The following is a 42780-nucleotide window of genomic DNA, read 5'->3' as shown; positions in this document are numbered from 1 at the left end:
TGNGGCTTTTTTATGACTTATGCTTTCTCGGCACGGCTTAGTTGCGAACTAAAGGCAGCGCCACATTCACGGCTGCTCCGCGCACCCGTACAATGTAGGAACCATGTGGTAGCGCCTGCACCTGCAGCGGGTGTTCCTGCTGACCGGCCAGCGTAAGTACCTGGAGGCTGCGGCCCGTCAGATCAAGCAGCTGTACCTGGTAGTTGCCAGCGGGCAAGCCAGTCAAGTCAAGCGTAGCACCGCCCTGAGTTGGGTTGGGGTACACCGACACATCTACTTTGATAGCGTCAACAAATTTTACTGTGCGCACTGGGCTGAACGATGCTGTTCCATCGAAATCCAGCTGCTTCAGGCGGTAGTAGATCAGAGACCCAAAACGGGCGGCGCCAGCGTCGGTGAAGCCGTATTTTGACTGCTGCGTGCTGGTACCTTTGCCGCGAACGGTTCCGATAGAGCTAAAAGTCAAGCCATCGAGGGAGCGCTCTACCACAAAGCGGTCATTATTCAGTTCCGAGGCCGTAGTCCAGCTGAGTTGAGCATCCAGGCGAGCTGCCGTAGCTGTAAACTGTCTCAGCTCCACTGGTAGCGGACGTACGATAGTTACGTCTTCGGCATTGCTGGAAGCAGCGGCGTAGTTGCTACCCGATACAGTACCTCCTCCGGCGAAAGTGCCAGCGGGTGATACCGTGCTTGTAGCCGTGAGGCGGGTAGGATCGAGGAACCGAACAGTTGCAGAGGCCTGGTAAGCCGTGTTGTTTACAGCAGTATTGGCAATGGTGGCCCGGAAGGAAATTCTAAGCGTAGCGCCGGCCGGAATAACCAGATTACCGAATGTTGGTGTGCTTACACTACTAGTTGGGACAGTGTAGCCGATATAGGGCGAAGAACTGCCATCAGCCAGTGTTAGGATCACAGTAGGAGCCACTGTGTTGTCATACTTGAAGAGGTCAGTGGTTAGCGTTGTTTCTACGTCTACTCCTGTTGCCGCCCCACCCGTGTTTGATACAACAAGTATATACGTAGCAGGATTTACCGCGTCGCCACTACGCGTTACATTGGGGGTTGGAGTCGACAAAGCAGCAGTGAGCGTAGGTAAGCAAGAGCCAGCCCCGGCAATGTTATTAGTCGGAACAGCAGTAATACTGATAGCTGCCGTCGGAACCGCTGTGCCTGCACCGGCGCCGAAAGTGCCACCATTTGTGGTGCCAGCTGCTCCGGCCGTTCCAGAGAAGCCGCCCGTAGCTAAGGTGCCGTTTGAATAGGCTAAGCCGCCGCCGCCGCCGCCGCCAGAACCATACTCGGCAGTTCCATTGATGGTACTGCCACCATTGCCACCTCTCGCCTGCACCGAAATGTTATTCAGACCGTCGGCAACCGTAGCAGGAGGAGTAGCGCGCACGAGTACTGTGCCACCCGCGCCGCCGCCGCCGCCGCCGGAGGTGTTACCGTTAGCTGATGGGGCATTGCTACCGTTGGCCACTAGTAATCCATTACCGCTTATCGAACCAGTTTGCAGCATGATAATGCCTCCACCGATGCCACCGCTGCTAGCTGTAGCATTCGCATCATTAGTAGAGCCTGCGCCTCCGCCACCGCCTAGTACGATGCGCGAAATAGAAGCATTGGCCGTAGTAGCGCCGCTTTCTGCTCGTAAGCCAGTCCCACTATTACTTGATTGGTAGCCATAACCCCCAACTCCACCATTGGCACCATTACCACCGCCAGCACCGCCAGCGTTGCCAGCGTTATTATATGTATTAACGGCAACGCTACCATTTCCAGTAGCAACACCATAATCTGTTGCACCGCCACCAGCATTTCCAGGAGCACCGGCGCCATTGCTGCCACCGAAATAACCATCCGTAGAGACACCATTAATGGTATTGGTAATGACTGCTGTGCCATTGAAGATGTTGCGGGGTGAGCCGGCAGTGCCTTCACCTTTCGAACCGTGTGCCAAGGCAGCAGCAGTAACGTAATCAGTTCTATTGGCTGCTGTACCTGAGTAGCTAACGCCACCACCACCACGGAATCCTTTGGCCGTCATGTCAATGGAGGCATTGGAAATGAAACGAGTCTGGCCTGCTACGTCCATTACAAGTACACCGCCAGTCGTGCCATTCCAGGCTGGCCCTGTGAGCGTGCCCGTGATAGTAACAGCAGAGTATTGTGGAACGCGGATAACCTGAAACCGACGCTGGGTGGTAGCACTAGTGCCAGTGGCGTTGCTCTCATATTGGTTTGTTACTCCTTTAGCCAGCGTTAGGGTACCGCCAGTCAAGGGCACATCACTCGTGGCAATGGCGTATTCATACTTGCCGGCCGTGTACGTGGCGTCATTAGTGATTGTACCATAAGAAGCTAAGTTATCCGTAGTCATGGTGGCACCCTGCATCTGCATAATCAAGATCAAGTCACCAGTGCGGATAGGGGCTGCTCCCGCTGAGGCTGCACCGAGCGTAATGCTGGCTTGGCCAGCCGTAACAGCGGTAGGAATGGCTACAGGGAAGTAAGTGTTGGGTACTGAGGTGCCAGAAAGGGCCTCAAATCCATCCTTGCCAGGAGTAGCGCAAGCAGTAGCCACGTTCGCAATGCCAGCGACCGTAGTCGTTACGGTAGCAATATTGTTGCCTGGGGTAGGATCGGGTACGCCGGAAGTAAAGCCTGCTGTACCTGTGATGGTACCCGAGCCTGGTGGCGTAAAGGTTACTGCGTTGATAATAGCCGGATCATTGGCTGGTAGGCTGCCCACCGTGGCGAACGTAATTACCTGCTCGCTTCCGACAGTAGCAATGGTAGAATTAGCTGGACGGCTAATGTTGGTAGCCGTAAGGGGCAACCGTAAGGTTGGCGCCACGTTAAGCGCAGTTTCTAACCCTAAATTAGTGGTGGATACGGTGTAAGTTACCCGTGAGCCTGGATTAGCGGTAGTTGGTCCGCTCACGCTGCTCGCCAAATCGGCTCCACTTACGTCTACCGTAATGGTGGCCTGATTAGAAAGCGTATTTAGGATGTCCCTAATGGTGTAAGGGATAGTAACAACGCCCGCAAACGTGTTGAGGGCGCTAAACGTGACAACCCCCTGCGTATTTACGGTGAAAGTGCCTTTGCCTGCCACGGTCAGCGTACGCTCAACGGTAGAAGTAGAAGGGTCCAAATCCACGGTGGCCCGATCTAGGCTGCTGCCGGTGGCTTCATCGTTGGCGGTCACATCATACGAGGCTGCCGTGCCGTAACGCGTCCCAAACCGATCATTATTGGCGACAGTAGGATTCACGACAGCCAGGCTGCGAATCTCGTGCACGTTATTGCTACCCCCGGTAGAGCCGGCAAACCCGATTCGTAAGTTGTTGGGCGCTTTAGGTACACGCAGGCTATTAATGGCTGTGTAAACCTGGGTGCCATGTTGAATGCGTACCGTAATCAAGTACGTTTGGTCAGGCTGGGGTATAGCGTCGATGAAAGCCCGCCGGTAATCAGGGCTGCCACTCTGAGCCCGTGCTGTTCCAGTTTCCAGAGTGAAGGGCAACACCCCAGTACCCGCCAGGTAAGGATAGTCCGTGTTGCTGTTACCGTTGCCTGCCCCCCGAATGGCAATAGAGTTGGGTGTGCGACCATCGGTAGTTATGCCAGCACCTGTCGTCCGGCCACCTACCCGTCCCTCTGTAACGTTAGAAAAATTGCCGAACTCGTCGATACCAATACCGATGTAGCCAGAAGGAACCCCCACACTATTCGTAGGATTGGTAGGATCAGCAAGAACCTTCTGCGCATAACCCAAAGAGCCCCCCGAAGCACCACTCGTAAAGCTTGCCGCACTTACCTTGTCGGCATCGACCAGAAACACTGAAAAACCATCGGCGCCCGTGGTGGTGGTTTTGCCGTAGGAGAAAAATTCGAAAGAGATACTAAATCCACTGGGAGTAGGGAAGGAAGTGCCGTCAATGGCGAAGCCGGCTTGGTTTGCTATAGCACCAGTTAGTCGTAGATAGCCGCTGCCCTCCGCATCGGTAGAGCCGCCAGTAAGCACTGCGCTACCCCCAACCCGGAATCCGGTAGCCGTACTCCTGTTAAACGGTTCAACCCGTGGAAACTGTGCCTGTGCTCGCTGCCCAAACGATAATAAGACCAGTGACGCACTCGCTATTCGCAAAAGCTTTCGAACAGTATCCGACCGTCTGTTGAAGGGGGTAAGAATTGTTTTCATGAACAATAAAGAATAGTGGAATTGTTTTTTAATAAGAGCAAAGAAAGCTCCGAAAAATGCCTTGAAATTGCATTATACTCGAAAAAATCTGGATATTTGTTCCTTAAGAGCTTGCATTACACGTTAGTATAAAAAATTATAAAGAAATGAATATTTAAAATACTTGCACTGAAGATTATAAATGATTCAATAATTTAATACATAACATTAGAGCTTATACCTACTACTGGGTTATGGCATTTTAGGTGACCCTTTTCGTTTACATGAATGCCTGAAATGGCCTGCAAATGGCCGCGCAACATGGCGGAAGCAGGCCACTTGCAGAAGCTTGAAGTCCCTTAAACCAATAGTCAGTATAAGCTCTATTCTAGTAGAAGCTTTTTGAAAAATGAAATTAGTCTGATTTCTGGCCCGATGCTTGCTTAAAACTTATCCGAAAGAATAGTTTTTTTAGGTGTTTTGGTTGTGGAAAGGGGCCTCGCTAAGCGGGGCCTTTTTTTTGCCCATCAGTTTATGGCATTCCTCAGAACCACGAGCACAAAAAAGCCCCCCAGGTATTTCTGGGGGGCTTTTTCTGTGCTTATGGGTTTGGTCAGTTAATGAATTACCCGAAGCTGGTACTTCGGTTCGGTGCCGGGGGCAGTAGGAACCACGAAGGCTCCCACGCGGCTGGGGCCATAGCCTAGATTTAACTTTATGAACTCGTCGCGCACAGGCAGAAGCTCAATAATCTCGCGGCGAAGCAGGTCCAGATCGGTAATCATATTGTTGAGGCGCTGCTGCAACTCATCGGAGTGCTGATCGAAGCTGCCGGTGGGAGGGCGCTGCTCAAAACCGTCGGCGGCGGCGGGTAAATCCGTGGTTGCCAGCGAGCGGGCTTCTATCTGAGTCTTTTTCAACTCTTCCTCCGCTTCCAGATAAGCTTTAACTTTTTCTTCGAGTGGAAGAAGCGCCGGATTCAGGTAATCAAGGTTGCTGGCCATAAGTAGCGAAAATAAAAGTGTTGGTGTCTTTCCAACGCAAATAGGGGCGGCAAGGATGCACCAGCGTAATAAGAACGCGGCATTGCCAACGAATCTGAGACATTAAAAATTTGACTCCGAACCTGCACCTCCAGTATATTTATTTTTAGTATTCAGTGTGATAGGCAAGGAGCCAGGTGCAGCATGTCGAGGCTGCCGAAAAATAATGTATCCTTTACCAATAGCCACTCGTAGGAAAAAACATCAACACAAATTTTATTTTTGTTGGTATCCTAATTAATGTTTCCTTTGTCAAATAAATTAATTTATTCCTCTTTCAAATCCTCCCAAAATGGCCGCAGCAGATTTAAACAAACTACAGCAACTTCTTCAAAATGCAGAAGATAATGAGATGGTACTGACCCAGGTTCGTAAGAATATGGAAAAACTGACCAGCCTAATCAGCGAAACCAATGCATTGCTGGATCCCTCTTATACCCCAGAACGCAAGGAACGCAAGCCCCGCGCTGCTGGCACGGGAACGGCCGGCCGTCGTGGACGCCCCAGAAAAGAGGCTGCGGCTGAGTAATTAAGCCCTAAGCGCATACATGAAGAAGCCCCGGTCTAGCTAAAAGGCCGGGGCTTCTTGCATAAATATCAATCATTCTATAGCACTATCTCTTCAATAGTTAATAATAAATCATAGCCTACGGATAATGAAATTCCGCTGAGGCTTCTGCATTATATCGCTTGAACTCCTGAAATAATGGTAGCAGTAAAGCTATAATCTGCCTTTTATAAATAAAAAATTAACATAGGCAGCTATTGATTAGATAGATTTACCGCTGTTTCTGCCCAACAACTTCTATTGTTACTTTTAAATAATTCATATCCCCTTGGAGTAACTCCGCGTATCTTCGACGTATGACTTCCTCTTCCGCTACCTCCGATCCGTTAGGCCGCGCATTAACTGCGTATTTGCGCGGCGATAAATCTGCCACGCTTACCGTGCATACCAACGTGAGCGAAGACGAGCCACTGCCCGCCAGTTATTTTTTTCGGTCGCTTTGGGAAATGCCTGATTTAGAGCGTCGCGCTTTGGAGGAATGCCAGGGCAGAGTGCTGGACTTAGGGGCCGGCGCGGGGGCGCATGCGTTGGAATTGCAAAATCGTGGCTTTTCCGTGCGCGCCCTCGACGTATCGGCCGGCGCGGTGCAGGTGATGCACGAGCGTGGCGTGCGCGAAGTAGCCCACCATAACCTGTTTGACATTCCCGCTACCGGCGAGCAGTTCGATACCATCCTGATGCTGATGAATGGCTTGGGCCTGGTGGGTACACTCGAAGGACTGGCGCGCTTTCTGAAGCACGCACGCGGCTTTCTGGCGCCTGGGGGGCAAATTCTGGCCACTTCATCCGACGTTGCTTACCTCTATGAAGATGAAGAAGGTGCCCTGCTCATTGATCTTAATGGCCCTTATTACGGCGAGATAGAATACGCCATGACGTACGAGGGCGAAATGGGTACGCCTTTTCAATGGCTTTTTGTGGAAGCCAGCATTTTGCAGGACTATGCCGAAGAAGCCGGCTATGAGCTGGAAATTGTTGCCGAGGACGAACAGCAGCAGTACTTGGCCCGCCTGACGCTGAGCGCCGGCGCGCACGACGTGAATCAGTAAGCGAAAAAATAGCTACCGGGCAAACGAAAACTTTCCCATTGATACCGCCGGAATTCCTGGTCGGCTGCTACCCAGCGGAGCGTTGCTGCCGACCAGGCTTTCATTTGCCAGCACCGCGAAAAGAACGGCTTCTTTCGCGTCGGGATTGATGCCCAGATCGTGGGTAGTGAGAAAACGGCAGTTCGGCAGCTGTAAGCGTAAAGCCCGCATCAGTACGGGGTTGTGCATGCCGCCGCCGCTGGCATATACTGTCAGCGGGGCACTGGAAGTCGGAAAGCAGCGCCGAATAGCCCCTACAATGCCCTCCGCGCTGAATGCGACGAGCGTGGCCAGCAGATCGGCAGGGGAGAGGCCCAGTGAGCCGCTGCGTTGCTGGGCCTGCACTACGTAGTCGCGGCTAAATAGCTCCGGACCGGTCGTTTTGGGAAAGTCGGCGGCGTAAAACGGATGATCGAGCAATGCGCGCAGCAGGGGTTCGTGCACCTGACCCTGAGCAGCAATGGTGCCGTCGGTATCGTAGCTTTTGCCAGGGAAATAAAGCTGCGTAAACGCGTCCAGCAGCGTATTGCCGGGGCCGACATCGGTCGAGAACATCGTCTCCACATCGAGGGTGCCGGGCAGAAAGGTGAAGTTGGCGATACCGCCCATATTGAGCAGAATCCGGTCTTCGCCAGCTTTGGAAAACAGCAGATAGTCACCGTACACGGCAAGTGGCGCGCCCTCGCCACCGGCCGCTACGTGCTTCTGCCGAAAGTCGCTGATGGTGAGAATGCCGGTGCGCACGGCCAGATGGTCGCCGTCGCCGATCTGGAGGGTGGCGTTCGGAAAATTGGGTTTGCCATGTTGGCTTCGGGGCGCATGAAACACCGTTTGGCCGTGGCTGGCAATGCAATCCACCTGCTGGGGGGCAATTTCCCAGGCTCGCAGGCAGTCCAGAACCATGTCGGCGTGCAGCAGCGCAATCCAGGGGTTGAGCAGACACAGATGCTCAAACTCGATGGTATTTTGGGCAAACACCCGCCTGATTTCAGCTTTCACCGACTCAGCATACGGCACCGTGGCAAACTGCTCTACCCGCACCCGCGTAGCCGGTCCGCTGCCTTCACACAGGCACAGCGCCACATCAAGGCCATCAAGCGAGGTGCCCGACATCAGGCCGATGATTCGGCGCTGGGGCTTTTGGGCAATGGTGAGGAGGTGGTGCAGGTTGGGGTTCATAGGTGGGTAAAAGTGCGGCAAACATTCAGGGAGTCCAAATCAAGGTTGCCAAGAACGAGGTTATATGGGCTGCTTCAGCTTGAATAAGCCTGAATCTTCGGTGAAAAATGCTAAGTATCAGCAGTAGGCAGTATCTTACCCATACCTATTTCCACGCTTTCTCATTCTTCCTTTCCACCAAACCTCTTTTTATGGTACACCTATACTCGCCCGCAGCGAATCGGTTCCGGCAGTTTGGCAGCACAACCATTGCCTGGCTAGGGCTTTTGCTGCTGATACTTAGTAGTTCCGCGGCGTGGGCCCAGAATGTTGCTTATACTATTCGAGGGCGCGTGACGGATGCCAATGGAGGCGCCGGCTTGCCCGGTGCCACGGTGCGCATTGCCAATACGGTGCTGGCCACGGCTACTGGCACCGATGGCGCCTATGAGCTGCGCGCATCGGTTCGGCCTGGCACGTACCAGCTGGCCATCAGCTCAGTAGGCTACGCCAACATCACGCAGCCGCTGACACTTGGCACCGAAACCCAGATTACTGCTGATGCTGCGCTACGTGAAGACTTGGTGGGGCTGAAAGAAGTAGTCGTAACCGGCAACTCGGTGGCCACCAGCAAGCAGCAGCTCGGCAATGCCATCAGTACGGTAAGCGCACGGGAGCTAAACCAAGGTGCCGCTGTGCAGATTGATCAGGCTTTGCAGGGCAAAGTGGCCGGGGCCCAGATTTCGCAGAACTCGGGTAACCCGGCGGGGGGCATTTCGGTGCGGCTGCGTGGTACCAATACCGTCGTGGGCTCCTCCGATCCGCTCTATATAATTGATGGGGTGATCGTAAACAATGAGTCACCCGACTTGCTCGACTTGGGTGGCTACGCCCAAAACCGCCTCGTAGACCTCAACCCCGCCGACATCGACCGCATCGAAATAATTAAGGGCGCGGCGGCGGCGGCCATTTATGGTTCGCGAGCCTCGAACGGCGTGGTGCAGATTTTTACCAAGCGTGGCAAGGAAGGCAAGCCCGCCATCACGGTATCGAGTAATCTTATCGTGTCGCAAATCCGCAAAACGCTGGATTACAACGACTACCCATTTCGCTTTGTCAATACCGCCGCTAACGCCGCCGCCAACGCCGACCTGACCCAAGTACCGGCGGAGCGCTTCGACTATCAGGACCAGATTTTTCGTAGGGCCGTGGGCACGGATAACTACCTGTCGGTATCGGGCGGGAGCCAGGCTACGCGTTACTTTTTCTCAGGCTCTTACTTTAAAAATCAGGGCATCGTGGATGCCACTGACTTTGAGCGCAAGACTGGTCGCCTACGCCTTCAGCAAACGCTGACCAACTGGGCTAGTATCTCGGGCGGGGCCAATTATACGCTCAGCAGCAGCCGCGAAATCCCGAACGGCGGCCTCAACAACGCTTACGGGGCACTGACTGGCTTTATTTTCAGTAATAACTTCGTAAACCCCGCGCCCGATCCAATCACCGGCATTTACCCCAGCACCAGCCCCAATTTTTTGCGGCGCACCAATCCGCTGGAAGCCATCAACCGCTTTGATTTCCGCCAGCGCACTTCCCGTTTTATCGGCGACGTGCAGCTGAATCTTACCCCATTCGCAGGCTTTACGGCCGACTATGTGTTTGGCTTCGATACTTATACTCAAATAGGCACGGCGTTTATTCCGCGCGGCAATACCACGCCCGACTACGCCACCGGCTTCGCCCGCCGCGCCGACCAGACTGTGCTCCAGTACAACAGTGACCTGACCCTGGGCTACAAGCGCAACCTCACCGAGTGGCTGGAATCCACCACCAGCGTGGGAGCCACCTGGCAGTACGACGAGGCCCTGATCAGCGGCATTACGGCCCAGCAGCTTAACGTAGGAATTGGGACTACCAATGCCGGTACCAGCGTGGCCAGTGATTTTCGTCGGGAGCGCAACATTGAAGGCTACTACATACAGCAAACCTTTGGGCTGGGGCAGCGCCTGTTCCTGACCGGGGCTCTGCGCGTGGATGCTTCCTCACAGTTTTATGATCAAATTAACGACGATGCAAACTGGCAGCGTTTTTTGAAGGGTAGCGCGGCCTACGTGCTGTCGGAAGAGAGCTTCTGGAAAAATAGCCCCCTGGCCACTGCCGTGTCCTCGCTGAAGCTGCGCGCCTCCTATGGCCAGGCCGGCAACGTGAGTGTGATCAATGACTATGGAAAGCTCACCAACTACATTTCCCTGCCCAGCCCCGGCGGGTTACAGGGGGTAGTCCGGCCGCCCCGACTCGGCGACCCGCGCCTAGACCCCGAGCGTCAGGAAGAGTTGGAAGTAGGGTTTGACGCGGGTTTCCTGAACGGTCGGTTGGGTGTGGAGGCCACTTATTTTGATAAGCAGACGCCTAACCTCCTGCTTGACCGCACCTTCGAGCCTAGCCGCGGCTTTCTCAATGGCTTACAGAACGTAGGTACTGTTTCAAACAAAGGCGTGGAGGTGCTGGTGCGGGCCGTACCCGTGCAGAGCAAGTTGGTAACCTGGAACGTAACGGCTACCTACACTCGCAACCGCAACGAGATCAATGGCATTGAGGGCAACGGAATCCTACCCTTTGCCGGGGGCTTCGGGCAGGTAGCGGCCGTAAACGGGGAGCCGGTCGGGGTGTTTTACAGCACCTACTTCGCCCGCAACCCCGATGGCTCCCTGCTGCTCACGCCCACTGGCTTTCCCCAGCGCGAGCTGGGCGTGAACGGCGTACCGCAGCGGCGCGCCGACGGCCAGCCCAGCGGCTCGGTGCTGAGCAAAGTCATCGGCGACCCCAACCCCGACTACCTGGCGTCTCTCATCAACGAAGTAACCGTGGCCGGCAAGCTCAGCTTCCGCCTCCAGCTCGACGCGGTGCAGGGCTTCGATGTGTTCAACTTCACCCGGCGCGTGGGCGAGCGGGACTTCTACGGCGGCCTGGCCGGCTACGAGCCCGAGCTACGCGGCGAAGTACCCAAAGGCACCAGCGCGGCCCTGTTCGGTATTTTTGAAAACTACATCGAGGATGGCTCCTACGTGAAGTTGCGCGAGGCCTCAGTAGCGTACACGCTCACGCCCAAGTTTCTGGGCTTGCAGAACGTGCGGGCCAGCGTCACGGGCCGCAACCTGCTGGTATTTACCGACTATAGTGGCTACGACCCCGAGGTAAACGCCGCTGGTCAGAGCACGGTGGTGCGCAACTTCGACTTCGTGGAAGTACCCATTCCGCGCACGGTTACCCTGGGCCTGAGCGCCAGCTTCTAACTTAAATCGCTACTGCCATGAAATCCATTAAAACCCGACTGACCCTGCTCGTACTCGGCGGCTTGCTGCTGACCGCCCCAGCCTGCGACCTGAACCTGCCCAATCCCAACAGCCCGCCGGAGTCGCAGGTGCTTACCACCCGCGACGGCCTGCTGGCCCTGAGCGTGGGGATGCGCCAATTTTACGGTAACAGCGCCTTGGAACCCATTATTCTGTCGACTGGCACGACGGCGCTGGAACTGCGGGGCGTGTCTACGTTTACCAACGTGTTGGAGATTGAGGCGGGCGGCGCGGCCCTGCCCAACAACAACGCTAACGTGCTGGCCCTGTGGTCGCGCCTGCTGCGGGTAGCGGGCATGGCCGAAGATCTGATTGCCAACGCGCCCACCGTCTTCAGCGCCGACCCCGCCACCCGCGACGCGGTGCTGGCACACGCTTATCTTTTTCGGGCTATTGCCCTGGGCACCCTGGCGCAATATTTCGAGCAGGCCCCGCTGACCACGAGTCCGGTCGGGTCGCCGGCGGCCACCTTCGTACCCCGCGAGCAGCTCCAGGCCGAGGCTATCCGTTTGCTCGACGCCGCCCAGCAGCTGATTACGGCCACGCCGCCCTCCGCCAATTTTACTACCCAGGTACTGGGCACTAGCTTTAATCTGGGCAATACCATCAACGCCTACCGGGTGCGCTACAACTTGCAAGTAAGCAACTACGCCGCCACGCTGGCCGCCGCCGCCTTAGTCAATCTGAGCAGCACGTCTACTTTTCAGTTCAATACGCAGAATCCAAACCCCATCTTTCAGTCGGCGGTAATAGCCAAGAACTTTCGGCCCCGTGAGCTGACTGGCTTTGGCCTGCCCGCCGCCCTGGCCGAGCCCAATGATGCGCGGGTGCGGTTCTATATTGCCGAAGAGCGAATTGGCACCAACACGCTGCCCCTGGTGGCTGGCTTTTTTCGGGCCATTGACGCGCCGATTCCCGCTTATTTGCCCGATGAAATTCGGCTGAGCCGGGCTGAGGCGCTGGTGCGCAGCGGCGGCAGCCTGACTGCTGCCCTGCAAGACATCAATGCCGTGCGCACCCAGGCTCCGGCTGCCGACCCGTTTGGCGTGGGGGGCAATTTACCCGCCTACGGCGGGGCCGTCACCGCTGATGCGCTGTTGCTCGAAATATACCGCCAGCGCAGCGCTGAGTTATATATGACCGGCCTGCGTTTGCCCGACAGCCGCCGCTTTGGCCGCCCTGGCCCCGGCCAGCCGAACGCCGAGCGCACCCGTAATTTCTACCCCTATCCCCAACAGGAGCGCCTGACCAACCCCAACGTGCCCGAAGACCCGGCTATCTGAAGTGAGCGGGTAAGTAGGTAGTAAAAAAGCCCCCCGACGAGTTGCTGGGGGGCTTTTCATGCAAGTATACCGGCTCTTGTAAGCTGGGGTTGAGCTATTGAACGAAGTAGAGACACCAAAATGCACCTTCGTGCTATTGGAGCGCAAACGCCAACAGTTGTTTGGCGGAAGGCGTTATTTTGCTGCCCAAATACTTGCCCCCCGACCTTTTACCCCAAGCCAGTAGCAATGTCCGTCTACGAAAAAACCTTCACCGTGCGCTGGGCCGATATGGACCCCAACGTGCATATGCGTCACTCCGCCTACACCGATTATGCCGCCCAGGTCCGCCTCGATTTTCTGGCCGATCAGGGTTTTACCATGCGCCGCTTTGCCGAGTTACGTATCGGGCCTATTCTATTTCGCGAAGACACCCGCTTCCTGAAGGAAATTGGCATCAGCGAAACCATTCGGGTGACAGCCGAGTTGGGCGGGCTGAGCGCCGACGGCAGCCGCTGGCGCATTATTCATACGATATACAAAGCCGATGGACGCATGGCCGCAACCGTATCGGTAGATGGCGCCTGGCTCGACCTCAGCCTGCGTAAGCTTACCGTTCCCCCGGCCGAGATGGTGGAGGCGTTTCAGCACGCCACCCGCCACGAAACCTACGCCGATATCGTGCGCGAGAAGAAGGAGTAACCTTTTGGTTTACGTTGACTAATCATGCTTATGCGCCACCACAGCCGGCGGGGGCAGCGCGGCAACGGTATGCGCAATGCGGCTGACCTGGCGCTGATGGTGCAGCACATGGTCAACCATGAAATCGAGGGTTTGGTAAATAGTGAGCATACCGGACCGAGGGTGCTTGAAAATGGCCCGATTCAGCAGCTTAGAGGGGTACTCATTCAGGGTGCGTTCCAGCCGGCGGCGCACGCTTTCCCATTCGGCCCGCAGAACGGGAAGTGGGGGCGCCTGATCAGGTGTCAGTTCCTTTAGCTTGGAAGGGGCCGCGAAGCGCAGAAAAGGCAGGCGCAGAAGCACGCGCAGCAAGCCCGACCGTAAAAATGCGCCCACGCCAGCGTCCTCCAAATCCTCCGTTTGTGCCAGCTTTTTGTCGATATACTGATTGATGCCCGTTTCAGCGACCAGCAGATGGTGCACTACCTGCGCCGCCGACCATTGTCCGGGACCCGGCGAGGTACTGGCTCGCTCGCCCAGCAGCTCCACCTGCGCTAAAAGTTGATTGGTAGCGCGTTCAAGCTGCTCAAAACGTAAATTCAGACGATGATTCATGATTGGGTAGGTCGGGGTAAAATGTGTCGTCCAACGGCGTAGCTTTGGCAAAAGATACGCAAAATATGCCCCCAAGTAAGCCCATCACTACTTATTAGGAATGGGAATCGAGCTACCAAATAGCGCCGCGTGCAAGGCTTGTAATTGAATCATGAGTTGGAATAATGTGCGAGATTTTCTGAGTCGCCCGCTGGCAGTTGGGTGGCAGGTAGCTTTTGTATGGATTATATATCTGATCTACCTGCCCTTTAACGACTTTCAGGGCGGAAATCTACAGCACGACGCCGTTCAATACTGGGTTATGGCGGTGAAGTTTCAGCGCCACCATCAGTCATTTTCCCTGCTTTATTACGATGACCCGCTTCGGGGGTATGTAGGGCCGTTGATGATGTTTCCAGCGTTGGCATTTCGCTTCTCGACCGATTGCTCCATGCTCACGGCCGCCAAGATGCTGGGCTCCGCATGGGCCGCCATCCTGTTCGGGTTCCTGATTCCCGGCTTATGGACGAGCATCACTAGCCGACGGATTGCAGCAGGACGCTGGCTGCTGCTAGTGTTAGCGGGCTTTATTTTCTGGCGGGACTTCTTCAGTTTCACCCTCACTGATATGCCGGCGCTGGGTACGTTGATACTGAGCCTGTGGCTGCTAAGCCGACCGGGGCTGCTAGCTTGGCTATTGGCCGGGCTGAGCATTGCCGCTACCTTTAATATGCGCCCCGTGTACCTAGTGAGCTTGCTGCCGTTTCTGGGTCTGGCAATTTGGTGGAGCCATCGGCACTCGCCCCGTGCCAGCGGCTGGCGCTGGGCCGCCCTTATTGTCGGCATGGCACTTACATTGGGCCCGCAGTGGGCCATCAATCGAATCCATTTTCAGGAGGACACGCCCCTGACTCTGGCTCGGATGACAGGCCATAAAGAATCATTTTACCTGAAGCAGCTTGCCTGGGGCACACGAGTGCAGCTGTATGATGGCGCTTTGGCTCATCCCGGCGCTTTACCTTATGCCGATGAGTCGGGCGTGAAGCTGTTTGAGCGGTTGAAGCAGCGGGAATACACGTCGTATACACAGTATCTGCAAATAGTAGCCCAGCAGCCAGTCGACTTTTTCCTGCGCTACGGTCGCCACCTGTTCAATGGGCTGGACATCCGGCATCCGACGCCTTATCGACTGACGGCAAACAGTCCGGAGTCACTTCCTCTGAAGCTGTTGAATTATGTGCTGGTAGCGCTGGCCCTAACTACCATCCGGGTTAAACAGCTGCGTTGGCAACACTATTTGGTATTGCTGGCGCTCCTGCTGCCTTGTACCGCGGCTATTCCTATTGCAATTGAGAATCGATTTTTTCTGCCGCTCCATCTGCTCCTGCTCAGCGCGGTGGCTTTTCTTTTCTCACCCGCTGAGTGGTGGCTTCGGTTTCGTTCTCGCCCGGCATTTGGTGTACTAGCTGCACTTGGGCTCATACTTTGGGTAGCGGGTTGCTGGTGGCTGTCGGAGGCAGTGGGCCAAACAATATGTCCTGGCTGCGTTCAAAAACTGCTTTATTAGCCTCACTCGAAGCAATACGCACAAAAAAGCAATGCCCGACACGGGGTCAGACATTGCTTTTTGTATAACTAAAGAGGCAGTTAAGCTTTCTGATACATCACTTCCTTCACCGCTTTCACCGTGCGCTCTACATTGGGCAACGACGCCTCAATGAGGGTCGGTGCGTAGGGCAGGGGCACGTCCATGCAGGTGATGCGAACTACGGGCGCATCGAGGTAGTCGAAGGCGCGGCGCTGGATGGTGTAGGTTAGCTCGGCACTGATGCTGGCCAGTGGCCAGGCTTCCTCAACGATAACAATGCGATTTGTCTTTTTTACCGACTCGATCAGCGTATCGTAATCGATGGGGCGCACCGAGCGCAGGTCGATAACTTCGGCTTCAATCCCTTCTTTAGCCAGCTCATCGGCGGCGGCCAACGCGATTTTCATCATTTTGCCGAAGCTGACGATGGTGACGCCAGTGCCGGGCCGAACAATATGGGCCTTGCCGATTTCCAGCAGGTATTCCTCCTCCGGTACTTCCCCTTTGTCGCCGTACATCTGCTCCGACTCCATGAAAATCACGGGATCTGGGTCGCGGATAGCACTTTTCAGCAAGCCTTTGGCATCATATGGGTTGCTGGGCACCACTACCTTCAGGCCGGGCGTATTGGCAAACCAGTTCTCGAAGTTCTGCGAGTGCTGGCTGGAGAGCATACCAGCGCTGCCCGTTGGCCCGCGAAACACGATAGGAATAGAATATTGCCCCCCAGACATCGAGTACATCTTGGCCGCCGAGTTGATGACCTGGTCAATAGCTACCAGCGAGAAGTTGAAGGTCATGAATTCGATAATGGGCAGCAAGCCATTCATGGCTGCACCTACACCTATACCGGCAAAGCCCAGCTCAGCAATGGGCGTATCAAGCACGCGCTCGGGGCCGAACTCGTCGAGCATACCCTGGCTTACTTTGTAAGCGCCATTATACTCGGCTACTTCTTCGCCCATCAGAAACACGCGCGGGTCACGGCGCATTTCTTCAGACATGGCTTCGCGTAGGGCTTCCCGGAATTGGATGGTCCGCATAGTTATTCTGGTTAACGAAATCGAAAGGTCAGAGACAGAAAAGCCGGCGCTACACCGGCCTGTAAAGCTACAACGCACAGGGCGCCGGGGCAAATGAAGGATGTAAGAACGAGGCTCCTACTTAGAAGCGTATGCATTCTATCCCATTTAGGGCCTTACCGCAGCGCCTCTAAAAACGTCTTGGAACTAGCATAGCTGCTAAACTCCAGATCCTCCACGGCGCGCTGGGCATAAGCCCGATCCAGGGCCACGGCCTGACGCAGCCGTTCCCCTACCAGACTCTCGTTGCGGGCGCGGGCCGCTACTACGGCCAGGCAGTAATAAGCCAGCGCATCATCGAGCTTGAGTGATAAGGCTTCCTGATAGTGAGTTGTGGCCCCTTCGTAGTTTTGCTTGAGCAGGTAGATCAATGCCAGATTCATGGTGTTCTGGTAGGATTTGCCGCTGAAGCTGAGGCTGCGCAAAGCATCGTCGAGCTGACCGATTTCAATTTCCAGCGCCGCTTTATCTGCAAAAGCTTTCTCCAGCACGGGGTGCGGGCCGCCAAGCTTGATGGCATAGTCATAGCTCTGAAGGGCTTCGAGCTGATCGCCGGCGCGGTGGTAAGCCGTGGCCACCCGAAAGAACAACTCAGCCGTGGGGTTGCGATGGGCGGCCAACGTAAAATAGGTGGCTGCCCGGCGCTGGTAGGCCCGGCGCGATTTGCTGGTTGCCTCCTTTTCAGACCGTTGCAGAAGCACCGCCGCCAGGTTATAATAAGCCTCCCAGCGGCCGGTGGTAGCTACGGCCGTTTCATAAATGCGCTGTTTCTCAGCCAGCAGGGGCGTGAGCGTGGCGGAGTAACGCAGCTCCTCGGGCGTAAGCGCATCGGTTTCGGCCGCTTTATCGACAATTTTCTTCGAGAGCAGATACACCTCGGAGTCGTAGCGGGGCGGGGCGGTGTATTGCACGGCTACCGTGCCAAAACGCAGTACCGGGTACACGTAATCTTCGAGGTAATCATAAAAGGATAAGGTATGAAGCCGCTTTTCCTTCTCCGAAAAAGTCCCCCGCGTATCATTCACGATCTGCACAACGGAGTCTATCTGCTCGGGTTTTAGCGCTGATTCCTGCACTTTGCTCAGGAATAAATCCCAGCGTTGATGATAAGCCTGCGTTTCAAATACGATGCTGCGCACGGAGTTCAGATAGGAGAAACCATCGACGCGCCGCTTATAGTATGTAGCCAGAGCCTGCACCCGCCAATCGGCCAGGCGAGGGTCGTGGGCGTCGAGCGAGTCGGGCGAATGGCCGGCCACTATCATGACCCGCTCGGTGTGCTGGTTGGAATCGATAAAGTCTTCCAGCGCCGCTACGTTAGTACCCAAGTAGTTGCGAATAGCCGACTTGCCAGCGTCAAAGAAAAACGGCAGCACGCGGGTGCCGCTACGATTGTTACTGGCCGTTTCGGGCAGCAGACTCACGGTCGAATCCTGGCGTACCACGAGACGGGCAGTGGTTACGATGCCGCGGGCCAGCGGCAGCTCACCGCCTTTCACTAGTTTGCCCCCCGGCTTGAGGCGGCGGGCATCGGGCCGGGCTACCAGCGTGCCAGGGCTCTTGCGGGGCGAGTATGGAAATGAGAACTGCTTGGTAATAACCAGCTTATTCTTATCCTGCTCGTCGTATACATACTCCCCCAAAATGAAGGTCATGCGACCCAGCGTGTCCTGCTGCAAGCCATTCTCATAGCGGTAGCTGAGGTCGAGATTGTAGGCTTTACCCTTGCGTAAGTGCTTGGCTGGCACGCGGGCCGTTACTTCAAACAGCACGTTTTCGCCGTTGCTTTCCAGCACCGCCGGCTGTACGCGCACTTCCTGACCTTCCTGCGCAACCTTTAGCATCCGCGGCAGCGTACACGCCGGTAGCGCGGCGGCTATCAGGCAGACAAGAACTGGTAGAAGCGGGCGCAAAGCATCTTTCATAGATCTATTTAAGGGTAGAGAGCCGAGTTATCGAATCGAAGCAACAAACGTAAAGCTCAGTTCTGCCGGCCATACTTGCCTGCTAGTTATAGCACGGAACTTGACATTCGGTGCTTTTATTGTTATTTTGACCAATCATAGCCTGTATAAGGCGTTCATACTGAGGAGTAATGAGAAAATTAACCGACTTCATCGAAAAGCAGAGCTTCGGGGTCTGCAATGCCTTGGGGAACCGGCTGGGCTTTTCCACGAGCAGCGTGCGCCTATCCTTCGTGTATGCTTCTTTCTTCACCTTCGGGTCGCCGGTAGTGCTATACTTTGCCCTGGCTTTCTGGATGAACCTGCGCCGCGCGTTGCGACGGCAGCGGAGTACCGTCTGGGATTTGTAGATCGGTAAACGTCCGTTTGCCCAGTCCAAAATAAGCCCATACTAAGCTGCCAACATACACGCCGGGGCGCTCCGACACCAGCAAATGGGGCCGCGCCGCCATACGTTGCTGCCGCCAGTAGTTTCTGTTCTTGAAAAAATCGCGGTGCGCCCGCAGCACGGCGCGCGCATCGGCAATGGCACCCTGGCCCAGCATCCGTAGCGCCGCAATCCAATCCAATGCAATTCGTTGGATAAAAATGCCCCCCAACTCGCTCTGGGGGGCATTTTTGTATAATAAAGCTAAGCCATTGCGGAAGTTGAGGTAGGTTTTGCGGGGGTTGGATTTATGCAGTGTGCCGCCGCCCACATGGAAGACCGTGCTGCTGCCTTCGTACCAAACTTCGTAGCCCGCATTCCAGAAGCGCCAGCACAGGTCGATTTCCTCCATGTGAGCGAAAAATGCCGTTTCCAGCCCATCCAGTTTATGCCAGGTGCTGGCCCTCACCATCATGCAGGCACCACTGGCCCAGGCTACGGGGCGCGCGTCGTTGTACTGGCCGTGGTCGGTTTCGAGGGTTTCAAATAAACGGCCCCGGCATAAAGGGTACCCTAAGCGGTCGAGGTAGCCGCCGCCGGCTCCGGCATACTCAAACTGCATAGGCTCGGCGTAAGCCAGCAGCTTGGGCTGACAGGCGGCTGCCAGGGGCTGCCGATCCAGCAGCGCCACCAAGGGCCGCAGCCAGCCCGGCGTTACGGCTACATCCGAGTTGAGCAGCACGTAGTAGGCCGCATCTATCCGGGCTAAAGCTTGGTTGTAACCAGCGCAAAAGCCTAGGTTTTCGGAGTGCTGAATAACTTCTATGGTCGGAAAAAAGCCCCCCAGTAGCTCCACCGAGTCGTCGGTAGAGGCGTTATCGACCACGACCACGCGGGCACCATCGGAGTGGGCCAGTACGGAAGGCAGAAACGTGCGCAGCAGCTCGCGGCCGTTCCAGTTAAGAATAACAACGGCTACGTGCGGGAGCAAAGTGGAAGAGGATGCGAAAGTATCAGAGGCCAAAATTGCCAAGGTCGAGGCCCGGAAGATTGGGCATCAAACCGGCTGTTTTGTTCTTAAGTTCTTCTTTGGCTTTCTCCCCTACTTCATCCAGGGCCTTATTTACGGCCGCTACTACCAGGTCAGCCAGCATCTCACGGTCCTGGGGCGTGAGCAGCGACTCATCTATTTCCAGCTTCACCACGTTGCGCTTACCATTGGCGGTAGCCTTCACCAAGCCCCCGCCCGATTCGGCCGTCGCGGTCAGAAACTGTACTTCATCCTGGGCCTGCTTCATCTTTTCCTGAAGCTCCTTCACTTTGCCCATCATGCCCATCATATCAAACATAAGCCAAAATAGTGCCCTGTGGGCGTTTAAATGAGGTTTTAGAAATGGCTTGCTAACACTGGCTAGGGGTGTGCGTGGTGTCACCGTATGACCCGTGGTACCCTCACCGGCAATCCTGAAAAAAGCCAAGCCGCAAAAACCAAGGTTACTCGTGTACGGAACTAGTTGTACAAAGGTATTCCGTTTGTCAATGCCAAGGGTGTGAGCATAGCGGTAACATATGGTGGTGGGCAAAAGATAGGTAAGCTAATTTATGTATCGTTACGGGTGTTGCGACGTAAGCAACAATGAAAGGCTTCATACCTTAAAGTCCTGTTTTAGCCCAAAGCCTTACTTTCTTATGACTAATTATCACTTCTCCCGGCGGGATGCTCTCCGTGCCACGGCACTGCTAGGTGCTAGTACGCTCCTCGGGCCTACATCGCCGCTAATTGCCGCAAAAATGCCCCCCAAAGGCAAAACACCCCCACTGAGCGCCGCCGAAACAGGAGCTATTGAGGCTGCGCTGGGCAAAAAAGGAACCTACGTAGAAGCCCAAGCTACCCACACAACACCGTTGCCCCGCAACGATTTGAAGCTGACCATTAAGGGCGAGCCGGTGCCAATTTCCTTCGGTTTTGGCGGTTGGGTAGCGGTGAAGAAGACTCTGGACGGCAAGTCAGCAGTCCTGATGAGCGACACAGTGCTGCTGCAAGAAGAAGTAAACCCGCTGATTTCGGCGGCTCACGCCAATGGGCTTGAGGTCGGGGCCATTCACAATCACTTTTTTTACGAGGAGCCCCGTATTTTCTATATGCATATACACGGCATAGGCAGCGTGGAAGAATTGGCCCGCAAATATGCCGCTACCATCAAAGGATCTAAGCTATTTCCGGCCAATCAGCCCCCGGCCGGCCCCGCGCCGGCCCGCACCGGTAAGGAGCTGTTTGACCTGCCGTCGCTGGATGCTATCGTGAAATATACCGGTGCCGTTAATGGACCCACTTATAAGTACACCGTAGGCCGCGACGACTTGCAAGTACTGGCCATGGGAGCCGAGATGACCGCCGCCATCGGCCTCAACTCCTGGGCCTCCTTCGCGGGCACTACCGACGCGGCTCACATTGCCGGCGATATGGCCATGCTGGAAAATGAGGTGAATCCCGTTATTCGCGCTCTGCGAGCAAATAATCTGGAAGTAGTGGCGGTGCACAACCACATGCTCGGCGACCAGCCTCGCATAATATTTCTGCACTACTACGGCCGGGGGCCTGCCGCCCAGCTGGCCAAGGGCTTCCGGGCAGCGTTGAACCAGCTCGGGCAGAGCAAGAGCCTGGATACTATGAGGCACTAATGACTGCCTTTCCAGGCTGGCGCTTCGCCCCAAAGACAGTCTCTCTACTTTAGGCTATGGAAACAGCTATTCCCCCGGTAGCCTTTCGCGATGCCTTGCGCTTCTGGCTAAAGCTCGGCTTCATTAGCTTTGGCGGGCCCGCGGGTCAGATTGCCATTTTGCACGAGTACGTGGTGGAGCGCCGCCAATGGCTCACGGAAGAGCGTTTTCTGCACGCCCTTAATTACTGTATGCTGCTGCCAGGACCTGAGGCTCAGCAACTGGCCACCTACATTGGGTGGCTGCTGCATGGGGTGCGAGGGGGCTTGGTGGCTGGTATTCTGTTCGTGTTGCCCTCGGCAGTATTGTTGCTGGGCTTGAGTTGGGTATACGTCACATGGGGAACATTGCCTGCCGTTGTTGGCATACTCTACGGCTTGAAGCCAGCGGTAGTGGCCATTGTACTGGGAGCCTTGCTGAAAATAGGGCAGAAATCTCTACGAACCCCTTTGCGCATAAGCGTGGCGGCCCTAAGCTTTCTGGCCCTGGCAGTAGTTCGGCTACCCTTTCCAGTAGTAGTGCTGGGGGCCATTTTTATAGGCGTAATAGTGCAGCGCTGGCGTCCGGCTTGGCTACGCTCCACCCCGCCGGCTGGGTTTGCGCCCCAAGCAGCGACTATTGTAGAAGCGCCGTTTAGACCGGGCAGACGCGTTCTGCGCCTGCTACTTGTAGCGGTTGCGCTGTGGGTACTTCCGTTGCTGATAGCCACCTGGCTAACGGGTGATTGGCCATTTTGGCGCCAGCTAACCGGATTTTTCACGGCTGCTGCCTTCTTTACCTTCGGTGGGGCTTACGCCGTGCTGCCCTATGTAGCCCAGGTAGCGGTAGAGCAGCTAGGCTGGCTAACGCGCCTGGAGATGATAGATGGCTTGGCCCTGGGTGAAACAACGCCCGGTCCGCTCATTATGGTGCTGGCCTTCGTTGGATTTATGGGGGCTTGGCGTCATGGTGGCCACTCGATAGTCTGGGGCGCGGCCGGCCTGGCCTTAACGACTTTTTACACTTTCCTACCCAGCTTTTTATTCATTTTTATTGGTGCGCCTCTGATTGAGCGTACTCGCCAGGATGAGCGTATCAAAGCCACCCTCAGCGTAGTAACCGCGGCCGTAGTGGGCGTTATTCTGAACCTCGCCCTGTACTTGGGAAGCGTTGTTGTGTGGCCTCAGGGGTTAACTCAAGCACCCGATTGGTTTAGCTTAAGCTGGATTTTTGTCTCAGTACTGGCGCTGCGTTGGCTGCAGCTAAATATGGTTGTTTGGATTGTAGTCAGCGCTATTATGGGCTGGGCATATTCGTCCCTCAACTAAAGATGGATCGCACTTACCGCACAATGGTAATAGCGCCGTGCTGCACGAAGAGCTTGCCTTCCTCCGTGAGGGCCTCGAAGCGCCACGCGTACGCTCCTGGCATTGGTTCGCGCCCATTAATGCGTCCGTCCCAGGTTTGGGTGCGGTCGGTGCCGCGAAACACTTCCTGGCCGTTGCGGTCGATGACGGTGAAGATGAAAGTGGTCAAAAAGCGCCCTTTTACTTCCAATACATCATTCAGGCCGTCGCCATTGGGTGAGAAAGCCGTCGGCATTGCCAGGCGGGGCTGACGCGTAACATTTACCAGGTTAGAATAGCTGGCCGTCGCCAGGCCGCCACCCGTCGCCTCAATGCGGTAGCGCACTGTGCTCTCGTTGGTTGGTGGCTGGGTATCAACGTAGCTCAGCCCACTTACTGGGATGATATCAATGGTAGAGCCGTTGAGCGCCAAGCGCACCAATTGATATTGCACGGGAATAGCCGCATCGGGGCCTCCTAGCGGCGACCAAGTGAATCGGGCGCCTTCCGGCTGCGGATCAACGGCCAGCACTACCGGAGAAGCGGGGTTACTATCGGCTGATATACTGCCGCAAGCATCGCGGCGGCGGGCCAAATAAATCGGTGGATTGGTAACGCTTAGGTTATCGGGCGTATCGCTGATGGTGGGCGCATTTACGACGCCCAGTTCGGCGGGGCTGGGGGAGGCGCGCAGGAAAGTGAGCTCGTTAGCCAGGGGTTGCCCCACCGCGTTGGTAGCAAATAGCTCTACTTTATTGCTAAGAGTGAAACCTGCTACCAGACGCGGCGGTTGCGGTGCCGTGCCGGCCGCCGTCGTCACCGATGACTTGTTGGACGCTGAAGAAACAAAGCCTCTAGGGGTGGTCAGTACTGCGGTGACTTGATAGGTATAGATGGTGCCGCAGCTGCCCGTAGCATCCAAGTACTCAAAGGGACTATTGCCGGGCACGGTAGCTATAATTGACTCAGGTATACCTTGTGAAGTCCGCCGTATTTGAAAAAAGCTCACCGCCGAATCAAACGTCGTCCAGTTGAGTTTGTTTATTCCATTGCTCGACGTTGAAACCAAACTGATAGTGCCTAAATCAATTGTGCAAACCAGATTGGAGCCATTAGAGCCAGTGATAAGACCAGTTCCGCAGGCCGAGACAGGGCGAATGCGATAGCAGGCAGGGAGCGGGGCATTGGGTAGACTGGTTACTACGTCGCCATTGCCGACAACAAAACCGGGGAGGGTACGATAACCGCCGGGCGCGCCAAGCTCAGCTATCTGAATCTCGTATTGAAACGTAGGTTGGATGTTGCCGAATTGAAATACAACCTCCTTATCGCGAACCTCGAGCTGCTTAAGTACCGGGGCAGATGACGGTCCGGTAGCCGGCGTAAAGCTTTGCATGCCACTATTACTGCATAGAGTATTTCCTGCGTGACGACCCGTTACCGTTACTGTCGTAGTACCTGGGGGAACGGAGAAGGTACGTGGTTGGCTCCTGTCTACGTTATTAAACACGCTACTGCCAATCTGCACGGTATACAGGTTGGCAGCATACACTTGGTCCGTAATCGTAATCTGAACAGCGTTGGCCGAGCAAGAAGTAAGTGAGAAGGCAGGTGCCGGTGATGCTTTTACCTCAAGACGTTTGGAGAAAATGATACCCGCTGCGCCCGCCGCCTGCTGCGTATTTTGGGTAATAACTACAAATCCCCGCGTCGCGTCGGCGGCCGAAGGAGTATATAAGGCATTGGTTGAGAAGTCGGAGCCGTTGCAGGTGATAGCGGCCCCGGTGGCGTAGCGCACAAGGCTGGGGTCGAGCTGCCGACCGCTGTTATCCACGAACCTTATTTCCCGGCCCACGCAAAGTGACGATACTTCAGTGCCCGTAGCAGTATCAAAGGCCTTAAAATCAGCTCCTGAGTTGGGCGTATTCTCGCAGGTTTGGGCGGGAGCCAGCGTAGCCAGCAGCAGGGCTGGAATTAGAACAAAAAGACGATAGAAGTTTTTCACGAAGCTTATAACGTACCCAGGGGGTGTTTGCGTTTTGGGATGACTGAAAGTAGGAAATTATGGCTGTATAAAAGCCTTTGCAACCTCCAACGCCATTAAGTCAAGTTATTGTACTGTTGAGATTTGAGTAGACTACCCTTAAGTAAAGACTATTTTTGCCAATCTGGATCTTACGAGCCGGATAGGCTAAAATGAAAGCTTTGGCTACGGCCACTCATACGTGCGAACGAAAGCGGCGGCGGCCTGCAAATCGGGATATAGCACCCGGTCCCGACTCACGAAAGCTACTTTCTGCCGAAAATCCTCGACTATCTGCTCCAGCGCGGCGGAGGTGCGCGCCGGCCGTCGAAACGCCAGCGCCTGGGCAGCGGTAAGTAGCTCGATACCCAATAGCTGCTCTACGTTCTCGACCACGCGGCGCGCTTTGGTGGCGGCGTTGGCTCCCATACTTACGTGGTCTTCCTGCCCGTTACTGCTCACGATGCTATCGACGGAGGCGGGCGTACAAAGCTGCTTATTCTGACTCACGATGCTGGCCGCGGTGTACTGCGGAATCATCAATCCCGAGTTGAGGCCGGGTTCAGCCACCAGAAAAGGCGGCAGGCCCCGCTGCCCACTAAGCAATTGATACGTGCGGCGCTCCGAAATGCCCCCTAGCTCAGCCACGGCTATGGCCAGAAAGTCGAGGGCCAGGGCCAGGGGCTGACCATGAAAATTGCCCCCCGAAAGGATAGCGTCGTCGGCGGGAAATATATTCGGGTTGTCCGTTACCGCGTTGCATTCCGTTTCCAGTACCTGCGCCACGTAAGCAAAGGCGTCGCGGGAGGCACCATGCACCTGCGGCTGGCAGCGAAAAGAATACGGATCCTGAACGGCGTCTTTGGGCTGAGCTTGCAGCTCGCTGTTGGAGAGGAAGTTGCGTATGCGCTCGGCTGCGGCTACTTGCCCGGCGTGGGGCCGCAGTTGGTGCAGACGGACGTCAAACGGTTGATTTTGCCCCCCAAAGGCTTCCAGCGACAGTGCCCCGATGGCGTCAGCGGCATTGGCCAGACGCTGAGCCCGTAGGATACAGTGTACGCCGTACGCCAGCATAAACTGAGTGCCATTGAGCAAGGCCAGCCCTTCCTTGGCTTCCAGCTCCATGGGTGGCCAGCTAAACAAGCTCAGGGCGTCGGCGGCGGCCAGGCGGTAGCCCTGGTAATTGACCTCGCCCAGGCCCAGCAACGGCAGACACAGGTGCGCCAAGGGCGCCAGATCACCGCTGGCCCCGAGGGAGCCCTGCTGGTAAACCACCGGGTACATTTCGCGATTGTAAAAATCGAGCAGGCGCTGCACGGTGGCTACCTGCACGCCGCTGTGCCCATAGCTCAGGCTTTGGGCTTTAAGGAGTAGCATCAGCCGCACTACCTCCTCGGGCACTTCGTCGCCCGTACCACAGGCATGCGACATCAGCAGATTGAGTTGGAGCTGGCGGCGCTGCTGGGGGGCAATTCCGGTGTTGCAAAGCGCCCCAAAACCGGTGTTGATACCATACATCGGCGCATCCGACTTTCCCAGCCGGTCACGCAGATAGTCATAGCAAGTGGCAACACGCTGTCGCGCCTCGTCGCTCAATACAACCCTGGGCCGCTCACGAAGCAGGCGTTCAAGGGTAGACAGACTGAGGTAGGTGGTAGGATCGAGGGAGTACATCGGGGGGAGGAAGCCGATTGTTTTATGGGCGTTTGTGGTGAGGTAAAACGCCGCTAAGAACTGGTAGTTACAGCTTTATTTAGTTGGTTAGGCTACTCAATACATCTTTTAAAGCAAGTAGCTGTTCATGGCCGGTGCTCATGTTTTTGAGCTTGAAAAGGCTTTGCGCCCGTTCCTCAGAGCCTTGCAGCAATACATAGGGAATGCCCTTTTGATCGGCGTATTTGAACTGCTTCAACAGCTTGTCCGGGGTATGATACAGTTCGCTGGAAATGCCCGCGGCCCGCAGCTGCCGCAGCACAGGCAGCACCGAGCGGCCGGCTTCTTCGTCGAAATTCAAGAGCAGGCAGCGCGTAGTGGTAGCCGCATTTGGTGGAAACAGATTCAGTTCTTCCAGACAATCGTAGAGCCTGTCAACTCCGAAACTAAAGCCCACGCCTGACACGCCCGGCAGTCCGAAAGCGCCCGTAAGGTTGTCGTAGCGCCCCCCGCCGGATACGCTACCGATCTTGACGTTGTTAATCTTGATTTCGAAGATACAGCCAGTGTAATAGGAGAGGCCGCGGGCCAATGTAGGGTCAAACTCCAACTTGTCAAACTGCGTGAAGCCGAAGCTGGTGAGATACTTCTGTACCTCCCGCAAATCTTGCACACCCTTGTACGTTGGCCCAGTTAAACTTTCGCTTTCCGATTGCAAGCCAGCTTTCCGAAAAGCAGCTTCCAGCTTCTCCAGCTTCTCGCTAAAGTCGCCTGTAGTGGCCAATAAATCAAATAGTTGCTCCGAGGCCTGGGCCGAAAAGCCCCGCTCGGCCAACTCTCTTTCCACACCCTCGCGGCCGATTTTATCCAGCTTATCGATGGCTACAAACAAATCCGGCTCCTTGCCCTCGCTACCCAGGGCCTGATAAATATTGCGCAGCACGCCCCGGTGATTGATCTTGATGGTGAAATCAGTGAGCCCAATTCCATTTAAGACCTCGCACATCATGAGCACGATCTCCGCTTCGCAGAGCAGAGAATCGGTGCCGACCACGTCGGCGTCGCACTGGTAAAACTCGCGGTAGCGGCCGCGCTGCGGGCGGTCGGCGCGCCATACGGGCTGAATCTGGTAGCGCTTGAAGGGAAAGGTCAGCGTGCCGCGGTTCATTACTACGTAGCGGGCAAACGGCACCGTGAGGTCGTAGCGCAGGCCTTTTTCGGCGATTTTGGGCAGTACTTTGCGCGTGCCCTCCACTATATCATTGGGCGCAACATCTTTCAGAAAGTCGCCGGAGTTCAGGACTTTGAACAGCAGCTGGTCGCCTTCGTCGCCGTATTTGCCGGTGAGCACGGAGAGGTTTTCGAGCGTAGGCGTTTCAAGCGGGGCATAACCAAACAACTCGAACGTGCGGCGGATGACGCCAAAAATGTAGTTGCGGTGCGCCACCACGGCGGGACCAAAGTCGCGGGTGCCTTTCGGAATGCTGGGTTTTTGGATGCTCATCAAATGCGGATCAATAGGACCGCGAAGGTAACAACGATTGGCCGCACCCCCGATTAACCAAGCAGTATCAACTGCAAATACAAGTGCGCCAGGAAGCTGGATAAGTGATGGAATACAAGGGTTATTCACACAAAAAGCCCCCCAGAAACGAACCGGGGGGCTTTTTTGTGTTGTAAAAATCATTCGCTCTCATCAAGATCAGCATCGAGCAGGGAGGTAACCATCAGGGGCTGAGAAGCGGCGTCCAGGTGCAGGAAGTGGCGCTGTACTCCCTCCGGCACATGGCAAAGCACGAGCCGTCGCTCCTGGCAGCGCAGGTGGTAGGCATAAGCCAGCAGCAGGTCAATAGCCTCCGCCGGCATATGTTGCAGTAAGCTGCAATCTACCCACACGGCCCGCTTGGTGCTAAGGCTGGCCCGAAACAGCGCCCGACTCAGCTTCTCCTCATCGGGCGTATGCGGATCAGGAGCCAAGATCAGCAGGTAGCTTTCCGGTAATATTTCGCGATGTACATCAAGCATATTAATGTCTGACAGGGCAGGTGTTGTCGAAAGCCTAGCCGGTAGAAATTAAGATTGATTCGGGTGCTTGCAGATTAGGCCAGCGTAGTTCCGACTTCGGTAAATAATAGAGTAGTCTGCGGCTAATACGTATAAATTGTACAAAAGCTGCCTTTTTGCACTTTTTTAATTAAAATAAATTTAACAATATAACGCAGCTTCATTGTTAATGATGAGCTGTTGGTGTAATGAATTGATAAAGACGAATTTGCTATAAGAAGAAAGCCGTGACGAGTTGTTCGTTACGGCTTTCTTTTTATAGCAAATCTAGTCTATGCCTCCTTCACTAGGATCTTCGGGGCCCTGCTGGGGCTGGTCACCTCGCTCGCCGCGACGGCGGCGCTCAGGCTGCTGGGCACCGCCGAAACGGTAGGTGAAGCCCAGAAAGGCGACGCGGGTTTCCCGCTTATTGCGGCTCACTGACTTAAATCCTGGCCCGAAAGAGTCAAAGTTGAAGCGGAGCGTATTGAAGACGTCGGATACGCGCAGCGTAATGCTACCCCGATCCTTCAGCACGTTTTGCTTGGCGGCAAATTCAGTGAAGAAAAACTCGCCGCGCCGGCCCTGAGCCGTAACGGCCGCCGAGCGATAGTTAGCGGAGAACTGAATATCCAGCTTCTTAGTAACGGTGAAATTGTTGTTCAGACGGCCCGTATAGGTGAAGTTGCGGTTATCGATGTCGGTGCCGGGAGCCGAGCCTTCGATGATATTGCGAAAGCCGGAGAGGTTGGCGTTGATTTTCCAGAAGGAAGCAACACTGGCCGAGCCTACGAATTCCAGGCCGTAAGCCGTGCCCCGTGCCAGGTTGAGCAGCGTTGTGTTGGTGCTGGGCGCTTGTAGTTGTTCATTAAAGCCCAGCTGACGAAAGCGCTGCACTGAGTTATTGGTTTGGCGATAGAAAGCGGTGGTCGTAAAGGAGTTCGACTGCCCGAAGAACTTCTGAAAACCAAGCTCCAGGGAGTTGATGTACTCGGGCCGCAGACCCGGATTGCCGCTGCGTGTTTCCAGGGGCTCGGAGCGGTCGATGAATGGGTTAAGCTGATTGACGCCCGGCCGGTTTAAGCGGCGCGAATAGCTTACCTGCAGGCGCTGATCCTTAGTCAGGTCGTAGGCCAGCACGGCGCTAGGAAACAGGTTCAGATAGTTACGGGTGAAAGTCGTGTCCTGGGTGGTGGCAAACTGCCGGCCTTCGGTATTCGTCTGCTCCAGACGCAGGCCAGCCTGGTAGCTCCACTTGCCGGTAGCGTTGGCGTAGGTCGCGTAGCCCGCCTGAATGTATTCCTCGTAGCGGAAGCAATTAGAAAGTAAGTCATTAAGCCTGAGCGCGTCAAAAAACCGGTAATCAGCATCGAACTGGCGCAACACGCTTTTGAAGCCACCTTCAACCCGCCCTTTTTCGCCCAAGGGATGCACGTAGTCGAATTGGGCCGAAGCCTGATTGATAGTATTGTCGAAGCGCTGGCGCTGCTGCACGAAGGGCGCGTCGTCGTAGGAAATCCGGTTGGAGATAATCTCATTTTCGCTCCGAATCGGGGTATATACCACATTGGCGGTCAGCTCGCGGCGGGCTTGTTTGTCCCAGATGCGCCGGTAGTCAACGGCGTAGTCGGTGGAGCTGTTGAAGCCGTTCTCATTCGCTGCCAAATCGAAGCTGCTGCCTAGCGGTAACTGCTCATTGCCAGGGGCTGACTGGCGGGTGGCCTCGTTTTCAAATTCCTGCCGCCGGTTGTAGCGCGGCTGTACACTTAGGGTCAGAGTTTGATTTTCAGTTAAAGTATAGTCAATGCCGAACCGGCCCGCGTGAGAAGTGCGATAGTCCAGACTTAGCTCGTTCTGATCGAGCAAGCGGGTGCGCTGCTGGTTGTTGCCATCCAGAAAAGTAGAGGTCTGGAACGACGAGCCGAAGCCAGTGCGTCGGTCGCGCCGAAAATCGTAGCTGCCAAAGGTGTTGAGCTTCCCTTTGCGAATATTGAGGCTCAGGGAAGTGTTATACTTGTCTTTGGTGCCCGCATTCACGGTGGCCAGCCCATTGACGCCGTCTTTGCGCTCTTTTTTCAGAATAATATTAATTACGCCGGCCGTACCCTCCGCATCGTAGCGCGAGGAAGGATTGGTGACAACTTCTATGCTTTGAATGCTGCTAGCCGGAATCTGGTCCAGCACGGCCGAGCGGCCCCCGCCAGCAGCGCCGGTAGGCTTGCCATCCACGAAAATGGTCACGTTGCCGGAGCCGCGTAAGCTTACCGCACCCGACTGATCCACCGTTACCGAGGGCACGTTCTGGAGTACATCCACCGCCGAGCCACCGGTGGTGGTCAGGTCTTTTGAGACGTCAATCACTTTTTTGTCGAGGTTATCGGTCAGGATGGCCCGCTCCCCCTGCACGACTACTCCCTTGAGGCGGGTGGTGGTAGATGCCAGGCGCACGGGGCCAAGCGCCACTGCCGGGCTGCCCGCACTCAGCGTAAGGGGGCGGCGTACGGGGCGGTAACCGAGGATAGTAGCCCGCAAAGTGTAGGTGCCGAATGCTACGTTCGCAATGCTGAATGCGCCGGTTTCGGTGGTCTGAGCACCCGAAATAAAGGTGGAATCCTGGGCTCGCAGCAGCACGACGTTGGCGAAGGGAATGGGCTGCCCGTTGCTTTGCTCCACCAGCGAGCCCGTTACGGTGCCCGTTTGGGCTTGCGCTTGCCAAGCGCAGGGCAGGGAAAGAAATAAGGCGATAAAAAAGCGTAATCGAGCTTGGGCGCTCCTTCGTAGAAAAACTAAATACATGATAATCAGCAACAAGCAAACAAAACCAATCAGCCAGGGGCCTGTAGCTACTTAACATAAAACCCGCTACTCCGGCCGAGCCGAAGCAGCGGGAAGCGAGTAAAGAACCGTATTGATTCTAATAGGTTGCAGCCCCGACTGTTAATTGGTTGGAAGTCGTCCGGGGGGCTTTTTGGCCGCGCGCCGCGCCTGATACAGCACTGAGGCAGCGAAAGGAGCTTTCAGCGCGGCCCGCAGACCGCTGGTGCGCAGGCCTTGGTTAGTCCAGTCGTTACAGGTGCGCAGGATGTGGTAGCAGCCCCTGGCCCTTACAAAAAAATCGTCGGGAGTGTAGCCAGCGGCAGTTAGCAGTATGGGCCGGCCCGCCGAATCGGGTTGCCACGATTGCTCTACGAAGGCGGCTAGCTGACGGTATTGCACTTCGGAAACAAGCAGCGGCACCACCCGCTCACCGAGCCGGGGGGCATTTTTATAGAAATCGACGTGTAAAAGTGTGGGCGAGGGCAAAGCAGCCCGCAGCGTATTGCCAAGCCCCGGATATTGTCCCCCATACGAGCCCAGGTAAAAACCCTCATTGCCCCAGCCAAAGCCCACGTACTCATACCGCTCAAACTTGGTGACTACCGCTGCATTATCCAGCTTTTGTAGCCAATTGGTGGCGGTGCGTGGCTCGCGCACGGGCAGCACGAGGTCGGAGTGCACGCCATTTGAGACTACAAAAACCTGAATGCCATCGGGCGTTTGCCGAAAGTCGCGGTTCACGGGTACCAGCGTACCCGTCATCAGCAGTAAAATGAAGGCGACAAAAGCGGACATGAGCCAGCGTAGGAACATCAAGGCCCAAGTAGGAGCTTTTTTGAGTAGCGCCAACTTCTGGGTCGTATTTCGTGCTGAAAAGGCACTGAGGGGCTTTTATGCGGCCGCCCGGCTTACTGCTCTGGCCGGAGAGCAATAAGTCGGACGGATTGAGGAGCACTGAAAAGTGGCCGGCTAGCGCACGGCTAAGGTGCTGGCAGTCAGGGTGCGTTTGACTGAAGCTACGGCAGGCTGGCGCTTGAGATCTTTTTTAGCGGGCCGCACGGCCATGCCGCGCATCAGCGGCTGCATCGCAACTGAGCCGAGTGCAATCCGGCCCTGCAACATGCTGAGCGATACAATGGGCTTCAATGACTTGTAACCCAGTACAGTTGTACGCACCGTGTAGTCGCCCAGCGGTACATTATTGAACTTGAAAGCGCCTTCAGCATCAGTTGCGACGCTGCGTACGAAGGAATGATCATCGGCGCGAAGCAGCACTACATTAGCAAAAGGAATTGGCTCCTGGGTTTCGCCGTCGAGAAGCCGGCCGGTAAGACGGCCGTTTTCTGGGCCGGAGGCAACTAGTTGAAGGCTACCTAAAACGAAGATAAGAGCAGCGAGGAAGCGGTTGATGACGGATGATTTCATGACAATTTGAAAGTTTGAAATGAGAAGAGAAAAGGAACTGCCTGGGCACGGGGGAACAGCCGCGGTTCTGTTCGCAAGTGCAGCAGACAACTGGAAAAGAGATAGTTAGCGAGCCCAGATAGTCGAGCGCCGGGGGAGCGGACCTGGTGGGGCGAGAGGCTCCAACCTGTCAGGTTGGAAGCGGCTCCGGTGGGTAGCCTGATCGGGATGCTAGGTGAAAGAAGCACCACCACGAACCGGAAGGGGACACTGTAAATATAGCTAACAGTACTATGTAAAACAAGGTACTAGTTAAAATTTTTTAGAACTGAAAAAGAGTGAGCAGGGAAAATAACGGGGAAGGAAGGCGGGGGCGTAGGAGTTTGGATTCATCTTCGTAGTGCTCTCGGTTGAATAGATGCAGCGGCTATTATCAGGGCTGCCTGACACCTGAAAAATATTTTCAGATCTTGTTAAGTAATGCAATTAGAACCTATGAGCGATATTTTTTGACTTTTTGCCGCTTTGTTTGGTCTTAAGCTGCCGGCAAATACTACTTCTTTCTTAATGGAACAAATATACCAGAAGGTACTATGCAAAACAAGGTACTGTTAAAAAATATTTTTATAGCTCCTGCCTATAGCTGGCGAAGGGTAGTTGCTTATCCGGGTATCATTCGTCAAAAAAGCTCCCTGAGTATATCTCAGGGAGCTTTTTTGTTCTGTAAAGCTGGAAATTAGATTTACTGGGCAGCTGTTACTTCTGCGCCGTTCCGGAAAGTCTTCTTCTGCTTTACTACTTTACCATCGGGCCCGAAGTAGGTCCAGACTCCAGTTTCTTTATTGTTGCGGTAGGCGCCGACTACTTCTGGCGTTCCATCCTCGCGCAGCTGGCGGTAAGCCCCAACCTTGATTCCCTTTGCGTAAGTCGTTTCGGATTTGAGCTTGCCCGAATCGTGGAATTCATGGCCTAAGCCGGTCGGACGGCCGTTTTCATACACGAGCTTGGTTTTCATCGTGCCAGTAGGGTAGTAGGTCAGCTTCTCCCCGACCAGCCGGCCGTTTACGTAATTTTCTTGGGTTTGCACCTGTTTGCCATCGGGGTAAAAAGTGCGCCAAGTACCAGCAGGCACATTATTCTTAAACTGCTGCTCCTGCTTCACCCCGCCCGACTCATAGTAAGCGGTTACTTTCCGGTCGCGGGCCTGGTTGCTGTAGTCCGTTTGCCGCTCCAGCTTCCCCGATTCATAGTAGTCCTGATTCTGGCCCGTTAGCACGCCGGCGCGATAATTCATCTTGCTCTTTACGGCACCACTTTCATAGTAGGCTTTTGCCGGGCCATTCAGATTAGCCGTTCCGGCGCCGGGGACAGCACCTTTCGTCAGGTCGTCGCCGAGTGGATTGGTTACGCGGCGGGTTTGCAGAGCGGCCGCCACGTAGTTGCCTTCGGTGCGCAGCTTGCCGGAGCGATAATAGCTTTTCTGCGTGCCTTTGCCGGCCTTGTCAATTACCACTTCGCTCTCCAGCTGCCCGTTGTCAAAGTAGGTTTTGTAAGGACCAGCCAACAGCCCATTGTTGTACGTAGACTCACTTTGCAGCTGACCGTTAGGGTGGTACGTTTTCATTAAGCCATTAGCTTGGCCATTTTTATACGTGGTTTCTACCCTAGGCTTACCTGATGGGTACAACTCCCGTACGGCCCCCACCGGCTGCCCGTTTACCAATGACGCTTCCAGCTTAATGGCGCCGCTTGGGTGGTAGGTTTTGAGCGTACCGTCGGGCTGGTCATTGGAATACGCGCCTTCCTGGGCTAATTTGCCAGAGGGGTAATAGGTTTTGAAAGGTCCCTGGCGCAATCCCTGCTTAAAAGTTACCTCCAGTCGCCGTTGCCCAGTTTCGAAGAACTCGACGTAGGCACTATCGCGCTTGCCGCCGGCGTAGCTGGTCTGCGCCTCCACCTTACCCGAGCGGTAAAAACGCTTGTAAGGCCCTTCCATGATGGTGTCAGCCGGACTTACCAAGGCCGAATACGCTTCGCGCACCACCGTATTGGTCGAGTCGCGGTAGCTTACCAAGCGACGCAGCTTTTGAGCCTGAGCCGTGGTGGACAGCAGCAGTAACAGGAAAATAACTCGTTTCATAGACGCAAGAACGTAGGAAAATGCGGCAAAGTGCATAAGGGCGCCGTTGACTAGCCTTTTGGCCTGATTAAGTCAGGGTCAGACAACGTGGTGTAACAAAAAAGCCCCCCAACACCTGTTGGAAGGCTTTTTATGCTGAAAACAAGCTCTACAGTTTTTCTAGTACAATGCTACTGGCGCCACCGCCGCCATTGCAGATGCCCGTTACGCCGATTTTTCCACCCTCGTTTTGCATCACATTTAGCAGCGTGGTCACGATGCGTGCGCCCGAAGCGCCCAGCGGATGACCCAGCGACACGGCCCCACCGTAAACGTTCACCTTGCTGCCTTCCAGATTAAGCAGCTTGTTGTTAGCCAATGAAACTACCGAGAAGGCCTCGTTGATTTCGTAAAAATCTACTTCGCTGGCATCCACGCCAGCGTGCTTCAAGGCCTTCGGAATAGCCAGCGAAGGCGAAGTCGTGAACCACTCCGGTGCCTGCTCCGCATCCGCGAAACCCCGGACGCGGGCCAATGGCTTAATGCCCAGTGCGTCGGCTTTTTCGCGGCTCATGAGCAGCACGGCAGCGGCACCGTCATTCAGGGTAGAAGCGTTGGCAGCCGTCACGGTACCATCTTTGATGAATGCGGGCTTCAGGCCGGCTAATTTGGTGAAGTCCACCTTCAGGTATTCCTCATCATCCTCGATAACAGTGGTTTTGCCCCGGCTTTCGATGGTAACGGGAATGATTTCGTCCTTCTTTTTGCCAGCCTTGGCTGCCTTGGCGCTGCGCGTGTAGCTTTCAATGGCAAACTCATCCTGCTGCTCGCGGGTGAAGCCCATTTCCTTGGCCGTATGCTCGGCCGCGTTGCCCATGGCGTAGTCATTGTAAGGGTCCCACAGACCGTCCTTCATCAGGCCGTCAATCATTTGGGAGTGACCATATTTGGCGCCAAAGCGGGCTTTATCCAAGTAATATGGTACGTTGGACATGCTTTCCATGCCACCAGCCAGAATGACATCGGCTTGTCCCAACATAATGGCCTGGGCTGCAAACATGATGGCCTTACTGCCCGAAGCGCACACTTTATTAACAGTGGTGCATTCGACGGTGTCGGGCAGGCCGGCTTTCTTAGCGGCCTGACGAGCGGGTGCCTGGCCCAGATTAGCCGAAATTACGTTGCCCATAATTACTTGCTGTACTTCCTTCGGATCGACACCGGCTTTCTCTAAAGCACCTTTCAGGGCAATACCACCTAGGTCAGTGGCCGAAAGGGAGGCGAGACTACCGCCAAAACTGCCAATTGGCGTACGCACGGCAGCAACAATAACTACTTCTTTGACTTGCATAAAAATGGGTGGAAATGGGGGTGGATCAGAAAAACGGAGCCGAAGCTTCGGCCCGCAAAAGTACGAAGAACCCGAGTAGCGTCCACTTTCCAGCTGCTACGGCCTTCGCTTTTGCGGTGCTCACCAGGCTGGCTTGTCGCTGGTCGGCTTGCGGACTGAGCGTCGCGGCAGTTGTTGCAGGTATTGCTGTTCGGCGGCACCCAACGACTCCAGTATTTGCTGGGTGCGGCCAGCGCTGAGCTGCATCTGCTGTAAGCGCGCCCGCTGCGTCTGGAGCTGGGTTTCGTCGAGGTCAGCTACTTCCGTGCCTGCCCGTCTGCTACGGCCATCGGTAGCTTCCTTACCGTTGCCATTGTCGCTAAGGCTACGCACAGTGCCGGATTCAGAGCCGCTGGCTACATTGCGCTCAGCGCCCGTACCGGGCTGGAAGCCACCGCGGGCCATGTTGCCGGGACGTGTTCCGGGCTGCTTAGTAGTCGGCTGCCCCGATTCGTCAGGCTGCTCCTGGGAGGCATTTTGAGAATTGGGGGGCAAATTCGGCTTGTTAAGCTGGTCCTTGCGGTCATTGCCTGGCAGCGTGCGGGATTGAGTGCCTTGCGCCGGCTTTTGGCCGGACGCATTGCCAGGAGGGGGTGCGGGAATGCTTGGGGTGTTGGGCCGACGAGCCAGATAATCGCGTAGCACCTCATAGTTATAGCGCGCCTCGGCATTCGCAGGATCAGCCAGCAACGACTGTCGTAACAAGGTTATGGCCTGTGCAAATTTGCCTTCTTGTGCGGCCAGCACCGCTAACTGCTGCTGGGCCACACTGCGTATAGCCAGCGTATTGCTGATAATCAAACGGCTATAGTAGGATTTGGCCGCTGCCTCGCGGCCAATGCGGGTGCAGGCATGTGCCAGATTCAGGATGGCGGCTTCATTCTTGGTTCCCAACTCATCCACGGCTCGTTGATAAGCCTTGGCGGCCCCGGCAAAATTTTGGCGGGCATACGCGGTGGCTCCTTCCTGTACGGCCACGTTGCGGTCACGGATGCGGGTGAATCCTCCCCAGCCGCCGAGCATTAGCAAAACAAATAGCAATACATTCTTCACGGCCTTATTACGCGAACAGTAAAAACTATATCCAACGACAGCAGCACCAGCGCCAGCAACAGTGGGAATCGATAGCGATTATCGGCCACGGCCACGGTGCGTACCTGCTCCGCTTGGCCTTCAAGGCGGTTCAGTGCGTTAACCAACAGCGGAAACTCGTTGCGCTGATCAGTCAGTTCAAAATATTGCCCCCCGCTTTGCTGGGCAAGGCGGCGCAGCGTAGCGGGCATCAGCCGCGTTACTGCCTCCCGACCTTTATTGTCGCGCACATATCCGCCACCGCTGAGGCGGGGAATACGGGCACCTTCAAGCGTGCCGACGCCCACCGTAAATAACCGCACCCCGGAGCGGGCCAGCAAGCGGAGGGTAGGCTCAATGTTTTCACCAAAGTCTTCGCCATCACTTATAACTACCACTGCCGTAGCGCGGGCCGCCGACCCGGCCGGCCGGTTTGTGGCCTCCAAACGAGTAAGAACTAATTCCAGCGGCGGAACCAGGTCAGTACTGCCCACTGGCACTAAGTTGGTTTGCAGAGTAGAAATAAAGAGACGAAGCGCACTTTGGTCGTATGTAAGTGGGCACTGTACAAAAGCATCTGCCGCGAAAACCAGCAATCCAATCCGATCCGCCTGAAAGCGGTTGATCAGCTGCGAAAGCTCCGCTTTTGCTTTTTGCAGGCGAGAAGGAATGACGTCGGTAGCGTTCATGGAGCGTGAGAGATCTACGAGTAGCCATACGTCTTTGCCCGCCGTGCGCACTGGCTGCTGCGTGACACCATAAGCCGGCCCAAGTAAAGCCACCAAAAACAGACTGAAGTAAACCGTTCGTAGAACTAGTTTCCAGCTAAGGTGCCAGCCCCGCTGACCCAAGGGAGCCGCCAGGCGCCTCGTGCGTACCGCGTAGCCTATATACAGGATCAGAAAGAAGCTTACGCAAACAAGCTCTAGCCAAGATAGGGGGTAGGCCCAATTCATAAAAAAACCGATGAATGCAGCAGATGGTATAACTGAATGACTGGCTGCCCAACTATGCACTTACTCAGGCCACTGCGACAAATATAGCGGCCTATTACCAGGCAGACGCAGGTATAGCAGGAAGAATAAAGGAAGATATTTTTTTCGGGAAGGCTGATTTTTCGCTGCTAGTTGTATATTTGCGCACTCTTCGACCGGAAGAGACCTGTTTTGGAGAGATGGGTGAGTGGCTGAAACCAGTAGTTTGCTAAACTGCCGTAGCTCTAAAGGCTACCGGGGGTTCGAATCCCCCTCTCTCCGCATTCCTTTTCCATGAGGGATTAAGAATGAGCAATGAGGAATTGCAAATAGATTCTTCACTCTCAGTTCTTATTCCTCATTCTCTTTTCGGGGTGTAGCGTAGCCCGGTATCGCGCCTGCTTTGGGAGCAGGAGGCCGCAGGTTCGAATCCTGCCACCCCGACATTTTTCCCAGAAAAGGCCTTTTGCAATGTGCAAAAGGCCTTTTTTATGTAGCCTGGCTTTCGGTAGTCCCTTAGCTCGGTTATAGCTTGCCTCGTTAGCTCAGTTGGATAGAGCGGCTGCCTTCTAAGCAGTAGGTCAGGAGTTCGAATCTCTTACGGGGTACTTTTCAAAAACAAACCTCATCTGGTTATTTCACGGATGAGGTTTGTTTTTGACAGTAAAATGAGAAACTGCTGCTTAGACCTAACGCTTGATGGTCTGTTACGATGGTGATCTTGCGCGTAGCTGGACTCTGTTGGATCAAGAAGTAGGTGAGCTTTGTCTCCTTCAGACCCATTTTTATTGCGTGATTTATAGTACAGGGTAATAATTCGTGTTAGTAACAAGAGCATAAAATTTAACTTATTGTTAGAGCTGTTTGAGCTACTTCGAGAACTCGTTTTAGGAAGTATTCGGCTCCTCGCCCTTTTGAATTCCGTGCCTGAAGCGGCGCAAAGGTCGGAAGAGGGGTTGAACGGTAGCTAATCGGCCCTGATCCAGCTCTAAACGACGGATAAAAGCTAACGCAAGTAGCTCCATACAGTAGGATAATCACGCAAGCTATAGATGATTCAACGAATCTTTCCATGGCTGTTACTAGTGCTTAGTCAGGGGATTTATGTAAACAAAAGCAATGGTTGGTCGTTGCTTTGGAATGGGACGACCAATCACGCCATTGCTGTTGTCGGCAACCGACCGGACGACGCTTGAATCCTTACCGCGCAAAGGCCGTCACGCTGGGCGCACGGTGCCACGCGGCCGCGTGCTGTTACGCCTGGCCGACGGTGTCAGCGGCTACAAGGTGGCCGCCGAACTGGGCTGCTGCGTACAGACGGTGTATCAGGTGCGCCGCCGCTACGCGCAGCAGGGGCTGGCCACGGCGCTCGGCGAGGCCTCGCGTAGCGGTGGTCCCCGGTGCTTCGACGGAGCAGCCCGCGCGGCGCTCACGGCCCTGGCCTGTACGCCGGCCCCGACGGGGCACAGCCGCTGGCCCCTACGCCTGTTGGCCGACAAAGCCGTGGAATTGTGTCTGGTGGCGACCATTTCCCACGAAACCATGGGGCAGGTGCTCAAAAAAACGAGGTGCAGCCCCACCGCCAGCAGCACTGGTGTCTGGGCGAGGTGAACGCCGCGTTTCTGGCCCGTATGGAAGACGTACTGGCCATCTACGAGCGCCCGGTTGACCCGCGCTTTCCCGTGGTTTGCTTCGACGAGCGCCCCTGTGTGCTCCACGGCCAGCCCGTCGAGCCGCTGCCGCCCGTGCCGGCGCACCTGGCCCAGGGCCAGCAGCCAGCCAAACCAGGTCGTCCCCGGCGCGAAAGCAGCACCTATGTGCGCCAGGGCACGGCCTGTCTGCTGGCGGCCTTCGAGCCGGGTGTGGGCCAGCGGTTGGTGGAGGTCTCGGCCCGACGCACGGGCGCGGATTATTGCCGCTTTATGCAGCGGCTGGCCGCCCACTACCCCGAGGCCGAGAAAATGGTGCTCGTGCAGGACAACCTGAACACCCACACCGATGCCGTCTTTTACCAGCACCTGCCCGCCGCGTAGGCCCGCGCCCTGGCCGCTCGCTTCGAGGTCCACTACACGCCTAAAAACGCTTCCTGGCTCCACCTGGTCGAACTCGGGCTCTCCGCCATCGCCCGCCAGTGCCTGCACCAGCGTATCCCCACCCAAGACGAATCAACCGTCCAGGTCGAGGCCTGTGTGGCAGAACGTAACGCCCGACGAGCCACCGTCAACTGGCAATTCTCGCTGGACAAAGCTCGTACGAAACTAACCCGTTACTATCAAAAGGTTTGTGCTGATAATTCCCCTGACTAAGTACTAGTAGCTATAAGTATAAGCGCTTATCGTCGGCAGTGGCAGGGGATACGATATTGGGTTGTTGTTGGTATATCACTGTTAGTACCTGGTGGAGTGGCTATAGCAGCGCCTGGTAATTATGCTCGGATGCAAATAGATAGCGACCCCTTTCTAGGGATAATACCCCTATTCGTTCGTGCAGCCGATGCATTATAGAGTCTGCTTTTTGAGTCTAATCTCTTACTAATATTGAGCTTAATACTCGTATTGGCTCCTTAGGTTGTTCACCTGTTTTCAGCCCGTCCAAAGGCCTTTAGGTTACCGCTGATTGTTGGCGCAGCTATAGTGTTGGGAGGCCTGAGCCTAGGTGTTATGCTCTATCAGTCTATCTGGAATGAACCTATGCCGATAAGGGCTAATAATGTACTAATCTGGTGGTTGATAATAGGCTGGCTGGTGGCATGTTGGATAGCAATGCCTCCTGAAATGACTTTTAATAAATTGCCTTCCTCCACTATCTGTGTGGTAGTCATCGTGGTGTTGGGATTAGTTACGAGCAGAGTCAGTTTGCGCGCTTGGCGAGAATTGCTAACGGCTGCTCCCGCGTATAATAGACAATGGGAAGCACGGTATATGCAGTTTCGAAAAGCTAGCCAACAGCCTAACGTACATATGATTGTAACGCCACTAACTAGTATTAATTCGCGCAATGTCTTGCTTAGAGGCATGGAGTATAAGTGGGATTCTACGCATCGTTACAATGCGAGAACAGCTGAGTGGTTCGGTTTAGCTGAAATTAAAATGTCGGATGCTAGGCTGAAGTAATGAAGCCGGTGCCGGTCATGTTGAGCTTGTCGAAGCGTGACCGGCACCGGCTTCCTAACCGGCTTCAATAGGACTACCGCAGTTGCTACCGTGAACCTGCAATGGCAACAAGGGCAGAGCAAAAAAATAGGGTTCGACCTGTCCTTCGTGATAGTCTGTTAAAAGCCTAGTAATGGGTCAATTCGGGGTGACGGCATAATTTTAGCGCATGGTCTTTACACATCATTATTGCGCCAAGTGCGCTAGTGAGCAAATTCGCCGCAACGGCCACAGCGGCGGGCGGGCCAAGTACCAGTGTAAGGCCTGTGGCCACCAAGGCTATTTCCAGCCAGCATCCGTGGAAAAAGCACGGCAGTATTCGCAGGTAGACCAACTGTTGGTTGAGCGCAACTCGTTATGGAGCATTGTCCGCACAAGGGGCATGGTACGCAACACGATTGCCAAGCGGGTAAAAAAAGTGTTGCGGCCTGCCCCGGCGTCTGTCTAAAGGGGCCCAGCGACAGCAGTGGGAGAACCTGGAACTTGACGAAATGTGGACGTTTGTGAGCCGCAGGTGGCGAAAGGTCTGGTTGTGGTTGGCCGTGGAACGGGCCAGCCGGCGCATCGTGGCCTGGGTGCTAGGCTCCCGTGGCGCGGCCACTTTGCAGCGCTTGTGGAACGCGTTGCCCCGCCGTTACCACCGCCACACGCGCTACTTCACCGACCAGTAGCGGGCCTACCCGCAGGTGCTGCCGGCCAAGACCCACGTCGTTGGCAAAACCGGTACTCGCGTCGTGGAAGCCCTCACCGGCAAGTTGCGCCACCGTTGCGGCGTGCTCGTGCGACGCTCCCGCTCGTTAAGTAAATGCCGGACTCGCCACGAGTGGCGAATCAAAATCGCCATCGACCAGCATAATTCGGAAATCACCCTGCATCAACCCACTACCAACTTTACGTGATAATGCTGCCTTTAAGCAATAGGTCAGGAGTTCGAATTTCTTACGGGTACGTTATCAATCAGCTACCCGGCAGCAATGCCGGGTAGCTGATTTCTTTATTATCAAAGGCAGCACCTACGCCTATCCTGCGGACGTCACTCTGGCGGCACCAGCGCCCGATACTCCCATAAAGACGGGTGCCCCGAGGAGGGTTAAACCTCCAGCTGAGGGAAGGGCTGCGTCGAGATTTTTACACGGCATTTCAGTGAGAGGGGA

33 protein-coding genes and 3 tRNA genes are annotated in these 42780 nt (G+C 55.3%); 17 read left to right on the top strand and 19 right to left on the bottom strand.

The window, feature by feature from the left end:
- Positions 1 to 37: 37 nt before the first annotated feature.
- Complete coding sequence (locus B9A24_RS20055; RefSeq protein ID WP_159452117.1) at positions 38 to 4030, bottom strand: T9SS type A sorting domain-containing protein; 3993 nt, start codon at positions 4028 to 4030, stop codon at positions 38 to 40.
- A gap of 773 nt (positions 4031 to 4803) precedes the next feature.
- Positions 4804 to 5190, bottom strand: coding sequence for a hypothetical protein (locus tag B9A24_RS20050; RefSeq protein WP_084447805.1), 387 nt, complete (start codon positions 5188 to 5190; stop codon positions 4804 to 4806).
- A 331-nt stretch (positions 5191 to 5521) separates the two neighbouring features.
- Between B9A24_RS20050 and B9A24_RS20045 the strand changes: the two genes are divergently transcribed.
- Together B9A24_RS20045 and B9A24_RS20040 are read left to right on the top strand one after the other, a co-directional pair.
- On the top strand, positions 5522 to 5758 hold the full coding sequence (locus tag B9A24_RS20045) for a hypothetical protein (RefSeq protein ID WP_084447804.1): 237 nt from the start codon (positions 5522 to 5524) through the stop codon (positions 5756 to 5758).
- A 335-nt stretch (positions 5759 to 6093) separates the two neighbouring features.
- Positions 6094 to 6846: a class I SAM-dependent methyltransferase gene (locus B9A24_RS20040; protein WP_084447803.1), complete on the top strand. Its 753-nt coding sequence runs from the start codon at positions 6094 to 6096 to the stop codon at positions 6844 to 6846.
- Between the two features lie 12 nt (positions 6847 to 6858).
- Here the strand turns inward: B9A24_RS20040 and B9A24_RS20035 are convergent, their stop codons facing one another.
- On the bottom strand, positions 6859 to 8064 hold the full coding sequence (locus B9A24_RS20035) for an anhydro-N-acetylmuramic acid kinase (RefSeq protein ID WP_084447802.1): 1206 nt from the start codon (positions 8062 to 8064) through the stop codon (positions 6859 to 6861).
- Positions 8065 to 8255: 191 nt separating this feature from the next.
- On the opposite strand from B9A24_RS20035, the gene B9A24_RS20030 reads away from it, so the two are divergent.
- The 3 genes from B9A24_RS20030 (at position 8256) to B9A24_RS20020 (ending at position 13360) form a co-directional block, all read left to right on the top strand.
- Entirely contained in the window at positions 8256 to 11336 is a 3081-nt protein-coding gene (locus tag B9A24_RS20030; protein WP_084447801.1) for a SusC/RagA family TonB-linked outer membrane protein, read from the top strand.
- A gap of 17 nt (positions 11337 to 11353) precedes the next feature.
- Complete coding sequence (locus B9A24_RS20025) at positions 11354 to 12679, top strand: RagB/SusD family nutrient uptake outer membrane protein (RefSeq protein WP_143435116.1); 1326 nt, start codon at positions 11354 to 11356, stop codon at positions 12677 to 12679.
- Positions 12680 to 12907: 228 nt separating this feature from the next.
- Complete coding sequence (locus tag B9A24_RS20020) at positions 12908 to 13360, top strand: acyl-CoA thioesterase (RefSeq protein WP_084447800.1); 453 nt, start codon at positions 12908 to 12910, stop codon at positions 13358 to 13360.
- A gap of 18 nt (positions 13361 to 13378) precedes the next feature.
- Here B9A24_RS20020 and B9A24_RS20015 read toward each other — a convergent pair whose 3' ends face one another.
- Positions 13379 to 13954: a DinB family protein gene (locus B9A24_RS20015; RefSeq protein WP_084447799.1), complete on the bottom strand. Its 576-nt coding sequence runs from the start codon at positions 13952 to 13954 to the stop codon at positions 13379 to 13381.
- Between the two features lie 151 nt (positions 13955 to 14105).
- Between B9A24_RS20015 and B9A24_RS20010 the strand changes: the two genes are divergently transcribed.
- Positions 14106 to 15500, top strand: a complete 1395-nt coding sequence (locus B9A24_RS20010) for a hypothetical protein (RefSeq protein ID WP_084447798.1) — start codon at positions 14106 to 14108, stop codon at positions 15498 to 15500.
- An 80-nt stretch (positions 15501 to 15580) separates the two neighbouring features.
- Here B9A24_RS20010 and B9A24_RS20005 read toward each other — a convergent pair whose 3' ends face one another.
- Both B9A24_RS20005 and B9A24_RS20000 read right to left on the bottom strand, forming a co-directional pair.
- Positions 15581 to 16564 (bottom strand): pyruvate dehydrogenase complex E1 component subunit beta, encoded by a 984-nt coding sequence (locus B9A24_RS20005; RefSeq protein WP_084447797.1) that lies wholly within the window; start codon positions 16562 to 16564, stop codon positions 15581 to 15583.
- Between the two features lie 155 nt (positions 16565 to 16719).
- Positions 16720 to 18528 carry a tetratricopeptide repeat protein gene (locus tag B9A24_RS20000; protein ID WP_143435114.1) on the bottom strand — a complete coding sequence of 603 codons (1809 nt, stop codon included), beginning with the start codon at positions 18526 to 18528 and terminating at the stop codon, positions 16720 to 16722.
- Between the two features lie 170 nt (positions 18529 to 18698).
- Between B9A24_RS20000 and B9A24_RS23305 the strand changes: the two genes are divergently transcribed.
- Positions 18699 to 18917: a PspC domain-containing protein gene (locus tag B9A24_RS23305; protein ID WP_084447795.1), complete on the top strand. Its 219-nt coding sequence runs from the start codon at positions 18699 to 18701 to the stop codon at positions 18915 to 18917.
- On the opposite strand, the gene B9A24_RS19990 is transcribed toward B9A24_RS23305, so the two are convergent.
- Positions 18840 to 19925 (bottom strand): glycosyltransferase family 2 protein, encoded by a 1086-nt coding sequence (locus B9A24_RS19990; protein WP_084447794.1) that lies wholly within the window; start codon positions 19923 to 19925, stop codon positions 18840 to 18842. The genes B9A24_RS23305 and B9A24_RS19990 overlap by 78 nt on opposite strands.
- Before the next feature lie 22 nt (positions 19926 to 19947).
- The gene (locus B9A24_RS19985) at positions 19948 to 20283 is read right to left on the bottom strand and encodes a YbaB/EbfC family nucleoid-associated protein (protein WP_084447793.1); all 336 of its coding nucleotides are present in this window, start codon (positions 20281 to 20283) and stop codon (positions 19948 to 19950) included.
- 340 nt (positions 20284 to 20623) lie between these two features.
- Here B9A24_RS19985 and B9A24_RS19980 point away from each other — a divergent pair, with 340 nt between their 5' ends.
- Together B9A24_RS19980 and chrA are read left to right on the top strand one after the other, a co-directional pair.
- A complete protein-coding gene (locus tag B9A24_RS19980; protein WP_084447792.1) occupies positions 20624 to 21616 on the top strand; it encodes a DUF1259 domain-containing protein in 993 nt (330 codons plus the stop codon).
- Between the two features lie 56 nt (positions 21617 to 21672).
- Entirely contained in the window at positions 21673 to 22962 is a 1290-nt protein-coding gene (gene chrA, locus B9A24_RS19975; RefSeq protein ID WP_084447791.1) for a chromate efflux transporter, read from the top strand.
- 13 nt (positions 22963 to 22975) lie between these two features.
- Here the strand turns inward: chrA and B9A24_RS19970 are convergent, their stop codons facing one another.
- The 11 genes from B9A24_RS19970 to B9A24_RS19920 form a co-directional block, all read right to left on the bottom strand.
- Positions 22976 to 24985 (bottom strand): T9SS type B sorting domain-containing protein, encoded by a 2010-nt coding sequence (locus tag B9A24_RS19970; RefSeq protein ID WP_084447790.1) that lies wholly within the window; start codon positions 24983 to 24985, stop codon positions 22976 to 22978.
- 204 nt (positions 24986 to 25189) lie between these two features.
- On the bottom strand, positions 25190 to 26677 hold the full coding sequence (gene hutH, locus B9A24_RS19965; protein ID WP_084447789.1) for a histidine ammonia-lyase: 1488 nt from the start codon (positions 26675 to 26677) through the stop codon (positions 25190 to 25192).
- A 79-nt stretch (positions 26678 to 26756) separates the two neighbouring features.
- Positions 26757 to 28160 carry a histidine--tRNA ligase gene (gene hisS / locus B9A24_RS19960; protein ID WP_084447788.1) on the bottom strand — a complete coding sequence of 468 codons (1404 nt, stop codon included), beginning with the start codon at positions 28158 to 28160 and terminating at the stop codon, positions 26757 to 26759.
- Between the two features lie 179 nt (positions 28161 to 28339).
- Positions 28340 to 28681, bottom strand: a complete 342-nt coding sequence (locus B9A24_RS19955; protein ID WP_084447787.1) for a hypothetical protein — start codon at positions 28679 to 28681, stop codon at positions 28340 to 28342.
- Between the two features lie 306 nt (positions 28682 to 28987).
- Entirely contained in the window at positions 28988 to 31495 is a 2508-nt protein-coding gene (locus tag B9A24_RS19950) for a TonB-dependent receptor (protein ID WP_143435112.1), read from the bottom strand.
- Positions 31496 to 31636: 141 nt separating this feature from the next.
- Positions 31637 to 32311, bottom strand: a complete 675-nt coding sequence (locus tag B9A24_RS19945) for a DUF2459 domain-containing protein (protein WP_159452116.1) — start codon at positions 32309 to 32311, stop codon at positions 31637 to 31639.
- Positions 32312 to 32485: 174 nt separating this feature from the next.
- Positions 32486 to 32941: a carboxypeptidase regulatory-like domain-containing protein gene (locus B9A24_RS19940; RefSeq protein ID WP_084447784.1), complete on the bottom strand. Its 456-nt coding sequence runs from the start codon at positions 32939 to 32941 to the stop codon at positions 32486 to 32488.
- 721 nt (positions 32942 to 33662) lie between these two features.
- Positions 33663 to 35060: a toxin-antitoxin system YwqK family antitoxin gene (locus tag B9A24_RS19935; protein WP_159452115.1), complete on the bottom strand. Its 1398-nt coding sequence runs from the start codon at positions 35058 to 35060 to the stop codon at positions 33663 to 33665.
- 148 nt (positions 35061 to 35208) lie between these two features.
- Positions 35209 to 36390, bottom strand: a complete 1182-nt coding sequence (locus tag B9A24_RS19930; RefSeq protein ID WP_084447782.1) for an acetyl-CoA C-acyltransferase — start codon at positions 36388 to 36390, stop codon at positions 35209 to 35211.
- Between the two features lie 120 nt (positions 36391 to 36510).
- Positions 36511 to 37452, bottom strand: a complete 942-nt coding sequence (locus tag B9A24_RS19925; protein ID WP_084447781.1) for a hypothetical protein — start codon at positions 37450 to 37452, stop codon at positions 36511 to 36513.
- Between the two features lie 26 nt (positions 37453 to 37478).
- Positions 37479 to 38282 carry a VWA domain-containing protein gene (locus tag B9A24_RS19920; protein ID WP_234997556.1) on the bottom strand — a complete coding sequence of 268 codons (804 nt, stop codon included), beginning with the start codon at positions 38280 to 38282 and terminating at the stop codon, positions 37479 to 37481.
- Between the two features lie 386 nt (positions 38283 to 38668).
- On the opposite strand from B9A24_RS19920, the gene B9A24_RS19915 reads away from it, so the two are divergent.
- From B9A24_RS19915 to B9A24_RS19885, 8 genes are all read left to right on the top strand, one after another.
- Positions 38669 to 38756, top strand: a tRNA-Ser gene (locus B9A24_RS19915).
- A gap of 88 nt (positions 38757 to 38844) precedes the next feature.
- Positions 38845 to 38918: transfer RNA gene (locus B9A24_RS19910), tRNA-Pro, on the top strand.
- Positions 38919 to 39008: 90 nt separating this feature from the next.
- Positions 39009 to 39082 (top strand) — tRNA-Arg (locus B9A24_RS19905).
- A gap of 532 nt (positions 39083 to 39614) precedes the next feature.
- Positions 39615 to 40085 carry a helix-turn-helix domain-containing protein gene (locus B9A24_RS19900; RefSeq protein WP_159452113.1) on the top strand — a complete coding sequence of 157 codons (471 nt, stop codon included), beginning with the start codon at positions 39615 to 39617 and terminating at the stop codon, positions 40083 to 40085.
- Positions 40043 to 40507 carry a transposase gene (locus tag B9A24_RS19895; RefSeq protein ID WP_143435111.1) on the top strand — a complete coding sequence of 155 codons (465 nt, stop codon included), beginning with the start codon at positions 40043 to 40045 and terminating at the stop codon, positions 40505 to 40507. Before B9A24_RS19900 ends, B9A24_RS19895 begins: the two co-directional genes overlap by 43 nt.
- A 1288-nt stretch (positions 40508 to 41795) precedes the next feature.
- On the top strand, positions 41796 to 42074 hold the full coding sequence (locus B9A24_RS21855; RefSeq protein WP_143435109.1) for an IS1 family transposase: 279 nt from the start codon (positions 41796 to 41798) through the stop codon (positions 42072 to 42074).
- A 43-nt stretch (positions 42075 to 42117) separates the two neighbouring features.
- The gene (locus B9A24_RS19890; RefSeq protein WP_084447777.1) at positions 42118 to 42297 is read left to right on the top strand and encodes an IS1 family transposase; all 180 of its coding nucleotides are present in this window, start codon (positions 42118 to 42120) and stop codon (positions 42295 to 42297) included.
- Between the two features lie 15 nt (positions 42298 to 42312).
- Positions 42313 to 42525 (top strand): hypothetical protein, encoded by a 213-nt coding sequence (locus B9A24_RS19885; RefSeq protein WP_084447776.1) that lies wholly within the window; start codon positions 42313 to 42315, stop codon positions 42523 to 42525.
- Positions 42526 to 42780 lie beyond the last annotated feature (255 nt).

The sequence above is a fragment of the Hymenobacter roseosalivarius DSM 11622 genome (assembly GCF_900176135.1).
In the GTDB taxonomy this organism is placed as follows: Bacteria; Bacteroidota; Bacteroidia; order Cytophagales; family Hymenobacteraceae; genus Hymenobacter; species Hymenobacter roseosalivarius.
The sequence above is the reverse complement of the archived record's forward strand: the minus strand, read 5'-3'. Positions and strand labels throughout refer to the sequence as shown.

Coding starts and splice junctions, on each gene's coding strand:
- B9A24_RS21855 (WP_143435109.1), top strand. CDS start 41,796: ATGGTCTTTACACATCATTATTGCGCCAAGTGCGCTAGTGAGCAAATT.
- B9A24_RS19890 (WP_084447777.1), top strand. CDS start 42,118: ATGTGGACGTTTGTGAGCCGCAGGTGGCGAAAGGTCTGGTTGTGGTTG.
- B9A24_RS20005 (WP_084447797.1), bottom strand. CDS start 16,564: ATGCGGACCATCCAATTCCGGGAAGCCCTACGCGAAGCCATGTCTGAA.
- B9A24_RS20010 (WP_084447798.1), top strand. CDS start 14,106: ATGAGTTGGAATAATGTGCGAGATTTTCTGAGTCGCCCGCTGGCAGTT.
- B9A24_RS19935 (WP_159452115.1), bottom strand. CDS start 35,060: ATGAAACGAGTTATTTTCCTGTTACTGCTGCTGTCCACCACGGCTCAG.
- B9A24_RS20050 (WP_084447805.1), bottom strand. CDS start 5,190: ATGGCCAGCAACCTTGATTACCTGAATCCGGCGCTTCTTCCACTCGAA.
- B9A24_RS19940 (WP_084447784.1), bottom strand. CDS start 32,941: ATGAAATCATCCGTCATCAACCGCTTCCTCGCTGCTCTTATCTTCGTT.
- chrA (WP_084447791.1), top strand. CDS start 21,673: ATGGAAACAGCTATTCCCCCGGTAGCCTTTCGCGATGCCTTGCGCTTC.
- B9A24_RS20025 (WP_143435116.1), top strand. CDS start 11,354: ATGAAATCCATTAAAACCCGACTGACCCTGCTCGTACTCGGCGGCTTG.
- B9A24_RS23305 (WP_084447795.1), top strand. CDS start 18,699: ATGAGAAAATTAACCGACTTCATCGAAAAGCAGAGCTTCGGGGTCTGC.
- hutH (WP_084447789.1), bottom strand. CDS start 26,677: ATGTACTCCCTCGATCCTACCACCTACCTCAGTCTGTCTACCCTTGAA.
- B9A24_RS19955 (WP_084447787.1), bottom strand. CDS start 28,681: ATGCTTGATGTACATCGCGAAATATTACCGGAAAGCTACCTGCTGATC.
- B9A24_RS19930 (WP_084447782.1), bottom strand. CDS start 36,390: ATGCAAGTCAAAGAAGTAGTTATTGTTGCTGCCGTGCGTACGCCAATT.
- hisS (WP_084447788.1), bottom strand. CDS start 28,160: ATGAGCATCCAAAAACCCAGCATTCCGAAAGGCACCCGCGACTTTGGT.
- B9A24_RS20045 (WP_084447804.1), top strand. CDS start 5,522: ATGGCCGCAGCAGATTTAAACAAACTACAGCAACTTCTTCAAAATGCA.
- B9A24_RS20040 (WP_084447803.1), top strand. CDS start 6,094: ATGACTTCCTCTTCCGCTACCTCCGATCCGTTAGGCCGCGCATTAACT.
- B9A24_RS20000 (WP_143435114.1), bottom strand. CDS start 18,528: ATGAAAGATGCTTTGCGCCCGCTTCTACCAGTTCTTGTCTGCCTGATA.
- B9A24_RS19925 (WP_084447781.1), bottom strand. CDS start 37,452: ATGCTCGGCGGCTGGGGAGGATTCACCCGCATCCGTGACCGCAACGTG.
- B9A24_RS20030 (WP_084447801.1), top strand. CDS start 8,256: ATGGTACACCTATACTCGCCCGCAGCGAATCGGTTCCGGCAGTTTGGC.
- B9A24_RS19950 (WP_143435112.1), bottom strand. CDS start 31,495: ATGTATTTAGTTTTTCTACGAAGGAGCGCCCAAGCTCGATTACGCTTT.
- B9A24_RS20020 (WP_084447800.1), top strand. CDS start 12,908: ATGTCCGTCTACGAAAAAACCTTCACCGTGCGCTGGGCCGATATGGAC.
- B9A24_RS19985 (WP_084447793.1), bottom strand. CDS start 20,283: ATGTTTGATATGATGGGCATGATGGGCAAAGTGAAGGAGCTTCAGGAA.
- B9A24_RS19980 (WP_084447792.1), top strand. CDS start 20,624: ATGACTAATTATCACTTCTCCCGGCGGGATGCTCTCCGTGCCACGGCA.
- B9A24_RS20015 (WP_084447799.1), bottom strand. CDS start 13,954: ATGAATCATCGTCTGAATTTACGTTTTGAGCAGCTTGAACGCGCTACC.
- B9A24_RS19900 (WP_159452113.1), top strand. CDS start 39,615: ATGGGACGACCAATCACGCCATTGCTGTTGTCGGCAACCGACCGGACG.
- B9A24_RS19945 (WP_159452116.1), bottom strand. CDS start 32,311: ATGTCCGCTTTTGTCGCCTTCATTTTACTGCTGATGACGGGTACGCTG.
- B9A24_RS20035 (WP_084447802.1), bottom strand. CDS start 8,064: ATGAACCCCAACCTGCACCACCTCCTCACCATTGCCCAAAAGCCCCAG.